Source organism: Ruegeria sp. G2, assembly GCF_056533505.1.
Genome location: NZ_JBQFON010000001.1, coordinates 621,198 through 676,707 on the forward strand (window position 1 = coordinate 621,198; position 55,510 = coordinate 676,707).

The 55,510-nt window shown below is 54.6% G+C and carries 59 protein-coding genes and 1 tRNA gene (1 of these 60 running past the window's edge); 25 read left to right on the plus strand and 35 right to left on the minus strand.

The genetic code is table 11. The features are described 5' to 3' along the window. The 4 genes from olsB to tsf all read left to right on the plus strand — a co-directional run. On the plus strand, positions 1-355 hold the 3' portion of the coding sequence (olsB, locus tag ACR0DU_RS03065; RefSeq protein WP_170683861.1) for an L-ornithine N(alpha)-acyltransferase. Its footprint begins 401 nt before the window's first position; 355 of the gene's 756 nt are visible here — the last part of the coding sequence; its start codon lies beyond the left edge, outside the window; it ends in the stop codon at positions 353-355. Next, the gene (gene olsA / locus ACR0DU_RS03070) at positions 342-1,196 is read left to right on the plus strand and encodes a lyso-ornithine lipid O-acyltransferase (protein WP_480872740.1); all 855 of its coding nucleotides are present in this window, start codon (positions 342-344) and stop codon (positions 1,194-1,196) included. Before olsB ends, olsA begins: the two co-directional genes overlap by 14 nt. A gap of 167 nt (positions 1,197-1,363) precedes the next feature. After that, positions 1,364-2,164, plus strand: a complete 801-nt coding sequence (rpsB, locus tag ACR0DU_RS03075; protein ID WP_480872424.1) for a 30S ribosomal protein S2 — start codon at positions 1,364-1,366, stop codon at positions 2,162-2,164. 76 nt (positions 2,165-2,240) lie between these two features. Then, complete coding sequence (tsf, locus tag ACR0DU_RS03080) at positions 2,241-3,116, plus strand: translation elongation factor Ts (RefSeq protein ID WP_480872425.1); 876 nt, start codon at positions 2,241-2,243, stop codon at positions 3,114-3,116. Positions 3,117-3,486: 370 nt separating this feature from the next. Here tsf and ACR0DU_RS03085 read toward each other — a convergent pair whose 3' ends face one another. The 3 genes from ACR0DU_RS03085 to ACR0DU_RS03095 form a co-directional block, all read right to left on the minus strand. Continuing rightward, the gene (locus ACR0DU_RS03085) at positions 3,487-4,239 is read right to left on the minus strand and encodes an autoinducer binding domain-containing protein (protein WP_480872427.1); all 753 of its coding nucleotides are present in this window, start codon (positions 4,237-4,239) and stop codon (positions 3,487-3,489) included. After that, positions 4,236-4,685, minus strand: coding sequence for a type II 3-dehydroquinate dehydratase (gene aroQ, locus ACR0DU_RS03090; protein ID WP_480454889.1), 450 nt, complete (start codon positions 4,683-4,685; stop codon positions 4,236-4,238). The genes ACR0DU_RS03085 and aroQ overlap by 4 nt, the downstream gene beginning before the upstream one ends. A gap of 131 nt (positions 4,686-4,816) precedes the next feature. Beyond that, positions 4,817-5,818, minus strand: coding sequence for an NADPH:quinone oxidoreductase family protein (locus ACR0DU_RS03095; protein ID WP_480872428.1), 1,002 nt, complete (start codon positions 5,816-5,818; stop codon positions 4,817-4,819). Between the two features lie 128 nt (positions 5,819-5,946). On the opposite strand from ACR0DU_RS03095, the gene ACR0DU_RS03100 reads away from it, so the two are divergent. From ACR0DU_RS03100 to ACR0DU_RS03115, 4 genes are read left to right on the plus strand one after another with little or no spacing between them, the layout of a single operon-like run. After that, positions 5,947-6,765: an SDR family NAD(P)-dependent oxidoreductase gene (locus ACR0DU_RS03100; RefSeq protein WP_480872430.1), complete on the plus strand. Its 819-nt coding sequence runs from the start codon at positions 5,947-5,949 to the stop codon at positions 6,763-6,765. A 26-nt stretch (positions 6,766-6,791) separates the two neighbouring features. Further along, the gene (locus tag ACR0DU_RS03105; RefSeq protein WP_480872431.1) at positions 6,792-7,826 is read left to right on the plus strand and encodes a phosphotransferase family protein; all 1,035 of its coding nucleotides are present in this window, start codon (positions 6,792-6,794) and stop codon (positions 7,824-7,826) included. A 27-nt stretch (positions 7,827-7,853) separates the two neighbouring features. Continuing rightward, on the plus strand, positions 7,854-9,071 hold the full coding sequence (locus tag ACR0DU_RS03110; protein ID WP_480872433.1) for a serine hydrolase domain-containing protein: 1,218 nt from the start codon (positions 7,854-7,856) through the stop codon (positions 9,069-9,071). A gap of 48 nt (positions 9,072-9,119) precedes the next feature. Further along, the gene (locus ACR0DU_RS03115; RefSeq protein ID WP_480872435.1) at positions 9,120-9,986 is read left to right on the plus strand and encodes an acyl-CoA thioesterase; all 867 of its coding nucleotides are present in this window, start codon (positions 9,120-9,122) and stop codon (positions 9,984-9,986) included. On the opposite strand, the gene ACR0DU_RS03120 is transcribed toward ACR0DU_RS03115, so the two are convergent. Both ACR0DU_RS03120 and ACR0DU_RS03125 read right to left on the minus strand, forming a co-directional pair. Further along, on the minus strand, positions 9,983-10,750 hold the full coding sequence (locus tag ACR0DU_RS03120; protein WP_480872437.1) for an SDR family oxidoreductase: 768 nt from the start codon (positions 10,748-10,750) through the stop codon (positions 9,983-9,985). The two genes, ACR0DU_RS03115 and ACR0DU_RS03120, sit on opposite strands and share 4 nt — an antisense overlap. 133 nt (positions 10,751-10,883) lie before the next feature. Further along, on the minus strand, positions 10,884-12,113 hold the full coding sequence (locus tag ACR0DU_RS03125; RefSeq protein ID WP_170539713.1) for an acyl-CoA dehydrogenase: 1,230 nt from the start codon (positions 12,111-12,113) through the stop codon (positions 10,884-10,886). Positions 12,114-12,211: 98 nt separating this feature from the next. Between ACR0DU_RS03125 and ACR0DU_RS03130 the strand changes: the two genes are divergently transcribed. After that, positions 12,212-13,123 carry a LysR substrate-binding domain-containing protein gene (locus ACR0DU_RS03130; RefSeq protein WP_480872439.1) on the plus strand — a complete coding sequence of 304 codons (912 nt, stop codon included), beginning with the start codon at positions 12,212-12,214 and terminating at the stop codon, positions 13,121-13,123. On the opposite strand, the gene phoB is transcribed toward ACR0DU_RS03130, so the two are convergent. The 10 genes from phoB to ACR0DU_RS03180 all read right to left on the minus strand — a co-directional run bounded on the left by phoB (position 13,120) and on the right by ACR0DU_RS03180 (position 22,600). Continuing rightward, positions 13,120-13,809: a phosphate regulon transcriptional regulator PhoB gene (gene phoB / locus ACR0DU_RS03135; RefSeq protein WP_010440149.1), complete on the minus strand. Its 690-nt coding sequence runs from the start codon at positions 13,807-13,809 to the stop codon at positions 13,120-13,122. The two genes, ACR0DU_RS03130 and phoB, sit on opposite strands and share 4 nt — an antisense overlap. A 12-nt stretch (positions 13,810-13,821) precedes the next feature. Then, positions 13,822-14,523, minus strand: a complete 702-nt coding sequence (gene phoU, locus ACR0DU_RS03140; RefSeq protein ID WP_480651311.1) for a phosphate signaling complex protein PhoU — start codon at positions 14,521-14,523, stop codon at positions 13,822-13,824. Positions 14,524-14,539: 16 nt separating this feature from the next. Further along, positions 14,540-15,337, minus strand: coding sequence for a phosphate ABC transporter ATP-binding protein PstB (gene pstB / locus ACR0DU_RS03145; protein WP_010440155.1), 798 nt, complete (start codon positions 15,335-15,337; stop codon positions 14,540-14,542). Between the two features lie 12 nt (positions 15,338-15,349). Continuing rightward, positions 15,350-16,708 (minus strand): phosphate ABC transporter permease PstA, encoded by a 1,359-nt coding sequence (gene pstA, locus ACR0DU_RS03150; protein WP_480872442.1) that lies wholly within the window; start codon positions 16,706-16,708, stop codon positions 15,350-15,352. Next, a complete protein-coding gene (pstC, locus tag ACR0DU_RS03155) occupies positions 16,705-18,177 on the minus strand; it encodes a phosphate ABC transporter permease subunit PstC (protein WP_480872443.1) in 1,473 nt (490 codons plus the stop codon). The genes pstA and pstC overlap by 4 nt, the downstream gene beginning before the upstream one ends. Before the next feature lie 82 nt (positions 18,178-18,259). After that, the gene (locus ACR0DU_RS03160) at positions 18,260-19,315 is read right to left on the minus strand and encodes a substrate-binding domain-containing protein (protein ID WP_170470255.1); all 1,056 of its coding nucleotides are present in this window, start codon (positions 19,313-19,315) and stop codon (positions 18,260-18,262) included. Positions 19,316-19,496: 181 nt separating this feature from the next. Then, positions 19,497-20,528 (minus strand): ATP-binding protein, encoded by a 1,032-nt coding sequence (locus ACR0DU_RS03165; protein WP_170778575.1) that lies wholly within the window; start codon positions 20,526-20,528, stop codon positions 19,497-19,499. Positions 20,529-20,534: 6 nt separating this feature from the next. Next, the gene (locus ACR0DU_RS03170; RefSeq protein ID WP_170778573.1) at positions 20,535-21,056 is read right to left on the minus strand and encodes a gamma carbonic anhydrase family protein; all 522 of its coding nucleotides are present in this window, start codon (positions 21,054-21,056) and stop codon (positions 20,535-20,537) included. After that, a complete protein-coding gene (gene gmk, locus ACR0DU_RS03175) occupies positions 21,053-21,694 on the minus strand; it encodes a guanylate kinase (RefSeq protein WP_170539741.1) in 642 nt (213 codons plus the stop codon). Before gmk ends, ACR0DU_RS03170 begins: the two co-directional genes overlap by 4 nt. 15 nt (positions 21,695-21,709) lie before the next feature. After that, positions 21,710-22,600: a YicC/YloC family endoribonuclease gene (locus ACR0DU_RS03180; RefSeq protein ID WP_170778571.1), complete on the minus strand. Its 891-nt coding sequence runs from the start codon at positions 22,598-22,600 to the stop codon at positions 21,710-21,712. 232 nt (positions 22,601-22,832) lie between these two features. Between ACR0DU_RS03180 and ACR0DU_RS03185 the strand changes: the two genes are divergently transcribed. Then, entirely contained in the window at positions 22,833-23,504 is a 672-nt protein-coding gene (locus tag ACR0DU_RS03185; RefSeq protein WP_170778569.1) for a PAS domain-containing protein, read from the plus strand. 51 nt (positions 23,505-23,555) lie between these two features. Here ACR0DU_RS03185 and ACR0DU_RS03190 read toward each other — a convergent pair whose 3' ends face one another. Continuing rightward, positions 23,556-24,926 carry a class II 3-deoxy-7-phosphoheptulonate synthase gene (locus tag ACR0DU_RS03190; RefSeq protein ID WP_010440176.1) on the minus strand — a complete coding sequence of 457 codons (1,371 nt, stop codon included), beginning with the start codon at positions 24,924-24,926 and terminating at the stop codon, positions 23,556-23,558. A gap of 169 nt (positions 24,927-25,095) precedes the next feature. Between ACR0DU_RS03190 and ACR0DU_RS03195 the strand changes: the two genes are divergently transcribed. Further along, on the plus strand, positions 25,096-26,100 hold the full coding sequence (locus ACR0DU_RS03195; protein WP_480872445.1) for a GlxA family transcriptional regulator: 1,005 nt from the start codon (positions 25,096-25,098) through the stop codon (positions 26,098-26,100). A gap of 19 nt (positions 26,101-26,119) precedes the next feature. On the opposite strand, the gene ACR0DU_RS03200 is transcribed toward ACR0DU_RS03195, so the two are convergent. Both ACR0DU_RS03200 and ACR0DU_RS03205 read right to left on the minus strand, forming a co-directional pair. After that, entirely contained in the window at positions 26,120-26,647 is a 528-nt protein-coding gene (locus ACR0DU_RS03200) for a GNAT family N-acetyltransferase (protein ID WP_010440178.1), read from the minus strand. Positions 26,648-26,728: 81 nt separating this feature from the next. Further along, on the minus strand, positions 26,729-27,823 hold the full coding sequence (locus ACR0DU_RS03205) for a PQQ-dependent sugar dehydrogenase (RefSeq protein WP_480872447.1): 1,095 nt from the start codon (positions 27,821-27,823) through the stop codon (positions 26,729-26,731). Positions 27,824-27,993: 170 nt separating this feature from the next. Between ACR0DU_RS03205 and ACR0DU_RS03210 the strand changes: the two genes are divergently transcribed. From ACR0DU_RS03210 to ACR0DU_RS03240, 7 genes are all read left to right on the plus strand, one after another. Next, positions 27,994-29,175 carry an ABC transporter substrate-binding protein gene (locus ACR0DU_RS03210; protein ID WP_480872449.1) on the plus strand — a complete coding sequence of 394 codons (1,182 nt, stop codon included), beginning with the start codon at positions 27,994-27,996 and terminating at the stop codon, positions 29,173-29,175. A 129-nt stretch (positions 29,176-29,304) separates the two neighbouring features. Beyond that, a complete protein-coding gene (locus ACR0DU_RS03215) occupies positions 29,305-30,093 on the plus strand; it encodes an ABC transporter ATP-binding protein (RefSeq protein WP_010440181.1) in 789 nt (262 codons plus the stop codon). Next, positions 30,090-30,920, plus strand: coding sequence for an ABC transporter ATP-binding protein (locus tag ACR0DU_RS03220; protein WP_170778559.1), 831 nt, complete (start codon positions 30,090-30,092; stop codon positions 30,918-30,920). Before ACR0DU_RS03215 ends, ACR0DU_RS03220 begins: the two co-directional genes overlap by 4 nt. A 1-nt stretch (position 30,921) precedes the next feature. Continuing rightward, positions 30,922-31,356 carry a hypothetical protein gene (locus ACR0DU_RS03225; RefSeq protein ID WP_170470295.1) on the plus strand — a complete coding sequence of 145 codons (435 nt, stop codon included), beginning with the start codon at positions 30,922-30,924 and terminating at the stop codon, positions 31,354-31,356. Next, positions 31,356-32,366 (plus strand): branched-chain amino acid ABC transporter permease, encoded by a 1,011-nt coding sequence (locus ACR0DU_RS03230; RefSeq protein WP_170778557.1) that lies wholly within the window; start codon positions 31,356-31,358, stop codon positions 32,364-32,366. Before ACR0DU_RS03225 ends, ACR0DU_RS03230 begins: the two co-directional genes overlap by 1 nt. After that, complete coding sequence (locus ACR0DU_RS03235) at positions 32,363-33,676, plus strand: branched-chain amino acid ABC transporter permease (RefSeq protein ID WP_170778555.1); 1,314 nt, start codon at positions 32,363-32,365, stop codon at positions 33,674-33,676. Before ACR0DU_RS03230 ends, ACR0DU_RS03235 begins: the two co-directional genes overlap by 4 nt. 187 nt (positions 33,677-33,863) lie before the next feature. Next, positions 33,864-34,118: a hypothetical protein gene (locus tag ACR0DU_RS03240; RefSeq protein ID WP_010440186.1), complete on the plus strand. Its 255-nt coding sequence runs from the start codon at positions 33,864-33,866 to the stop codon at positions 34,116-34,118. A 44-nt stretch (positions 34,119-34,162) separates the two neighbouring features. On the opposite strand, the gene ACR0DU_RS03245 is transcribed toward ACR0DU_RS03240, so the two are convergent. After that, the gene (locus tag ACR0DU_RS03245) at positions 34,163-35,710 is read right to left on the minus strand and encodes a helicase HerA-like domain-containing protein (RefSeq protein WP_480872452.1); all 1,548 of its coding nucleotides are present in this window, start codon (positions 35,708-35,710) and stop codon (positions 34,163-34,165) included. Between the two features lie 452 nt (positions 35,711-36,162). Here ACR0DU_RS03245 and ACR0DU_RS03250 point away from each other — a divergent pair, with 452 nt between their 5' ends. Further along, positions 36,163-36,756 (plus strand): invasion associated locus B family protein, encoded by a 594-nt coding sequence (locus ACR0DU_RS03250; protein WP_480872454.1) that lies wholly within the window; start codon positions 36,163-36,165, stop codon positions 36,754-36,756. A 49-nt stretch (positions 36,757-36,805) separates the two neighbouring features. Here ACR0DU_RS03250 and ACR0DU_RS03255 read toward each other — a convergent pair whose 3' ends face one another. The 4 genes from ACR0DU_RS03255 to ACR0DU_RS03270 are packed head-to-tail and all read right to left on the minus strand — an operon-like array spanning position 36,806 to position 41,040. Beyond that, positions 36,806-38,014, minus strand: a complete 1,209-nt coding sequence (locus ACR0DU_RS03255; protein ID WP_010440189.1) for a beta-ketoacyl-[acyl-carrier-protein] synthase family protein — start codon at positions 38,012-38,014, stop codon at positions 36,806-36,808. Positions 38,015-38,022: 8 nt separating this feature from the next. After that, positions 38,023-38,280 (minus strand): acyl carrier protein, encoded by a 258-nt coding sequence (locus ACR0DU_RS03260; protein WP_010440190.1) that lies wholly within the window; start codon positions 38,278-38,280, stop codon positions 38,023-38,025. Positions 38,281-38,312: 32 nt separating this feature from the next. Further along, positions 38,313-39,404: a UDP-3-O-(3-hydroxymyristoyl)glucosamine N-acyltransferase gene (gene lpxD / locus ACR0DU_RS03265; protein ID WP_480872456.1), complete on the minus strand. Its 1,092-nt coding sequence runs from the start codon at positions 39,402-39,404 to the stop codon at positions 38,313-38,315. A 34-nt stretch (positions 39,405-39,438) separates the two neighbouring features. Continuing rightward, on the minus strand, positions 39,439-41,040 hold the full coding sequence (locus ACR0DU_RS03270; protein WP_480872458.1) for a L,D-transpeptidase family protein: 1,602 nt from the start codon (positions 41,038-41,040) through the stop codon (positions 39,439-39,441). 345 nt (positions 41,041-41,385) lie between these two features. Between ACR0DU_RS03270 and mepK the strand changes: the two genes are divergently transcribed. Beyond that, entirely contained in the window at positions 41,386-41,955 is a 570-nt protein-coding gene (gene mepK / locus ACR0DU_RS03275) for a peptidoglycan L,D-endopeptidase MepK (RefSeq protein ID WP_010440193.1), read from the plus strand. Between the two features lie 126 nt (positions 41,956-42,081). Here the strand turns inward: mepK and ACR0DU_RS03280 are convergent. The 10 genes from ACR0DU_RS03280 to iscR all read right to left on the minus strand — a co-directional run bounded on the left by ACR0DU_RS03280 (position 42,082) and on the right by iscR (position 49,873). Then, positions 42,082-42,158, minus strand: a tRNA-Arg gene (locus ACR0DU_RS03280). 55 nt (positions 42,159-42,213) lie between these two features. Continuing rightward, positions 42,214-43,434, minus strand: a complete 1,221-nt coding sequence (locus tag ACR0DU_RS03285; RefSeq protein WP_480605776.1) for a cysteine desulfurase — start codon at positions 43,432-43,434, stop codon at positions 42,214-42,216. Positions 43,435-43,447: 13 nt separating this feature from the next. Then, positions 43,448-44,005: a Yip1 family protein gene (locus tag ACR0DU_RS03290; protein ID WP_480872460.1), complete on the minus strand. Its 558-nt coding sequence runs from the start codon at positions 44,003-44,005 to the stop codon at positions 43,448-43,450. Continuing rightward, entirely contained in the window at positions 44,002-44,487 is a 486-nt protein-coding gene (locus ACR0DU_RS03295; RefSeq protein ID WP_010440201.1) for a YIP1 family protein, read from the minus strand. The genes ACR0DU_RS03290 and ACR0DU_RS03295 overlap by 4 nt, the downstream gene beginning before the upstream one ends. After that, positions 44,487-45,767 (minus strand): Fe-S cluster assembly protein SufD, encoded by a 1,281-nt coding sequence (gene sufD / locus ACR0DU_RS03300; protein WP_480872461.1) that lies wholly within the window; start codon positions 45,765-45,767, stop codon positions 44,487-44,489. The genes ACR0DU_RS03295 and sufD overlap by 1 nt, the downstream gene beginning before the upstream one ends. Further along, positions 45,767-46,522 carry a Fe-S cluster assembly ATPase SufC gene (sufC, locus tag ACR0DU_RS03305; protein ID WP_010440203.1) on the minus strand — a complete coding sequence of 252 codons (756 nt, stop codon included), beginning with the start codon at positions 46,520-46,522 and terminating at the stop codon, positions 45,767-45,769. The genes sufD and sufC overlap by 1 nt, the downstream gene beginning before the upstream one ends. A gap of 52 nt (positions 46,523-46,574) precedes the next feature. After that, positions 46,575-46,778, minus strand: coding sequence for a hypothetical protein (locus ACR0DU_RS03310; protein ID WP_010440204.1), 204 nt, complete (start codon positions 46,776-46,778; stop codon positions 46,575-46,577). Further along, complete coding sequence (gene sufB / locus ACR0DU_RS03315; RefSeq protein WP_170778541.1) at positions 46,778-48,298, minus strand: Fe-S cluster assembly protein SufB; 1,521 nt, start codon at positions 48,296-48,298, stop codon at positions 46,778-46,780. The genes ACR0DU_RS03310 and sufB overlap by 1 nt, the downstream gene beginning before the upstream one ends. 18 nt (positions 48,299-48,316) lie before the next feature. Next, positions 48,317-49,360, minus strand: a complete 1,044-nt coding sequence (locus tag ACR0DU_RS03320; RefSeq protein WP_010440206.1) for a cysteine desulfurase family protein — start codon at positions 49,358-49,360, stop codon at positions 48,317-48,319. A gap of 54 nt (positions 49,361-49,414) precedes the next feature. After that, a complete protein-coding gene (iscR, locus tag ACR0DU_RS03325; protein ID WP_010440207.1) occupies positions 49,415-49,873 on the minus strand; it encodes a Fe-S cluster assembly transcriptional regulator IscR in 459 nt (152 codons plus the stop codon). A gap of 176 nt (positions 49,874-50,049) precedes the next feature. Here iscR and ACR0DU_RS03330 point away from each other — a divergent pair, with 176 nt between their 5' ends. Continuing rightward, complete coding sequence (locus ACR0DU_RS03330; protein ID WP_010440208.1) at positions 50,050-50,703, plus strand: alpha/beta hydrolase; 654 nt, start codon at positions 50,050-50,052, stop codon at positions 50,701-50,703. Continuing rightward, positions 50,703-50,948: a hypothetical protein gene (locus tag ACR0DU_RS03335; protein WP_010440209.1), complete on the plus strand. Its 246-nt coding sequence runs from the start codon at positions 50,703-50,705 to the stop codon at positions 50,946-50,948. Before ACR0DU_RS03330 ends, ACR0DU_RS03335 begins: the two co-directional genes overlap by 1 nt. A 77-nt stretch (positions 50,949-51,025) precedes the next feature. Here the strand turns inward: ACR0DU_RS03335 and ACR0DU_RS03340 are convergent, their stop codons facing one another. Continuing rightward, a complete protein-coding gene (locus tag ACR0DU_RS03340) occupies positions 51,026-51,157 on the minus strand; it encodes a hypothetical protein (protein ID WP_259462621.1) in 132 nt (43 codons plus the stop codon). A gap of 145 nt (positions 51,158-51,302) precedes the next feature. Here ACR0DU_RS03340 and ACR0DU_RS03345 point away from each other — a divergent pair, with 145 nt between their 5' ends. The 3 genes from ACR0DU_RS03345 (at position 51,303) to ACR0DU_RS03355 (ending at position 54,603) form a co-directional block, all read left to right on the plus strand. Continuing rightward, the gene (locus ACR0DU_RS03345) at positions 51,303-51,677 is read left to right on the plus strand and encodes a DMT family transporter (protein WP_010440210.1); all 375 of its coding nucleotides are present in this window, start codon (positions 51,303-51,305) and stop codon (positions 51,675-51,677) included. A gap of 77 nt (positions 51,678-51,754) precedes the next feature. After that, on the plus strand, positions 51,755-53,572 hold the full coding sequence (gene typA, locus ACR0DU_RS03350; RefSeq protein ID WP_170470428.1) for a translational GTPase TypA: 1,818 nt from the start codon (positions 51,755-51,757) through the stop codon (positions 53,570-53,572). A gap of 437 nt (positions 53,573-54,009) precedes the next feature. Then, positions 54,010-54,603, plus strand: a complete 594-nt coding sequence (locus tag ACR0DU_RS03355) for a hypothetical protein (protein WP_480872465.1) — start codon at positions 54,010-54,012, stop codon at positions 54,601-54,603. Positions 54,604-54,768: 165 nt separating this feature from the next. On the opposite strand, the gene ACR0DU_RS03360 is transcribed toward ACR0DU_RS03355, so the two are convergent. Beyond that, positions 54,769-55,293, minus strand: a complete 525-nt coding sequence (locus tag ACR0DU_RS03360) for a transglutaminase-like cysteine peptidase (RefSeq protein WP_480872467.1) — start codon at positions 55,291-55,293, stop codon at positions 54,769-54,771. Between the last annotated feature and the right edge of the window lie 217 nt (positions 55,294-55,510).

Consider the following 55,510-nt stretch of genomic DNA (forward strand, 5'->3'; position numbering starts at 1 on the left):
CTCCGAGCGCGAGATTGAGGTCTTGTTTGGTGTGGCGAGTTTCCACGGAATCGACGTGCAGAAACTGGCGCAACCGTTATCGATGCTGCATCACAACCATCTTGCCCCGCCAGATCTAAAGGTTCGGGCGCAACCCGATGTGTTTCAACCCATGGATTTATTGCCACCAGATGCACTGGATCGGCGTGCTGCGATGGTGCAGGTGCCTGCGCTGATCAAAGCGTATCTTCGATTGGGCGGTTTCGTAGGCGAAGGGGCGTTTATCGATCATGCATTCAACACCACGGACGTGTGCCTGATCCTAGACACAAACCGCATGAATGAGCGTCAGCGGCGCATCTATGGCGGAGCTTGAACCGGTGAGTGATCCCTCCTGGCAGAGCGAAGATGCGCCTGATCCCATTGAGCTTGGTTTCTTGGGCTGGGTTTTGGTGGTCCTTCGCGGCCTGCCACTAGCCATTCTGGTGTTTGGAGGGTTGCTCGTCTTACTCGTCACACGCCTGATCGAACGCCCGCTTTGTGGCGTTCAACGGCCGGTGACGCCATTCATTTCACAATTCGTTTGTCGCAATGCGTTTCGAATCCTTGGGATCGGTTTTCACACCTCTGGTAGATTGATGCGGGAACGTGGGGCAGTGGTTGCCAACCATACGTCGTGGCTGGATATCTTTGCGCTGAATGCGCGTAAGCGAGTGTATTTCGTGTCAAAAGCCGAGGTCGCGAATTGGCCCGGCATAGGCTGGCTGGCGCGCGCAACAGGTACTGTGTTTATCGAGCGCGATCGCAAAAAGGCCCGTGAACAGACCAGGGTGTTTGAAGAACGTCTGAAAGCCGGGCACAAGCTGTTGTTCTTTCCCGAAGGCACCTCGACAGACGGCCTTCGAGTTTTACCATTTAAAACAACTCTCTTTGCGGCGTTCTTCACTGAAGAATTGCGAGATTTCATGTATGTTCAACCGGTCTCGGTCATCTTTCACGCACCCGAAGGGCAATCCGAAAGGTTTTATGGCTGGTGGGGTGACATGGAATTCGGACCGCATTTGCTGAAGACTTTGGGCGCCCGGCGGCAAGGTACCGTGGAGTTGATCTACCACGCGCCAGCCAAGGTTAGCGACTTTGAAAACCGCAAAGCGCTGGCGGCTCATTGTGAAGAGGCTGTACGTCATGCACATTCGCTGGCGCGGCTTGAAAAATAAGGGCATTTGGCCCTTGCGCTGCTGCTAAACCTGCCGTATACGCGCGCCATTCAAACCCGCAGGCGGGGTTTGGCCTTTTTGAGGGAGACATCCTTATCAAGGCCGCCGGTTGGAGCATCCGCTTCTTTCACCCCCGCTCAGGCGTAAACCGGAAAAGGAAACATAGCATGGCTCTTCCTGAGTTCACCATGCGTCAGCTGCTGGAAGCTGGCGTTCACTTTGGTCACCAGACACAGCGTTGGAATCCCCGCATGGGCCCGTTCATCTACGGCTCGCGCAATGGCATCCACATCATGGACCTGACCCAGACCGTTCCGATGCTGGATCAGGCGCTGCACGCCGTTCGTGACACCGTTGCAAAAGGTGGCCGCGTTCTGTTCGTTGGTACCAAGCGTCAGGCCGCTGGCCCGATCGCGGAAGCGGCTGAAAAATCGGCTCAGTACTACATGAACCACCGCTGGCTGGGCGGCACGCTGACCAACTGGAAAACCGTTTCCCAGTCGATCAACCGTCTGAACCAGATCGACGAAGCGATGGAATCGGGTGCTGAAGGCCTGACCAAGAAAGAGCGTCTGGGCATGGAGCGTGACCAGGGCAAATTGCAGGCATCGCTGGGCGGCATCCGCGAAATGGGCGGCGTTCCTGATCTGCTGTTCGTCATCGACGTCAAAAAAGAAGCACTGGCCATCGCCGAAGCCAACAAGCTGGGTATCCCGGTTGTTGCTGTTGTCGACACCAACTGCTCGCCCGACGGTGTGGATTACATTATCCCCGGCAACGACGACGCTGCCCGCGCGATCGCGCTGTATTGCGATCTGGCCGCACGTGCCGCTCTGGACGGTATGACCGCACAGATGGGTGCAGCAGGCGTTGACTTGGGTGCATTCGAAGAAGCTCCGGTTGAGGAAGCCGTTGCCGAAGAAGCACCCGCAGAAGAAGCCGCGCCGGAAGCCAAAGCCGAAGCGTAAGCTGCCCGTCACGTAAATGACATATGGGGCAGGGTAGACCTGCCCCAATTCCGTTTGAATTGAGGAGAGCCAAAAGATGGCAATCACAGCAGCAATGGTAAAAGAACTGCGCGACTCGACCGGCGCAGGCATGATGGACGCAAAAAAAGCGCTGACCGAAACCGGCGGCAACATGGACGAAGCCGTTGACTGGCTGCGCACCAAGGGCTTAGCCAAAGCAGCCAAGAAATCGGGCCGTACCGCCGCCGAAGGTCTGGTGGCCGTTCACGTCAACGGCGGCAACGGTGTTGCTGTCGAAGTGAACTCGGAAACCGACTTCGTTGCGAAAAATGGCGAGTTTCAGGAAATGGTCGGCAAGATCACCTATGCAGCCGAAGGCGTCGACGATGTAGAAGCTCTGCTGGCTGCCGATCTGGGCGGCAAATCTGTTGCAGACACTCTAACCGACAAGATCGCCACCATCGGTGAGAACATGTCGGTACGCCGCATGTCCAAGCTGAGCGGTGACACTGTCGTGTCCTATGTCCACAATGCTGCAACCAGCGGCATGGGCAAAATCGGCGTTCTTGTTGCTCTGTCTGGCGGCGATGAAGCCTTCGGCAAGCAGGTTGCAATGCACATTGCAGCAGTGAACCCGGCGGCCTTGTCTGAGGCGGACATGGACGCGGAAGTTGTCGAGAAAGAGAAGCAGGTCCAGATGGACATCGCCCGCGAATCCGGCAAGCCGGAGCAGGTGATCGAAAAGATGATCGTCGGTCGTATGAAAAAATTCGTTGCCGAGTCGACTCTGCTGAACCAGGACTTCGTTGTGAATCCTGACCTAACCGTCGAAGCTGCGGCTAAAGAAGCGGGTGCAACCATCACCGGATTTGTCCGCATGGAAGTAGGCGAAGGCATCGTTGTCGAAAAAGAAGACTTCGCAGCCGAAGTTGCGAAGGCAGCTCAAGGCTAAAGATAAAATGCAGCCTCACTGAGGGGCTGCAATCCATAAAAGACCCGGTTGCGATGCAGCCGGGTTTTTTTGTGCTAGGCAACTTTTCAATGCGCAGTAAACAAACCAAGGAAAAGAGGAGATTGAGGGGCCCTGCATGATGGGGATGGAAGGGCCCCTCAAAAATTCCGACAAAGCGACGCGGACGAATAGACGCCTCTATGTCAGAGCGATCAGAGAGCTTTGGTATTACAAAGATCCAATCAAAACGTTCCCTGGCTAAAGCCACCACTCACGGAACAATACCAATTTGCAATTTATGGGGGAGATTCGGAAAGTCATGTATTCCTTACCCTAGGTCAATTTGACGCAATATAGCGTCAAATCAGGGTCAGGCTTCCATTACAAACATCTGGTTATGCAAAGTCGCCTTAAGCACTGCCTGCGCTGTGGTTTCAACCGAAAGCGCCTCGCGCGCCAGCCTTAGGTGCTTTTCCACCGTCGCGGCAGTCAAACCCATAAGCAACGCGATGTCCTGAGTGGTCTTTCCATCCCCCACCCATTGAAGCGCCTCTCGCTGCCGCTTAGTCAGAGCGCGGTTCGGAGCGTTGTACGGTAAGGTAAGGATTTTGAGATGAGCAACATTGTTCATCAGCAAAATATCCTTGCCGTGTTCCTGCCAGATCTCGTCCACTTCATCCTGATCATGCATTCGGGCTGCAAGTGAGATCGCGCCTTTGGTTCGCATCGAAACCGAGTTGAAGCTGACCGTATAACCCGATGTAAGACCCAAAGACTTGTTAAACTCATAAACCCTAAGTTCTTCGGGTGTCATAACACCGCTGGACATCATGTCATTGATCATGCTCCAGCTTGCCGCGCCCTCATGATCCAAGGCCCATTTCAACATCGGAGCGTGAAAATACAATCCCGAGCGGAGGAACCCATCAAGGTAATCTTTGCAGTGGTTGGACAGGATGACGAAATCCTCGGGGTCCCCCAATGATGTCGCCGTGCGATACTGGGTGTAACCATACAGCAACCGATCAAATCCGAACTTTGCCATCTGGCGGCAGTGGGCATCCCACAGCTCTTCCAATGTCTTGGTATAGCTCAGAAAGTTCAGGTAATCGTTGAGCTTCATCCAGTGCCCCCCTCAGCCAAATGGGCCGCAAGGGCATTCAGCGCAAGCACATAGCTATGTGCGCCGAATCCACAAATCTGACCAATGGCAACTGGGGCGACGTATGATTTGTGTCGAAACACTTCGCGCGCGTGAATATTTGACAGATGAACCTCTACAACCGGAACTTCGGCGGAAGAAATCGCATCCATCAGCGCGACCGACGTATGGGTGTATCCACCCGCGTTCAAGACGATTCCATCCTGTTCGCCGCGTGCTGCGTGAATCGCATCAATCAATGCGCCTTCGTGGTTGGTTTGAATATGCGTGATCGTCTGCTTCAGTGCCTGACCATGAGCAACACACAGGTCCTCAATCATCTTCAAGGTCGTTGATCCATAAACCTCGGGCTGCCGCGTCCCCAGCAGATTCAGGTTCGGACCATTCAGAACCAATATTTTTTGCATATTCAAACTGTCCCCATCTTCTTCTTTTTCATAAACCCGAAAAATTGAGGCGTCCAGCGACCATCGCCCCTTTGGCGCGAGTGGTTGTGTCGCATATTGGTAAGAATCTAAAGTTCTGAATGAATATCAGCTCATTTAGTTCTCATTGTGACCACAACTTTACCGAGAGTTTTGCGTTGATCCATCTTGGCGATCGCTTCCGCCGCACTTTCAAGTGGAAAGCGGGCGCTGATACGAGGGCAGATGGCACCGCTTCGATACATTTTGAACAGTTCACCCACATTCTGAGAATGCCCTTTCGGATCCCGAAACACTGACGCGCCCCAAAACACGCCGACGATTTGACATCCTTTGAGCAGCGTCAGGTTCAACGGAATGCTGGGAATGCCTGCTGGAAAACCGACGACCAGATATCGGCCTCCCCACGCCAAACTGCGCAAGGCAGGTTCGGCGTAGTCCCCGCCAACGGCGTCATAGACCACGTCCACACCTTCGCCACCGGCCAGCGATTTGATTTCGGCAGACAGCGCCTTTTGCGCCGCTCGGTCCAGATCACGTGGATAAATCAGTGTTTTATCTGCACCAACGTTTTTGCAAAACTGTGCTTTTTCTTCGGACGAAACTGCCGCGATCACATGCGCACCCATGGCTTTGGCAAGCTCTATCGCGGCAGAGCCAACGCCACCCGATGCGCCAAGCACAAGTACGGTTTCCCCCGAGAGCAGCTGCGCTCGATCTTTGAGCGCATGGTAAGACGTGCCATACGTGAATATGAAACACGCGGCGTCTTCATATGGCATATCATCCGGGATTTTGATCGCCGTCGCTGGTTTGAGCGTCAGGTGCGTGGCGAACCCTCCATGTCCTGTCAGCGCCAGAACACGATCACCGGGCAAGAAATCAACGACGTCTTTGCCGACGCTGGTGATCTCACCTGCAATCTCGCCACCTGGGGCAAATGGACGAGGAGGCTTCATTTGGTAAAGGTCCCGGATCATCAGCGTATCTGGAAAGTTCACTCCGGCCGCGTGAATTCGCACCAATATCTCACCAGCCTTTGGCACGGGATCGGGCAGGGTGGTCAACTCCAATGTTTCTGGTCCGCCCGGTTTGACGCTGAGTAATGTCTGCATATGCCCCACTTGCCCCTTGCTTCGTTTGAATTGAAATCGTTGGATTACAAGAACGTATTGTCAAGATGACCGCCGCTCTGGTTCTCAAACGATAGGCGCAAAGAGCAGATCACCTGAAAGGAGATTTCATGACGCCCGAGACATTGTTTTCACTCAACGGAAAAACTGCGCTGGTGACAGGTGGGGCCACGGGTATTGGCCGGATGGCAGCCGAGGCGCTTGTTCGCGCCGGTGCTCATGTTCTGATTGCCTCGCGCAAGGGTGATGCATGTGAACAGGTTGCGGTAGAGTTGAACGCGTTAGGCACCGCCGGATCTGCAGAAGGTTTCGCAGGCGATATCGGCAGCGAAGTGGGTATTGATGCATTAGTTGGTGAGGTCAACAAACGAACGCAATCTCTTGAAATATTAATGAATAATGCTGGTGTTACCTGGGGCGCACCGATGGGTCAGTTTCCCCACTCGGCGTGGGATAAAGTGATGTCCGTCAATGTCGCAGGTATATTCGATCTGACCCAAAAACTACTGCCGCTTTTAATGAAATCAGCCAGCGACGATGATCCAGGACGGGTCGTAAATATTGGATCGGTTATGGGCGAGGTCCCGATGGGTGACGGGGCCTACAGCTATTCCGCGTCAAAAGCCGCGGTGATTCACCTGTCAAAAATCATGGCCAAGGAACTTGCGCCGTATCGTGTCACAGTAAATGCTCTGGCGCCTGGGCCGTTCGTATCGCGCATGACCGCGTTTGCAACCGAAGATGAAAGTAAGCGCGAGCGTGTCGGCAAGGCGGTACCGTTGGGTCGCGTGGGTCGTGACGAAGATATCGCGGGCTGTATGTTGTTCCTGTGTGGCCGTGGTGGCAGCTACATCACGGGTGCGGTGTTGCCGGTATCCGGCGGTATCAACGTCCAGACAGGCGGTAACATCTTTGCCGACGCTCTTTAGCCCCAGATCGACCGCAGGTTTGGTAGATGAAAGAAACCGATAGTACATTAGATATCAACGCAGTTGAGACCTATCTTAACTCACATCTTGATGGGTTTCACGGCCCATTGAAGGCGACAAAGTTCACCGTAGGCCAATCCAACCCGACATATTTGCTCAGCACACCGAATGAGGCTTATGTTTTAAGGCGCAAGCCGCCCGGGGTTTTGCTGAAATCAGCCCATGCAGTGGATCGCGAGTTTCGCGTCATGAGTGCGCTTGCTGGCAGCAATGTGCCCGTGCCGAAAGTTCACCTGCTATGCGAAGATGACCGGGTGATTGGGTCGGCTTTTTACGTAATGGAATACCTGCAAGGGCGTACGTTTGTAGATCCGGTCATGAAGGGTGAAGATAACGCCACTCGTACGGGTGTGATTGATGAAATGAACCGCGTTCTGGCTGAGTTACACATGGTCGATATCGATGCAGTTGGTCTTTCGGATTACGGGCCACCTGGCAACTATTTCGAACGGCAAATTGCCCGCTGGACCAAGCAATATCGTGCTTCTGAGACCGAAACTATCCCAGACATGAACCAGTTGATTGCCGCGCTCGAGCATCAAGTTCCAGAGGATGACAACCAAAGGACGCTGGTGCACGGGGATTATCGCATCGACAATCTGATGTTTGAAACGAATGGCACGCGCTGCATCGGGGTTCTGGATTGGGAATTGTCGACCATCGGCCACCCATATGCGGATCTCGCGGCAGTTATCATGCAATGGCAGCTACCTCCGGGAAAAGAGGGGCGGGGATTGGCGGGCGTAGACCGAGAAAACCTTGGCTTACCAACAGATCGCGCCTTTGTCGCAAACTATTGCGCACGTCGCGGCATTCCAGCGATCGAGAACTTCGGGTTTTACCTAGCTTTCAATTTCTTTCGAATGGCTGGAATTCTGCAAGGTGTTTACAAGCGCGCGCTTGACGGAAATGCATCTGATCCGAAGCGGGCACAGGCATTTGGTGCCTATGTCCCAGTCTTTGCCCAACATGGCTTGTCTGCTTTACGCAGCGAGGCGTAAGCGGTTTGACCCAAACGGAGTTGCCTCATGGGATTTGATCCGACATCACTGGCCAATATACGCAAATGGATGAACAGGTATGTGGACCAGCGCAAATATGCGGGTAGCGCGCTTCTAATCCACCAGCACGGGAAAGAGGCGTTCTTTCATACTTTTGGGCGCCGTTGCATCGAGAACGACCTTCCCTTCCAACGTGATAGTTTGGTTCGGATATATTCGATGACAAAACCGGTGACCTCGGTTGCCCTTATGACTCTGGTCGAACAGGGATTGTTTCATCTCGACGCTCCAGTTTCCGAGTTTCTGCCTGAATTTACGTCCATGAGGGCCCTGATTCCGAACGCAACTAGCCTTGATCAGACTGAGGATGCGCCGTCACCGAGCTTGCATCAGCTTTTGACCCATACCGGCGGGATGAGTTACCCGTTCAATCCCGGCCTGATGCCCAAGGCCATGGACGATCTTGATCTGATCTTTTCACCACAACAGGGCCCTCTGTCAGAAAGGATTAAGCTGTTGGCGCAACTCCCGCTGGCCTTTCAACCCGGTGCGCGATGGGAATACTCGGTCGGGATAGATGTAATTGGGCGCGTGATCGAAGTGGTATCAGGCAAATCGCTCGACGTATTTCTGACTGAACATATCTTTGAACCCTTGGGTATGAATGAAACCGCGTTCTCAGTGCCTAATGGGGCAGGGGACAGGTTTGCCTCACTCTACAGCCCATTGGAAGGTGACGCAATGGCGCTGAACGCCGCAAAATCAGGCGGCGAAACACTCCGATTGGTGGATAATTTCGGGCAATCTCCATTCGAGGCGGCGACTACTTTTTCCGGAGGCGGCGGGCTGATCAGTACGATCGACGACTTCAGTAAATTCGCCGAAATGTTGCGGAGCAAAGGAACAGGAAATGGCGTCAGAATCCTGGGGCCAAAGACGATGGAGTTTATGTTTCGCAATCACTTACCGGGCGACATTGCATCAATGGGGCCGCAAAGTTTCGCGGAACAACCCATGGACGGGACAGGTTTCGGTATCGGAGGAGCGGTGGTTCTAAACCCGGCACTTGCCAAATGCCCTGGTTCGGTTGGTGACTTCGGCTGGGGTGGTATGGCATCGACGTATTTCTGGGTCGATCCAGTCAATGATCTGACGACCGTATTCTTCACTCAGCTTTCGCCATCCAGCTCCTATCCATCGCGCGCCGAGTTAAAGGCGCTTGTGCATGCAGCACTCGTTGAATGATCGGTTGTCGAATGATACCGGAAAAGTCTGGATGCAGGAGACCCCAAGATGACCGAAGCCGAACGTGTACTGCTTGATCTGCTGAATATCGAAAGGCTCGAAGTCGATCTATTCCGCGGCACCGGCTCAGGCGGTGAAACGCCAACGCGCATCTTTGGCGGTCAGGTGATTGCACAGGCGCTTGCGGCAGCCTACCGGACGGTTGAAGATCGCCTGTGTCATTCGCTACATGCTTATTTCATCCGCCCCGGCGATCCGTCCATTCCCGTTATATATCAAGTGGATCGCGCACGAGATGGAGGTTCATTTACGACCCGTCGCGTGGTTGCGATCCAGCATGGCAAACAGATCCTGAACATGTCCGCCTCATTCCACAAACAGGATAATGGATGGGATCATCAGCATCCGATTCCCAATGTTGATGGTCCAGAACACCATCCATCGCGTGACGATCTGCGGCAAAAGTATCTTGGCCGTGTGCCGGACAAGCTGAAGTCAGAGTTTCTGCGTGAGCGTCCCATCGAAGTGCGCGAAGTTGATCCTTTGGACCTGTTCACGCCCTCAAAGGCAGATGATAAGAACTATCTCTGGTTTCGCATGGGTGCGGCGAATGATGCGGACACGATTACGCAACATCTTCTCTTGGCCTATGCCTCGGATATGGGGCTGCTCACTTCCGGGATGAGGCCCCATGGGCTGAATTGGTTTACTGGCGAAATCGATGGTGCCAGTCTGGATCATGCCATTTGGTTTCATGCACCCGTTAAGTTTCAAAACTGGCATCTTTATTCCATGGAATCACCATGGACGGGGCAGGGGCGTAGCTTCAATCGCGGATCAATCTTTTCTCAGGATGGAAAGCTGGTTGCGTCAGTTGCGCAGGAAGGCCTGCTAAGGCGGCGTCGGTTACGTTAGATATCACCGATAAAGCGTTGATTAATCTTATTCATATTACTTAACCAGCCATCATAGTCTTCGATCTTCATGCGCATGTAATCAAAGACTTGCGGATGCGGAAGAACCAGAAAACGCTCGGCAGAAATTGCCTCAATACAGGATTGTGCAACCTCAGCGGGCTCAATTATTCCGTCGAACGCGGCAACAGAATCTTCGTATCCACGCATCATCTCTGACCGCACAGCTTGCGGGCACAAAACAGAAACTCGGATGCCACGGTCGCGATATGTCAGCGCGATCCACTCAGCAAAACCTACGGCCGCGTGCTTGGTAACTCCATACGGCGCAGCGCCGGGTATGTTGAGCAGTCCAGCGGCAGATGCAGTAAACATCATGTAACCGCCACCACGCGCGACCATCCTTGGGATCAGATGCCGCGCAGCCCAGACATGCGACATTACGTTGATTTGCCAAATACGCTCCCAATCCGTGTCAGGTACGTCAAGCCCACCAAACGTTAGAATGCCAGCGTTGGCACAGAACAAATCAACCGGAGCAATGGTATCCTCGACCACATCGATCAATTCTCGAATGTCGCTTTCTTTGGAAACATCACATCTGATTGCATCGCCACCGATTTTCTTGGCCACAAACTGCGCGCCAGTAAGATCGATATCCGCACAGACCACATGTGCGCCTTCCTTTGAAAACCGTTCTCCAAGACCTTTGCCGATGCCACTTGCTGCACCGGTGATGACAACGGTTTTTCCATTCAGATCCATCACGATATCCGTGTTCTACATTTCAAACACAGCGTAACATCTTGGGAAACCACAGCCAATGCGGATTAGCCAGCAATGGTTTACCCATTCCATTATTTACATAATACCGATTATACGATTAATCGATAAAGCTTCAGTAAAACGCCTGCAGACCTGTTTGCGCCCGTCCCAGGATCAATGCATGGACGTCATGTGTCCCCTCATAGGTATTGACGGTCTCCAGATTGATCATGTGGCGCACGACTTGGAATTCGAGCGATATCCCATTGCCGCCGTGCATATCACGCGCCATTCGAGCGATGTCCAACGCCTTACCGCAATTGTTGCGTTTGATAATCGAGATCATTTCAGGTGCAGCCTCGGCCTGATCCATCAAACGTCCGACACGCAAGCTTGCCTGCAAGCCGAGTGAGATTTCGGTTTGCATCTCTGCGAGTTTGCGCTGAAACAGTTGGGTCTGTGCCAGAGGGCGATTGAACTGCTTGCGATCTAATCCGTATTGGCGAGCTGCGTGCCAACAACATTCCGCCGCACCCATCGCACCCCAACTGATACCAAAGCGTGCGCGGTTCAAGCAGCCGAACGGGCCCTTTAGGCCTTGAACATGAGGCAGCAAGGCGCCCTCGTCCACTTCAACACCATCCATGACGATTTCACCGGTGATCGAGGTTCGCAGACTCAACTTGTTTTCGATCTTCGGAGCGCTCAATCCCTTGGCACCTTTGTCCAACACAAATCCGCGGATCTTACCGTCATGCGCATCGGATTTGGCCCAGACCACAAAAACGTCGGCAATCGGCGCATTTGAGATCCACATCTTACTGCCGGTCAAGCGATAGCCACCATCAATCTTCTCGGCGCGGGTTTTCATTGCCGCCGGATCAGAACCCGCATCCGGTTCCGTCAGGCCAAAGCAGCCGATCCATTCTCCGCTGGCCAGTTTCGGCAGGTATTTGCGCCGCTGTTCCTCGCTGCCATAGGCATAGATTGGATACATCACCAACGAGCTTTGCACCGACATCATCGAACGATAGCCAGAATCCACACGTTCGACTTCGCGCGCTACCAGGCCATAGGTGACATAACCGGCACCAATTCCACCGTATTCCTCAGGAATTGTTGTGCCGAGCAGACCCATTTCGCCCATCTCACGAAAGATTTCCGGGTCCGTTTCTTCGTTTTGGAAAGCCTGCGTAACGCGCGGCTGTAGTTTTTCTTGAGCATAAGCACGCGCGCTGTCGGCGATCAGGCGTTCATCCTCTTCCAACTGGTCAGACAGGCGGAATGGATCATCCCAGTTGAAACTGCCAAGTTCGGGCGCATCCTTCGCGCGCAGGACCGGTTTTGTATCTGGAGCATTCATTTTGTTTCTCCGGCAGGTATTGGTTTGTACAATCATAACCTGAGCTATTGTCAAAAAACAGCGAGACATTTGCATGGTTTCATGATCAAAACGCATAGATGAGACCGAACCGCCCTACTCTACCGCCCATATCTGCACTGCGCGCGCTTGAAGCTTTGGATCGACTTGGGTCAGCATCGGCAGTCGCTGATGAAATGGCTCTGACGCAAAGCGCTGTCAGCCGACAACTTCAGACACTTGAGGCGCATTTGGGCGCCGAGTTGGTTAGTCGTGATCGAAAGCGGCTATCACTCACAAAGGCGGGGCAAGACTACGTTCGGGAAATTCGACCAGCCTTGTCGCAGATCGCACAGGCTGCATTGAAATTGCATGTTGCTCCGGCCGGCGGAACACTAAACTTGGCGATCCTGCCAACGTTCGGAATGCGTTGGCTGGTGCCGCGTCTTCCCGACTTTGCGCGGCTCCACCCTGATATTACGATCAACATGACCACGCGACTGAGGCCATTCAGCTTTGCATCCGAACCCTTTGATGCGGCATTACATTTTGGGGAGCCGGATTGGCCTGGATCCGATCGCTTGTTGTTGAGTATGGAGCGTGTTCTACCTGTTTGCGCGCCCAGTCTCTTACCGCAAGGCGCGCCAACCTCACCTCGAGACTTACTCAAACTGCCTTTGTTGCACATCCAGACCCGGCCCCGTGCATGGCAAGACTGGTTTCGCCAAATGGGAATCGAACATCAGCACCCTCTGCCCGGCACGGTCCACGATCAGTTCAACACGATCAATCAAGCTGCGTTGCATGGATTGGGTGTGGCGCTATTGCCGAACTATCTGGTCGAACAGGACCTGGCGACCGGCAAACTGATTGCGGCTTTCCCAAACGCAATTGAGGCTATGGGTGCCTATTATCTGGTTTGGCCGCGCGAAAAATCCGACGACGACGCCCTGCGGCAGTTCAGACATTGGTTGGCGTCTCAAGCACAAACCGAAGAAGCGCTACCGCGTTAGCCCAACGCGTACCCTGCCCCACGAACCGTACGCACCGGATCTTCACCGCCGTGCTGTGTCAATGCTTTGCGCAAGCGACCGATATGGACATCAACGGTGCGTGTATCGACATAGATATCGCGCCCCCAAACACGGTCAAGCAATTGCTCGCGGCTCCAGACGCGGCCGGGTTTTTCCATGAATGTGCTCAGCAGCCGGAATTCAGTTGGTCCCAATTTCAAAGGCTTATCGTCTCGGCTGACCTTGTGGGTCTCGGAATCCAGAATGATATCATCGAACTCCAGTCGGATACCTACTGTCGCTGGCCTCACTCGCCGCAGTTGCGTCCGGACACGCGCCATCAATTCCACGATCGAGTACGGTTTGACCACATAATCATCCGCGCCCGTCTCAAGGCCGCGTACCTTGTCGACCTCCTCGGACCGGGCTGACAGCATGATGATCGGGATCGAGCGCGTGTCAGACCGCGATTTCAATCGACGACAGACCTCGATACCACTGAGATTGGGCATCATCCAATCGAGAACAATTATGTCAGGGCGATCTTCTTCGACCAGCAGTAAAGCTTCTTCCCCATTGGCAGCGCGTGATACGCGAAACCCTTCGGCATCCAGATTATAGGCCAGCACCTCTCGCTGAGCCAGCTCATCCTCAACCACCAGTACCGTCGGTTGATCAGCGGACATGTCGAAAGTCTCCTAGATCGTTTGAGACGTGTTATCAGCTTTGGGCCGGGCTTCGCTGGGCCGCTCACCAGTAACGAGATAGACAACCTGCTCTGCGATCGCTGTCACGTGGTCGCCCATCCGTTCGATGTTCTTTGCGATGAAATGCAGGTGCATGCAGGATGATATGTTGCGCGGGTCCTCAGCCATGAAGGTCAGGAACTCGCGGAACAAGCCGTTATACATTTGGTCCACTTCCTGATCGCGTTCGATTACGTCGGTGGCCAATTCTGCATCTCGCTGGATGTAAGCATCCAGCGCATCTCGCAACATCAGTTCAACTTCGCGCGCCATGCGACGCAGCGCGGCGGCGCTGCCGTTGATCTCGCCCGCATTGACCAGAACGGTGGTTCGCTTTGCAATGTTCTTGGAGTAATCGCCGATCCGCTCGAGGTTGGCTGAAACCTTGAGCACCGACAGAACCAATCGTAGATCACCTGCCGTCGGGGCACGCAACGCAATCAGCCGTGCGGTTTCTTCGTTGATCAATTCTTCCAGCGCATCGATGGCCTTATCGCCCTGCCGCACTTCCTGCGCCAATTCCTCGTCGCGGGCTTCCAGCGAACGGGCGGCGTCCATGATGGCGGCTTCGACCAAGCCACCCATCTTCATAATATGGGCTTGAATCTCCTCGAGATCCCGGTCGAACGCGGATGCAATATGTTGTTCGGTCATGTCTGAATACCTGTTCTCAGCCGATCCGGCCGGTAATGTAGCTTTCGGTCCGGGGGTCTTCGGGATTTGTAAATATCTGGCCGGTCTCACCAAATTCGACCAGATTGCCCAGGTGGAAAAACGCGGTCTTTTGGCTAACACGCGCGGCCTGCTGCATTGAGTGGGTAACAATCACCACCGAATACCGCTTACGCAGATCATCTATCAGTTCTTCGACCTGTGCCGTCGCAATCGGGTCTAGCGCCGAGCATGGCTCGTCCATCAGCAAAACCTCTGGTTCGGTCGCGACGGCGCGGGCGATACATAGGCGCTGCTGCTGGCCACCGGACAGGCCTGTTCCGGGCGCGTCCAGACGATCCTTCACCTCGTCCCAGATAGCACCGCGGCGCAGGGATTTCTCAACGATCTCATCCAGTTCCGCTTTGTTTTTCGCAAGGCCGTGGATGCGAGGACCATAAGCGACGTTGTCATAGATCGACTTTGGAAACGGGTTGGGCTTCTGGAACACCATGCCCACTTTGGCGCGCAGCTGCACCGGGTCGACCCGTTTGTCATAGATATCTTCACCATCCAACAGAATATCCCCGGTGACGCGGCAGATATCGATGGTGTCATTCATCCGGTTCAGGCAGCGCAGGAACGTGGACTTGCCGCAGCCCGAGGGGCCGATGAAGGCGGTAACCGTCTTGTCTTCGATCTCGACATTCACGTCCTTGATGGCATGGGTATCGCCATAGTGGACCTGAACATTATTCGCGGCGATCTTGATTGCTTTGGAGTCCACGGTTCTCTCCACTCGTGTCATATCGTTCATCATAGCCCCCTCTTACCAGCGGCGTTCAAAGCGGCGGCGCAAGATGACCGCAATGGTGTTCATTGTCACGAGGAAGATCAACAGAATGATGATGCCCCCCCATGCGCGTTCGTAAAAGGCCGGGTCAGCGCGTTTGGACCATTCATAGATCTGCGCAGGCATGGCCGAGTTCGGAGACAGGAACCCCGCAACGATTCCGTCCGGCGGGTTTGAAGCGATAAAGCCTACCATCCCGATCAGCAGCAACGGAGCCGTTTCCCCCAGCGCTTGTGCCAGGCCGATGATAGTACCTGTCAGGATGCCCGGCGCTGCCAGTGGCAGGACATGGTGGAACACTGCCTGCATTTTCGAGGCCCCTACCCCAAGCGCCGCATCTCGGATCGAAGGCGGCACCGCCTTAAGTGAAGCGCGGGTTGAGATGATGATCGTGGGCAGCGTCATCAGCGTTAGCACCAATCCACCCACCAGCGGGGCTGAGGTCGGCAGGTGCATGTAGTTGATGAACACCGCCAGTCCGAGGATACCAAACACGATGGACGGTACGGCTGCGAGGTTCGAGATGTTCACCTCGATGATATCGGTCAGCCGGTTTTGCGGCGCAAATTCCTCAAGATAGATTGAAGCGGCCACACCAATGGGCAATGCCAGCGCCAGCACCACGAACATCATGAACAGTGAGCCGAGCATGGATACACCGATCCCGGCCGCTTCGGGCCGTTGGTCAGAGGCGTCCGAGCCAAAGATGAAATCCGGGTTGAAGGCTTTGTACAAGATGCCCGCATCTCTCAGCTGGTCAACAAAGTCCAACTGCGCGACCGAGATGCTCTTGTCATTGGCAATAGACTCGCGCGTCACGCGACCTTTCATGTAACCATCGACACGGCTGTTGACCAGAAAGCGGAAGCTTACGGTTTTTCCAATCTCATCCGGATTGGCGATAACATAGTTCCTCAGTTCTGCTTGTGCGGCCTTCGACAGAATCTTACCCATTTCTTTGGGTTTCAGATCTGTTTGAATGCCAAGCTTTTGTACTTCGGATTCCAACGCCGAAGCGATCAATGGGGCGTAACCAAAGGTTGAGACCTTTTTGATATCCTCGATGTTACGATTGCCCTTTTTATCCAGCTTTTCTTCCTTCAGCTCGACATTCAGTTCCAGAAAGCTTTGTTGGAAAGCGCCAGTACCGGCGGTCACGATATTGGTCACCAGAACGATCAACATCAGCAGACCGATACCAATGGCGGCGATACCATACAGTTTGAACCGCCCCTCAGCGGCATTGCGACGTTTAGTGCGTGCGTCCTTATCAAACAGCGAACCTTTGGGTTTCGCAGCAGAAGAAGCGCCAGGGGATTGGGAAATATCGGTCATTCGTACTGCTCCCGGTATTTGCGTACGATGTAGAGTGCAAAGATATTCAGCCCCAGCGTGATGACGAACAGCGTGAGACCCAGTGCGAAGGCCACCAGCGTTTCAGGGCTTGCAAAGTCGGTATCGCCGGTCAGTTGGCTGACGATACGGGTGGTGATAGTCGTCATCGCCTCAAAGGGATTACCCGAAAATTTCGCAATCGCACCGGCCGCCATAACCACGATCATGGTCTCGCCAATGGCCCGACTGGCAGCCAGCAGGATCGCACCGACGATCCCCGGCAGCGCCGCAGGCAGCACCACTTGACGCACGGTTTCGGATTTGGTTGCGCCTAGGCCAAGCGAGCCGTCGCGCATCGACTGAGGCACCGCGTTAATGATGTCATCCGACAACGACGAGACGAACGGGATCAGCATGATGCCCATAACCAGACCTGCAGTCAGAACGGCGTTGGAACTTGCCATCCAGCCAAGCCCCAGTGCCCCGCCGTCCCCAAACAGGGACACCAGCGCCGGACCAACGGTCAACAAAGCAAACAAACCGTAAACGATGGTTGGGATGCCTGCGAGAATTTCAAGCAGCGGCTTGGCAATCGAACGGGTCGCTCCGGTCGCGTATTCCGACAGATATATCGCTGCAAAAAGGCCAATCGGCACCGCCACCAGCAGCGCGATAACTGAGATGTATAGCGTGCCCCAGAGCAGCGGCAGGATCGACAGCTCACTACCTCCACGGAAGTTCGGGGCCCATGTGCTGCCAAAGAAGAAGTCTTTCCATGAATGCAGTTGGAAGAAATTCATCGTCTCGAACAGCATTGAAAGAACGATGCCGACGGTTGTCAGAATGGCGATAGAAGCGGCCAGAAGAAGCAGCGCCAGAATACCTTGCTCGACAACATTGCGGGCGCGGAATTCCCTGTGCGTGCGGATATACGCAAATGCGGCTCCCAATAGCGCAACGACCAGAACCATGATCTGCATTGCGGTTGAACCGGTCGACGTCATGCTACGGTATTTTTGAGCGGCCAACAGAATGGGCTTTGAGATGTCTTGGGTTAACACCTGACCTGCATCTTTCAGCGATTGTGTCAGTGCTTCGATATCTGCGTCGGCGTTGCGCGCCTGCACCTCAGACAGCAGTCCAGACTCAATCGCACCGTCTAACCCATAGGCGACGCGGCGAACTTCGCTCATGACCAGACCACGATCAGAGCCTTCGGCGATCGCAGTGTCAGGGATCATACCTGACACCGTGTTGTTCACAATCAATGGCTGCACCAGAAGCCACAGGATCAGCAATCCCAGCGCGGGGACAAGCGCGGTCAGCGCGACATTGTACCCATAGTAGGATGGCAAGGAATGCAATGCGCGCGCATCACCCTCGGCACTTGCCAAGGCGCGGGACCGGCCCGCGAAGTACCCAAGCACCACCAAAGCAAGCAGGGTGAGCAAAATCCAGGATAACGCCATGTGAACTCCATGGGGATGGCAGAGTTGGAGTCGAAAAGAACCGGGGCGTGTTTGCATCGCCCCGGTTCATAAGTTCTATGGTTTAAGAACCACCACCCAGAACGGTTTCATTGGCAACAGCTTCCTGAACCTTGATCAGTTCCGGGTCCGATACCAGACCGTATTCAGCCAGCGGGCCATCAGGGCCAGCAATCTCGTCCGCGACGAAGAATTCAGCATATTCCTTCAGACCGGGGATCACACCGATATGCGCTTTCTTTACGTAAAAGAACAGCGGACGAGAGACCGGGTATTCGCCGGTTGCAATCGATTCAGTCGAAGGAACCACGTCGGACATGGTGGCAACCTGCAGCTTGTCTGTGTTGTTCTCGTAGAACGCCAGACCAAAGACGCCGATGCCGTCTTTGTTGCTGTCGATGCGGGCCAGAGTTTCAGTGTAGTCGCCGTCGATGTCTACTGAAACGCCATCAGTACGCAGCGCGATACAAGCCTTTTCAGCGGCTTTTTTCTTGGCTTTGTCGCTATCACCTTCGGCAGCAGCCAGATAGGCGTCAAAATCGCCGGTGTGCTCACAGCCTGCCAGGATCACTTTGTCTTCGAACACTTCACGGGTGCCGTGTTTGGTACCAGGAACAAAGGCAGCAATCGGCTGAGCAGGGAAGTTCGGGTTCACCTGATCCCAAGTTTTGTAGGGGTTGTCGACCAGCTGGCCGTCAACAACAACTTGAGCGGAAAGGGCTTTGTACCAGTCATCCGGTGTGAACGCGAACGAGTTGCCGTTGATGTCGGATGCAAACACGATGCCGTCATAGCCGATCTGAACTTCGATGATGTCGGTAACACCGGCGTCAGCACAGGCTTTGATCTCTTTTTCGCGGATCTTGCGCGATGCGTTGGCAACGTCGATGGTGTTTTCACCCACGCCCTCGCAGAAACGCTTGAGACCAGCAGAGGAGCCACCGGATTCAACAACAGGCGTCGGAAAATCAAAGTTCTCACCGAAGGCTTCAGCAACAATCGAAGCGTAAGGCAGAACGGTTGACGAGCCAGCAACCTGAACCTGATCACGAGCGGCCGCAGTGGTCGCCGATACGGCAGCGATGGCCAGAGCCGAAGCCGACAGTTTTACAAAGGACATCTCAGTCTCCTTGAGAAATATACGTTCTGATCACCCCTATGATGATCTGGGCGAAGCACTATGACGCTCGCGTAAGTCTTTTGTGACAGGCATGTAACAGTTTCATGACAACTCACGAATTTCTCAGAAATTCTTAACTTGACGATGCGTCATGACTGGATGACCAACCGTCCGCGCAATTTCAACGCGGCAAGATCACCGTAAAAACGGCACCTTGTCCCAACTCGCTATCCACTTTCAGTCGTCCGCGATGGCGATTGACGATGTGTTTAACGATCGCCAAACCCAGCCCCGTTCCGCCCAATTCGCGTGAGCGGTGGCTGTCTGCCCGATAGAATCGCTCGGTCAGCCTGGGAAGATGCTTCGCATCGATGCCGGGACCCTGATCTATGATCTTGATCCGCACGGCTGGCCCGCGCATTGCGGTATCTCGCTCGGACAGATTCACGATCACATCGACTCTGCCACCACTCCCGCCGTATTTGATCGCGTTTTCAACTAGGTTAGTGAAAACTTGACGTAACTGATCGCTGTCCCCAACCATCGTGATTGGCTCGTTCGGGGCATCCAGTGATAGCTCGACACCTGCATCATCTGCCAATGGCCGTAGCGTGTTCAACGTCGACTGAATTAACCCGGTCAACTCCAATGGTTCCTTGGGCCTGACCCGCTCTTCACTTTCGACCCGATTAAGCGAGAGCAGATCCCCCACCAGCCGGTTCATTCGATTGGCCTCATCCGCCATGATCTGCAGAAACCGATCACGTGCTGCTGTGTCATCACGGGCCGGGCCTTGCAGGGTTTCGATAAACCCCATCAGCGCCGTCAGAGGTGTCCGCAGTTCGTGGCTGACATTGGCTACAAAATCGCGGCGCATCTGGCCGGCCTGTTCCAGATGCGTGACATCCTGAAACACAACCAGTACGGCATCGGTCCCATTGACGGGCCTGCACTGCACTTCAAAAGTGGTATCCTGCGCACCGTCATTTGACAGATGTCGCGCCCGACCCGGTTCTTTCGACCGGAGGCTCTGCTCAACCGCATCTATGATCTGCGGTTGCCGCAGGATCGTTGCAAAGTGCCGGCCTTCAATGGCTTGGCCCAGCAGAGACAAGGCCTCATTGTTCGCAGCAACGATCCTCTCGGTTTGCCCGACCAGAAGCGCTGGTGCGGGAATGGCAGCGACAAGATCAGCGAGCAAAGTGTCAGTCATGCAAACTCAGACCGGTCGCAGAGAATCGCGAAAATTACGCATGTTTTCTTGATAATGCAGCGCACTCAAAGTCAGCTTTTGCGCGGTTGCATCATCGATCTGTCGCACGATCTTACCTGGTGATCCCATGACAAGTGAGTTATCGGGGATTTCCTTGCCTTCCGTAACAAGCGCCCCTGCCCCGATCAAACAGTTTTTGCCGATCTTTGCGCCGTTCAATATGATGGCGCCCATACCGATCAGAGAATTGTCTCCGATTGTGCAGCCGTGCAGCATGACCTTGTGACCAATGGTGCAATTCTGACCAATCGTCAGCGGATATCCGGCATCGATATGCATCACGCAGTTTTCCTGCACGTTGCTGCCAGCCCCCACTCGTATTTCCTCGTGATCCGCGCGGATGGTGCAGCCGAACCAAACCGAAGACCCCTGTTCCAATACTACCTTGCCAATCAGGTTGGCATCAGGTGCAACCCAAGTGTCTTCGTGTATCTTTGGTGTGTGTTTGCCCAAGGCGTAAATCGTCATGATAGACCATCGAATTCGGTTTGCAGGGCGCGGATGTGGTTTTGCAGGCTGGGCTGCTGAATACGGCGCATCCGCTCAGCACTGACAATGGTTTTCAGTTTTTCCTCGGTTGCATCCAGATCATCGTTGATCAGGACGTAATCGTAATAACCCCAATGGCTGATCTCATCCCAACTTTTTAGCATGCGTTTGGCGATCACATCATCACTGTCCTGCCCGCGCCCTTCCAGTCTGCGCCGAAGCTCACGGATTGAAGGAGGAAGGATGAAAATTGACAATGCGTGTTTGCCAAGATCAGAATTGCGGATCTGCACCTCACCTTGCCAATCAACATCAAACAGCACATCACGCCCTTGCGTGATGGATTCACGCACCGGCCCCGCAGGTGAACCATAGAAGTTACCAAAAACATGAGCGTGTTCCAGCATCTGGCCATCTGCGACCTGTTGCTTGAACTCATCTTCCGATAGGAAATAATACTCTCGCCCATGTTCCTCACCTGGGCGCGGCGCGCGGGTAGTGGCTGAGATTGAAAACTCAAGGCCGACATCCCACTGCATCAGGCGACGGGCCAGAGTAGATTTGCCTGCGCCCGAAGGCGACGACAGAATGATTAGTAGACCGCGGCGATCCGCCATGTGATGTTTCCGTCCTTATTCCACGTTCTGTACTTGCTCGCGCATCTGATCGATCACGGCCTTCAGCTCTAAACCGACTGCTGTCAGTTCGGCATTTTGCGATTTCGAGCAAAGCGTATTTGCTTCACGATTGAACTCCTGCATCAGGAAGTCCAGCTTGCGCCCGACCGGTCCGTCTTGCGACAACAGCGCGCGTGCCGCTGCGACATGCGCGATTAACCTGTCGATCTCTTCGGTAATGTCTGCCTTCACCGCAATAAGCGCAAGCTCCTGCGCTACTCGTTCAGGATCGGCACCTTGGGCGTTGTCGAGAACACGCGCGAGATTGTCTCGCAATGCCTGTTCCATTTCCAGCCGACGACCTTCGGCCAGTTTGACAGCCTGATTTGTCAATTCAGCGATCTGGTCTAATTGCCCGCCAAGTATACCTGCCAGCGCTTTTCCTTCAGCACTTCGCATTTCAATAAATTCCAAAAGCAGCGCGCCAAACTCCACTTTGAGCTTCTCAACAAGTGGCTCCGGATCATCAGTGTCACCACCTACTTCCATCATCCCCTTCAGGGAAAGCAGATCGCTGGCCTTCGACGGCGCCAATAGCACGCCGCGCGTGCCAGCCATGGCCTCGGTCTGAGCCAGCGCCTCCAGTGCAGCCTCCATCGCAGAAGTGTTCAGTTGGATTTCTGCAGCGGCTTCCTCACGACTCAGCCGCAGGGACAGCGTGACATTGCCGCGATTGACTTGCTTTGACAGGTCGCTTCTCAGCGCGGCCTCAAGCCCTGTCAGCCAATCTGGCAATCGCAGACGCAGGTCCAACCCCTTGCCATTGACGCTGCGCAACTCCCAAGTCCAGCTATGCGGGCCGAGCGCGCCCTTACCCGAGGCGAATCCGGTCATGGATTTGATCATGACTGCCCTTTCCGTCAAATTCACTGGTCGCACCTAATGCCATTGACCAGCAGGGGGCAAGTCCTTGCTCAAATACGGATCAATTCCGAGAGGTTAACCATTCGTTAAAGAATTGCTCCAAAATTGTATTAACCCCTGTCAATCTTGCAGCGGAAAAGACTGGTGGGTCGCAGCATTGCCCATTAGGTGGCATTTTAGAAAAATCGTGATCGATTGACGTCGGGGTGATGAAATGAAGAGGTTTTTCAGTACTAAATCCGGTTCTGAATTTGGAAAGATCATCGCGATGGACCGATTTGACAGTGGACGCAGCCTGTCCCCTATTCGTCAGGCCGAAGCCTATTGGACAGCATTGCTGACAGCAGATGGCGTTCCAATGCGGTCACAAATCGATCCGCGCGGGCTTGAGAATATTCTGGAATACACCTTCATTCTTGAACGCATCGCACCGGGCCTCGCCCGATTTCGTCTGGCCGGGAGCCATCTGAATAAACTGGCGGGAATGGAAATTCGCGGGATGCCGCTCACGTCGTTTTTCGAGCCCGAAGCCCGAGATGACACCAAGCGGCTTCTAGATCAGGTGTTCTCTGCACCTGCAGTTGCCGAACTTGGGCTCGTCTCAAAGGGCAAGTTGGGTCGGGTAATCTTACAAGCGCGCATGATCTTGCTACCACTCAAGAGCGATCTGGGAGACATCAGCAGAGTCCTGGGTGTCATGGTCAGTGATGGGATGATCGGTGTCACGCCGCGTCGGTTCACACTATCCGATCACCGGGTACACGAGGTTTCAGATCTACAGACCCCGACAAAACACGTGCAGAACATGGCAGAGGGATTTGCCGAAAGTCCGAGCGGTTTCAAAGGCGCACCGCACCTAAAGCTGGTTTCGTCGAGGGATGAATAAAAAAACGGCGGGCAACTTGCCCGCCGTTTTCGTCTTTGAACCATTGCTACTTTAGCTCGCGGCGCGCTTGCCCCGATCCCGGCGCAGATTGGTCAGTTCTTCCGCAACAAGGAAGGCCAGTTCTAGCGACTGCGACGCATTCAGGCGCGGGTCGCACGCTGTGTGATAGCGATCAGAAAGATCCTCTTCGGTCACAGCGCGGACACCGCCGGTGCATTCGGTGACGTCCAGACCGGTCATCTCGAAATGCACCCCACCCGGAACGGTGCCCTCGGCCTGATGCACTCCAAAGAAGTCGCGTACTTCGCGCAGCACGGAATCGAACGGTCGTGTCTTGTACCCGGTCGCCGATTTGATCGTGTTGCCATGCATCGGGTCACAAACCCAAGTGACCTTGGCACCTTCTTCTTTCACAGCCTGGACCAGACGCGGCAGATGCTCACCCGCTTTGCCTGCGCCGAAACGCGCGATCAAAGTCAGACGACCCTCTTCGTTTTCCGGGTTCAGTTTCGACATCAGAACCTTGAGGTCTTCGGCGCTGGTTGTCGGACCGCATTTCAGACCGATCGGGTTCAGGACGCCGCGGCAGAATTCGACATGCGCACCGTCGGGCTGGCGGGTACGATCGCCGATCCAGATCATGTGGCCCGAGCCAGCCAACCAATTGCCCGAGGTCGAATCCAGACGGGTCAGCGCCTCTTCGTACTCAAGCAGCAGGCCTTCATGGCTGGTGTAGAACTCTACCGACGAAAACTCATGCGTCGTATCCGCAGTGATGCCCGCCGCCCCCATGAAATCAATCGAATCCTGAATGCGGTCGGCGATCTCAGAGTATTTCTGAACGTCTTGCCCGTCGGCAAAGCCCAGTGTCCAAGAGTGGACATGGCTCATATCCGCGAAACCACCGGTCGAAAACGCGCGCAACAGGTTTAGCGTGGCGGCCGCCTGAGTGTAGGCCTGCAGCATCTTGCTCGGATCAGGAATTCGGGCCTCGGGCGTAAAGTCCAGTTCGTTGATGATATCACCACGGTAGCTGGGCAGTTCCACACCATCCACAATTTCCGTTGGCGCGCTGCGTGGCTTGGCGAATTGACCAGCCATGCGGCCAACTTTGACCACAGGCACCTTGGCGCCATAGGTTAGCACCATCGCCATTTGCAGCATCACCTTGAACGTGTCACGGATAGCATCCGCACTGAACTGTTCAAAGCTTTCAGCACAATCACCGCCTTGCAGCAGGAATGCCTCACCCCGGCCTGCAGCCCCCAAATGCTGCTTGAGCCGCCGCGCTTCGCCGGCAAAAACCAGCGGGGGATACTTTGAAAGCTGCGCCTCGACTTTTCCCAACGCAGCCGCGTCGGTATAGTCGGGCATCTGAACTCGGGGCTTGTTGCGCCAGTTCGTTTTTTGCCACTCGGTCATAGCTTGGATCTCCGCTGAGGTAATTCAGATCGTCTCTATACAAAAAGCATTGAAGAGAGGCCATATGCGATTTGCACCTCTTGACGGCGCAAACAAGCTTTGAGCATGTTGACGGGCATATCTGCCGTCGCCAAGAAGCTGACGTGTACCGAATCAAGGACAGTTCGCCATGCAAGAGCAACGCCAAGTTGTCACCGTGGAAAATGACGCGGGCAAACCGCTTAATTTTGTGTTTGTCCTTTTGGACAAGTTTTCACTGCTGTCCTTTGCATCGGCCCTCGACAGTCTGCGCATCGCCAATCGTATGGCAAATCGCGATTTGTATACTTGGACGCTGGCGGGTGAAGGCGGAGAGCTGGTGCATTGTTCAGCCGGAACCACCTTCAAATTGGATGCAGGCCTTGAAGAATTGCAGCGCGATGAAGTGATCCTGATCTGCGGTGGGGTTGACGTTCAGGCGGCCACAACGAAACGGGTGTTGAACTGGCTGCGCCGCGAGGCCCGCAAGGGGCTGAAGATCGGTGGTCTCTGCACTGCTGCTTATACGCTTGCGAAAGCGGGATTGCTGGAAGGTAAACGCGCCACAATCCACTGGGAAAACTCTGATAGCTTTGCCGAGGAATTCGATACGGTCGAATTGACCAAATCCGTATTTCTGGTGGACGGAAATCGAATGACCACAGCAGGTGGAACATCGTCGATTGATCTGATGCTTAAACTGATTGCCGATGACTATGGTGAAGATCTGGCAAATGCAGTCGCGGATCAGATGATATATTCCTCGATCCGGACGGATCAGGACACTCAGCGCCTTTCGACGCCAACTCGGATTGGCGTTCGCCATCCCAAGCTCAGCCAAGTCATCCTGATGATGGAAAAGAACATAGAAGAGCCGATCTCGCCTTCGATTCTGGCCAAGGACGTGGGCATGTCCACGCGTCAGCTTGAACGCCTGTTCCGCCGCTATCTTAGCCGTTCCCCCAAGCGCTACTACATGGAACTGCGCCTGCACAAAGCGCGCAACTTGCTGATGCAGACAGATATGAGTGTCATCAACGTGGCGCTGGCCTGTGGCTTTGCCAGCCCATCGCATTTCTCAAAATGCTACCGGGCACACTATAATACGACGCCTTATCGTGAACGTGGAGCGCAGAGCGGGCGATTGTCTGTTTGATCCAAGGACGCTGCCAGACCTACAGCTCTTTTTCGAAGTAATGCAGGTGCGGCCGAAGCATTGGTTGATCCAGATAGGTTGTGGTTTCGATCGGTTCTTCGAGCTCAACGAATCCGAGCTTGGGATACAAGCTTCGCATTTCGACATTTGGCGTCAGTGTGTCAGCGATAAGGCGCTTAAGACCCATATCGCGTGCAGCTTGTTCACGGGCCATAATCAGTGCACGCCCCGCGCCGGTTCCTCTTGCTCCCTCAATCACAAAGACACGCTTTAGCTCACCTGTACGGGAATCAAAGCGTTTCAGCATTCCGCATCCAATGATGTCTCGGGTTTGATTTCTGGCCACAACCAAACATCCGTTCGGGGGCAAATAGTCATCCGTATTTGCCCAGAACTCGGCCAGCGCGCTTTCAGGGGCAGCTGGATCTATCTCAAATCCCATTGCCTGCATTCTGACAACGATAAGCGCGTAATACTCTTTCAAGATCGAATTCAATTCGCTCTTCGGCGGTATAGTGCTGCACAGTTCAATTACGAAGCCACTCATTTGGCACCTCAAAACAACTGGCCACCGGGTTACTCAAACGCTTCGATGACTTGGAAAATTCAATAACTTCGTTGCAGGTTATCAGAGGCGCGACATCCTATAAACCGCGCCCTGCCCGACCGAAATGAACCAGATCGACCCATCGGACGCCTCTACGATATCACGGACACGTTCTGTTTCAGGACCCTTGATCCGTTCTACCTCGCGCAGCGGATTGCCCGAAAGCCGGGCGATATAGTCGAATTTCAAAGAGCCTACGAACAGATCCCCCTTCCACTTTGGCCAGAGCTTACCTGAATACCCAAGCAATCCCGAGGGTGCGATAGACGGGTCCCAATAGTGTTTAGGCTGCTCCATCCCCGGTTTCGACGTTCCCTCGCCAATCTTCTGACCCGAGTAATGCACCCCATAAGAGATCACCGGCCATCCATAGTTAGCTCCGGGCCGGATCAGATTGACCTCATCGCCCCCCTTGGCCCCGTGTTCAGATACCCAAAGCCGACCCTGCTGATCCAAGTTGGCTCCCTGAGGGTTCCTGTGCCCAAACGACCAGATTTCGGGCCGGACATCGGGATTGTCCACAAACGGATTGTCACGAGGAACTGTTCCATCTCGATTTATTCGAATAACCGTTCCCAAATGGTTTGACCGGTCCTGAGCGGCCGGCCGATCCCCGCGATCTCCGATCGTGACAAACAAAGAGCCATCCTCGGCCTCGACGACACGCGAGCCAAAATGGCGACCCCCGGAACCGCCGGGCACGGCCTCAAAGATTACGCGCAGGTTGGTCAGGCGATCCCCGCTTTCGGAGAACCGCGCGACTGCAACTGCAGTACCCGCACCACCTCTTTGCGGCTTAGAAAACGTTAGAAAGAGCTCTCGGGTTTGACTGAAATTCCGAGCAATCGTGACATCAAGCAAACCACCCTGCCCGTTAGCGGCCACTTTTGGCACCCCTTTGACGCGCTTTGCCTCGCCTTCAGCGACATAAAGAAGCTCTCCATCTCGTTCGGTCACGATGAAACTGTTGTCTGGAAGAATGCCAATGGCCCACGGCGTGTCCAGGCCTTTCACGACTTGGTTGAATTGAATTTTCCCGACCGAAGTCTCGATAACATCGGACCAGCCGGACACCGACCAACAGGACAGAATCAGAATCGCTAAAATTCTATGCATCTCTACCCTCTTCTCAACAATACTTCGGTATTATGGCTCAATTCCCATCAAAGCAGATAGATTGTCTGCGGACAAAAGCACTTTTTTGTTAGGACTTTTCTTTTCCGAACAGCTTGCCTAGGGTCGTGCCCAGAACGACAACGTTCAAACAATAAATAGGGAGTAACCTAATGAAAAAGCTGCTTACCGCTACCGCAGCAACCGCCCTGCTGGCGGGAACCGCTATGGCCGACGACGTTAAGCTGGGCGTACTGTTTGGCTTTACGGGTCCGATTGAATCGCTGGCACCTGCCATGGGTTCGGGCGCTGAGCTGGCAATGGCCGAAGTTACCGAATCCGGGAAGCTGCTGGATGGCTCAACCGTTACCGGAACGCGTGCTGACACCGGCTGCATCGACAATGGCCTGGCGACATCGAACGGCGAACGCATGATCGCGGATGGCGTCGCTGGCATCATCGGCGGTGACTGCTCGGGCGTAACTGGCGCCATCCTGCAGAACGTTGCGATTCCGAACGGCATGGTCATGATCTCGCCCTCTGCAACCTCGCCGGGATTGTCGACCATGGAAGACAACGGCCTCTTCTTCCGCACTGCCCCGTCGGATGCGCGTGAAGGTCAGGTGATGGCAGATATCCTGAACGATCGCGGCATCGGCTCGATCGCTCTGACATACACCAACAACGACTACGGCAAAGGCCTGGCAGACGCGATCCAGTCTTCATTCGAAGCTTCGGGTGGTGAAGTCACCATCGTCGCTGCACATGAAGACGGCAAGGCTGACTACTCGGCAGAAGTCGGCGCGCTGGCCTCCGCCGGTGGCGACATACTGGTGGTTGCGGGTTATCTGGACCAAGGCGGTCTGGGCATCATCCAGTCGGCTCTGGACAGCGGCGCGTTCGACACGTTCGGTCTGCCCGGCGGAATGATCGGTGACTCGCTGCCCGCAAATGTCGGGCCCGACCTGAACGGCTCGTTCGGACAGATCGCCGGTTCTGGCGGCGAAGGTGCCGAGAAGTACTTTGCCATGGCTGAAGCTGCTGGTTTTGACGGCTCGTCGCCCTATTCACCTGAAGCATACGACGCCGCCGCACTGTTCATGCTGGCCATGCAGGCCGCAGGTTCGACCGCTCCGGCAGAATACGGTGCAAAGATCATGGAGGTTGCCAACGCTCCGGGTGAGAAAATCTATCCCGGTGAACTGGCCAAAGGTCTGGAACTGTTGGCTGCTGGTCAGGAAATCGACTATGTCGGCGCATCTGGTGTTGAACTGATCGGACCCGGTGAAAGCGCGGGATCCTACCGCGAGATCGAAGTGACCGACGGCGAGAACAAGACCGTCAACTTCCGTTGATCCGAACTTCATAGTCATAAAATCAAGCAGCCCGGGCCTTGTGTCCGGGCTGTTTCAATGACAAAAGGCCGCACCTCCCTTAAGGGGATATGACAACAAGAACGCCGAACAGGGCGGCAAGGGGAAAAGATGATCGTCGTCGAAGACGTGCACAAGCATTTCGGCGGGTTTCATGCGGTGGACGGGGCATCGCTGGAAATCCAAAAAGGGTCCATCACCGGCCTGATCGGTCCGAACGGGGCCGGAAAAACCACTCTGTTTAACGTGATCGCGGGTGTTCTTCCACCGACCAGCGGCAAGGTCTTCATGGACGGTGAGGATATTACTGGTCTGCCTCCGCATGAGCTGTTTCACAAAGGTCTACTGCGCACCTTCCAAATCGCGCATGAGTTTTCCTCGATGTCCTGCCGCGAGAACCTGATGATGGTACCCGGTGCGCAATCGGGTGAATCGCTGTGGAACACATGGTTCGGGCGTAAACGTATCGCCGATGAGGAACGCGCGCTGAAAGCCAAGGCCGATGAGGTGCTGGAGTTCCTGACCATCGAGCATCTGGCAGATCACAAGGCCGGTCAGGTCTCGGGTGGTCAGAAAAAGCTGCTTGAGCTTGGCCGCACCATGATGGTCGATGCGAAGATCGTGTTTCTGGACGAGGTCGGCGCGGGCGTGAACCGCACCCTGCTGATGACCATTGCAGACACGATCCTGCGCCTGAACAAGGAACGCGGCTATACCTTCGTTGTTATCGAGCACGACATGGATTTCATCGGCAAGATCTGCGACCCGGTCATCTGTATGGCCGAGGGTAAGGTGCTGGCCGAGGGTACTCTGGACGAGATCAAAGCCAATGAACACGTGATCGAAGCTTACCTAGGCACCGGCCTGAAGAACAAAGACAAGCTGGAGGCGGGCGCATGAGCGACAACCCCTACCAGGACGATAAGGGCAACAAGGACGCCTCGATCACCAATACGCATGGTGTCGGCACAATGACCCCAGCGCATCGCAAAAGCGGTGAGACTCACCGAGTCGAGGGCGGCCCTTTCCTGATTGGTGACACCATGACCGGCGGCTATGGCAAAGGGCCGGACATCCTGCATGATTGCACCATCGCCGTTGACAAGGGTGAGATTGCGGTGATCGTGGGACCCAACGGTGCGGGTAAATCAACTGCAATGAAGGCTGTTTTTGGCATGCTAGACGTGCGCCAAGGGTCAGTTCGGCTGGATGGCGAAGACATCACCAATCTCAGCCCGCAGGATCGTGTGCAGCGTGGCATGGGCTTTGTGCCACAGACCTCGAATATATTTACGTCGATGACGGTCGAAGAGAACCTTGAGATGGGCGCTTTCATCCGCCGCGACGATTTCTCCGACACGATGGAGCAGGTCTATGACCTCTTCCCCATTCTCCGCGACAAGCGCAATCAGGCCGCCGGAGAGCTGTCGGGCGGTCAGCGCCAACAGGTCGCAGTGGGCCGCGCGCTGATGACGCAGCCCAAGGTGCTGATGCTGGACGAACCAACCGCCGGTGTCTCACCCATCGTGATGGATGAACTGTTCGACCGGATCATCGAGGTTTCCCGCACCGGTCTGCCGATCCTGATGGTCGAACAGAACGCCCGTCAGGCATTGGAGATTGCAGACAAGGGATATGTACTGGTTCAGGGACGGAATGCCTATACCGGGACGGGCAAGGAACTGCTGGCCGATCCCGAAGTGCGTAAGAGTTTCTTGGGGGGGTAGCGTGAAGATACCTGCAACATTGATCATTGCCTCATTAACCGGCGCTGCTTATGCGGAGGAGTGCTTTCTAAGTGAAGTCTGTGAACACGAAGAAGAGTGCGTGGGTTCAACATTCGATATCGAGTTCGTCGGCAATCCACCCAATCAAGTTCGAAGTAATTTCGGGGAATTCAGAATTGATGGCACCTCTGCGGCTGGCGAGACGACTTCCAAGTTACGCCTTTCGAGTGGAACAGAGTATGTGGTCACATCCAAAAACTCATTGATGATTGCGTCTCAAAAGAGAGAAAATGGCAACTCGATCATATACTTTGTACGAACACCACCATCAATGCTGACGGCTACGTTCGTTGCCGTTCCGCAGAAATATGTCGATTACTCAGAGACCTTCAATGCGCGTCGCGTATTTGAGGGTGATTGCGAGCAGGAGTTTTAATGGACTTCCTCAACGCCCTTGTGGCGCTCTCCAACTTCGTCCTTGTTCCCGCAATCGCCTATGGCAGCCAGTTGGCGCTGGGCGCGTTGGGGGTGACGCTAATCTACGGCATCCTGCGGTTTTCGAACTTTGCCCATGGCGACACCATGGCCTTTGGTGCGATGATTGCCGTGCTGGTCACGTGGGGCTTGCAGGCCGCCGGTGTCAGTTTTGGGCCGTTGCCGACCGCTCTGCTCGCCCTGCCCTTTGCCGTTCTGGGATGTATTGTTCTAGTGCTGATCACAGACCGGCTGGTTTATAGGTTCTACCGGGAACAAAAGGCCAAACCGGTTATTCTGGTGATCGTTTCGATGGGCGTGATGTTCATCATGAACGGGCTGGTGCGGTTCATCATCGGGCCGGATGACCAGAGGTTCTCAGACGGTGCGCGGTTCCTGATTAAAGCGCGGGATTTCAAGGCTTGGACGGGACTGAACGAGGGGCTTGCGATCAAGACCTCGCAAGCCATCACGGTTGTTGTCGCTGTGGTAGCTGTTGCCGCCTTGTTCTGGTTCCTCAACAAGACCCGCACCGGCAAGTCGATGCGCGCCTATTCGGATAACGAGGATTTGGCCCTGCTATCCGGCATCAACCCCGAACGTGTGGTGATGATCACTTGGATCATCGTCGCCGCCCTGGCGACCACGGCGGGTGTGCTTTACGGGCTCGACAAAAGCTTCAAGCCTTTCGTCTATTTCCAGCTTTTGCTGCCGATCTTCGCCTCGGCCATTGTTGGCGGACTCGGCAACCCTCTGGGCGCCATTGCTGGCGGGTTCATCATCGCGTTTTCCGAAGTAACAGTCACCTATGCGTGGAAGAAGGTGCTGACCTATCTGGCACCGGAAAACCTGGAACCGTCAGGGTTGGTTCAGTTCCTGTCCACCGACTACAAATTCGCCGTCAGCTTCGCCATCTTGCTGATCGTGCTGCTGTTTAAGCCGACAGGCCTGTTCAAAGGAAAAGTAATATGAGCGAGCCCGTCAAAAACACACTGCTATTTGTTGTCGTTGGCAGCCTGATCCTGTTGACCGGGTTCACGCAAAGTTGGAACGCCGCGATCCTGATCCTGAACATGGGCCTGATCTCAGCCATCATGTCGATCGGAGTGAACCTGCAATGGGGCTTTGCGGGCCTCTTCAACGTCGGTGTCATGGGCTTTGTCGCGCTGGGCGGGCTTGCGGTTGTTCTGGTCTCAACCCCACCGACGCCCGGCGCATGGTCAAGTGGAGGATACGGTGTCATCCTTTCGCTTCTGCTGGGCGCGGCGACGGTGGTCGCGGCCGTTATGGTCGCGCAGAAGATGCCCAAGGGACGCACACGGACATTTGCAATCATCGGCATTCTGGTCGTTGGCTTTTTTGTTTACCGCGCAATCTTTGATCCCAATGTTGCTTCGATCGAAGCGATTGATCCTGCTGTAGCAGGCAATATCGGCGGGCTGAACCTGCCGGTCCTATTCGCTTGGCCGGCTGGAGGGCTGCTGGCCGCGGGCGCGGCCTGGCTGATCGGTAAAACCGCTCTGGGTTTGCGGTCGGACTATCTGGCGATTGCTACGCTTGGGATCGCCGAAATCATCATCGCGGTTATGAAAAACGAAGACTGGTTGGCCCGAGGGGTCAAGAATGTCTACGGCATTCCGCGCCCCGCACCAGTGGTGGGCTATGAGGTTGAGCTGCAGCAAGACCCCTCTTTCATCGCGCGGGCCGAATGGTTCGGGCTGGACCCCGTCACCGCCTCGACCCTATCCGTGAAGCTTGGGTATTCGTTGCTGTTCCTCATCGTGTTGCTGATACTGCTCTGGATGGCTCAGATGGCGCTAAAAAGTCCTTGGGGCCGCATGATGCGTGCCATTCGTGACAACGAAGTCGCGGCTGAGGCGATGGGCAAGGACGTCACCCGCCGCCACTTGCAAATCTTTGTTCTGGGTTCGGCCATCTGCGGCGTTGCCGGTGCAATGATGACCACGCTCGACGGGCAGCTGACACCAGGTACCTACAACCCTCTGCGATTCACCTTCCTAGTTTGGGTCATGGTCATCGTCGGCGGATCGGGCAACAACTTCGGAGCCGTACTGGGAGCGTTCTTAATCTGGTTCTTGTGGGTGCAGGTTGAACCCATAGGACTGTGGCTGATGAACCTGATTACCGCAGGAATGCCCGATGGCAGCGCTTTGAAATCGCATCTGATAGACAGCGCAGCACATATGCGGTTGTTCACGATGGGACTTATTCTGCTGATTGTTCTCAGATTCAGCCCAAGAGGGTTGATCCCAGAGAAATAAGCAAAATTTCGTGAGAAATTCCCCTAACACGCCGTGATCCGGCGCGTTTTATTGTGCGGAAGATCAGAAAGGGCTAAACCTGCACACTGCGAACCACCACATCGCTGCTGTGCCGAGCTCTGTGCGAGATTGGCGCAGGGTTGTTAACGATCTGAACGTTTACCAGGATGAGAGCATCGACCTCGCTATGAACAAACCACTCAAAATATTCGCTATGGCCGTTCCGACATTGGCAGTGTTATCGGCCTGCGTACCCACGCCCGAGGAATTGGAAACCACACCGGTCAAGGTGCAGACACCAAAAGGGGTCGTGACCTGCCAGCTTTACCGGCATGACAGGGTCAGCTGGGATCGTGCGATCGATTTCCCTGCCACAAAGATGTCGGTGCCCGAGGCAGACAACTACTGCAAACAAGAAGGCCTGCGCCGATTGAAGCGCTGACCGGGCGGCGTGCGACCTGTTGATCGCGCGCCTGATCCTACGTTTCAGCGATTGCGAAACAATCCGCCCAGGATGCCGCGAACGATACGGCGACCTGTCGTTCCTTTCAGCTCTTTGATCACGGCCTCGCTCATGGCCGTGGCGAAAGTATCCTTCTTTCGCGAGACACGCGAAGAAGAGCGCCCGACACGACTGCCCGAATATCTGCGGGCCGAGGCATATTCCCGTTCCATCGGGCTCTGCTGCTCCAAAACTTCATCGGATTCGGCCTGTTCAGCCGCGTTGGCCGCCGCATTGGCTCGGGCCTGCAGTATCTCAAAGGCAGACTTGCGATCGATCCGGGTGCCGTATTTGGCACCCATCGGAGACGTTTCGATGAACGATTGACGCTCAGCCTCGGTTATCGGACCAAGTTGAGAACCCGGCGGTCGGATCAGGGTACGTTCGACGACACCCGGGACCCCTTTTTTTTGCAGCATCGAGGTTACCGCCTCGCCCACGCCGACTTCGCGAATGGCGGCCTCGGTATCGAAGGCGGGATTCTCGCGATAGGTCTCTGCCGCCAGACGCAGGTTTTTTCGGTCGCGTGCGGTAAATGCCCTAAGCGCATGCTGGATCCGATTGCCCAGTTGGCCGAGGATATCTTCGGGAATGTCGGCTGGGTTTTGCGAGATAAAGTATACGCCCACACCTTTCGATCGGATAAGCCGCGCCACTTGTTCGACCTTGTCCACCAGTACTTTCGGAGCGTCCTCGAACAGTAAATGCGCCTCGTCAAAGAAGAACACCAGCTTGGGTTTTTCCGGATCACCAACTTCGGGCAATTCCTCGAAGAGTTCACTGAGCAACCATAACAAGAAAGTCGCATATAGACGCGGCGACCCCATCAATTTGTCCGAGGCCAGAATGTTCACCATACCTTGCCCGCTTTCGTCAGTTTGCATCAGATCTGCAAGTTCCAGCGCAGGCTCACCGAACAGGTTCGTGCCGCCCTGATTTTCAAGCACCAGCAAACGCCGCTGAATGGCACCAATCGATGCCGTGGAAACGTTGCCATATCGTAGCGACAGCTGGGCTCGGTTTTCGCCAATCCAGACCAGCAATGCCTGTAGGTCTTTCAAGTCCAGCAGCGGCATGCCCTCTTCATCCGCGACCCTAAAGGCGATATTCAGAATACCTTCCTGCGCCTCGCTAAGCTCCATCAGTCTGGATAACAGCAGCGGGCCCATCTCTGTCACGGTCGTTCGGACGGGATGGCCTTGTTCACCGAACAGGTCCCAAAAAGTAACCGGGCACGCGGTGTACGAGAATGTATCGAACCCGATCTTTGCAGCGCGGTCCTGAAAGGCTTGATGCAGCTTGTGACTTTCGCTTCCGGGCAGCGCCAATCCCGACAAATCACCTTTGACATCGGACAGAAACACCGGAACACCGGCTTGCGAAAACCCCTCGGCCAGAATTTGCAGCGTTACCGTCTTACCTGTTCCGGTCGCGCCGGCGATAAGACCATGGCGGTTCGCGTATTTCAATGACAACCCCTGTGCCACTGAGTATCCATCACCGCCGCCGCCTACGAATATTTTGTTGTCCATTAAGAAACTGTCCTGAGTTCTACCGATCTGCTGCAAGCATACAAAGTTAACCTTTCGCTGCGAGAGTAAATGTTGCTCATCGTGGTCTGACTGCGGTGGCAAACTTCCTCCCTGTCGACTGGCCGTGCCTTCGGGCACGGCTTTTTTATGAATTCTGACCAAATCCAACGATATCGGTTCTTTTTTTGGGGGTTAGCAGTTGACCGATGGGTTTCGCTTTCGTAACGTCTGCGCATAACTAAGTCGGCCAGTCCGACGGGGAGAAAAATTCAAGAAGGGAGCCGCTCCACCGGCTCCCTTTTTCATTGCCTGTTCACTGCTTAATTTGCTGTGTTTGGCGCGTATCGGCAAAAAATTGAGTAATTTGCAGACCGTCGTTCGGATTGTTCCTGACACCGCCCTACAACAATGTTAGACGAGGCAAAAAGCTGGATCATCAAGATGAGGCATTTATGATCAGGAAATTGGCACCCCTTAGCATCGTGGCGGCAGGACTTTTCTGCACCACGGCCCTGGCGCAGGAAAGCACCGACGCTCCGGAATCCGGGGCCGAGGTCGGTTCTGATCTGGATTTAGGCCAGACCGGCCCCCGGATTGGCGAGCAATATGAGAAAGAGCAATCGGGCGATTGGAAAATTTCTTGCATCAAATCCGATGCTAACCAGGATCCGTGCGCCATGGTTCAGATTCTGAACAATCAGCAAGGCGATCCAATCGCCGAGGTGTCGATCGGTAAGTTGCCGCAAGGAGGTGCCGCCGTCGCTTGGGCAAACGTCGTGGTTCCGCTTGAAACACTTCTGCAGGCTCAGTTGGCGGTTTCAATCGATGGTGCGCCGCGCAAGTTGTATAACTATCATCACTGTGTCCCGGTAGGATGTCTTGCGCAACTAGGACTGACTCAGGGCGATATCGATGCCATGAGATCGGGATCCACTGCAGTGCTCTCGCTGGTCCCAGCCCGCCTGCCGGATCAGGTGCTGAACATGGAGATGTCGCTAAGCGGTTTCACCGCAGCATTTGACGGCCTGACTGAGTCAGCAAACTGATACCGAATTTAGTTAAAACCCGAGCCGTTGCTTAACAGCGACGGCTTTTTTATATCCGCTTTAGCGCGAGAACGGCATTCAATCCGCCAAAGGCAAACGCGTTGCTAAGTGCGACATCGACCTTCGCCTCACGCGCTTCGTTCGGCACCACATCGAGTGCACATTCGGGGTCAGGCTCTTCATAGCCGATAGTCGGGGCGACAATTCCGTCGCGTAAGGCCATGATACAAGCCAGCAACTCGACCGCGCCAGTTCCACCAATCAAATGACCATGCATTGATTTAGTGGACGAGATCATGAGGTCGTCTGCATGAGGGCCAAACACATCAGCAACGGCAGCGCATTCGGTTTTGTCATTGGCAGCCGTGCCAGTGCCATGCGCGTTGATATACCCCACGTCACTTGCGTTTAATTTGGCATCCGCCAAGGCACCGGCCATCGCCCGAGAAGCCCCTTGTTTGCTTGGCATAACGATGTCAGCCGCATCTGAAGACATGGCAAAGCCCACGACTTCACACAGAATTTCAGCGCCACGCGCACGCGCATGTTCATATTCTTCGAAGACAAAGACACCCGCTCCTTCGCCTTGCACCATCCCGTTTCGGTTCGCACTGAATGGGCGGCAGGCATCTTTGGACATGACACGAAGCCCTTCCCACGCCTTAACACCGCCAAAGCACAGCATCGATTCCGACCCACCAGTCACCATGGCTGGTGCAGCCCCACTGCGCACCATCTGAAACGCCTGTGCCATGGCATGATTCGATGATGCACAAGCAGTCGACACCGTGAAGCTGGGGCCTTTTAGGTTGTGTTCCATCGAAACGTGGCTGGCTGCCGCATTGTTCATCAATTTGGGGACAACAAATGGATGCACCCTGTTTTTACCGTCCTCGTAGACCGAACGGTAGTTGTCATCCCAGGTTGAAACACCGCCCCCGGCGGTCCCCAAAACAACGCCTGACCGTGCCGCGGTATCGCCCGAGAACACAATGCCTGACTGGTCAATCGCCTCTTTGGCAGCGGTCAGCGTGAACTGTGTGAACCGATCATACAGCGTCATCTGCTGACGATTGAACCGCCCCTCAGCCTCAAAACCGCGCACTTGCCCGCCGATCTTGATCGACAACCGGTCTACATCACGGAACTCAAGATCTGAGATACCGCATCGGCCTTCACGCATGGCTTCCAGCGTATCGGGGACAGAATGACCCAGCGAATTGATGGTGCCCGCACCCGTAATGACGACGCGTCTCATACCGGAGGTCAGACCTTTTCCGATACAAGTTTTTCTATGCCCGCAATAATCGCGGCCACGTTTGAAATATCGAAATCACTCGCGGTGGGTTCGTTCGCGTTGAAGGGCACCGTGATATCAAACTCTTCTTCGATGGCAAAGATGCTCTCAACCAAACCCAGGCTATCGATGCCCAAATCCTCGAGCGTGCTGTCGGGCGTCACATCCGAAGGCTCAAGCACGGCCTGCTCGGCAATGATTGCAATGACGCGGTCGCTGATGCTCATCTCGATCCCCTGGTTATCTTGTTGGGGTTGATTTAATCGCTTGGAGGCAGTTTGGAAACAGCCTTTTTCAACGCCTCAACGTCACGGGCCAAACGGGGCAATCGGCGTTGGGCTTTGTAAATTTCTGTGTGGCTTTCCATTTTGACCCCTGGATAACCCATAATCACGCGGCCAGCAGGCACATTCGACAGTATCTTGGTGCCTCCACCGGATATTACCCCATCACCGATAAAGATGTTGTCGGCAACGCCTGTCTGACCACCCAATACAACGTTATTTCCGATCTCAACTGAACCGGATACTCCGGTCTGACCACATAGCAAGCAATCCTGCCCCACGCGCGTGTTGTGACCCACATGTACAAGGTTATCCAACTTGGACCCGCTTCCGATCACGGTATTGCGGATAGTGCCGTTGTCGACGGTACAGTTCGACCCAACTTCAACATCGTCACCAATCTCGACCGCCCCAAGTGAGTGAATGCGCAACCAGCTTTGCGCTTTTGCATCCCCTTGATCGCCAAGTGTTTTCCGCGCGTTTTCTGCGCCTGATACCTCAGGCGTGACGTAGCTGAACCCGTCACCTCCGATACGCGCGCCCGGCTGAGCAATAAATCGATCGCCAATCTGCGCCCGTGCCCCGATGCTTACCATCTCGCGAAGCAGAGCGCCTTCACCCAGCGCTGCATCCATTCCAATCACGCAATGCGCGCCGATAACCGAACCCTTACCGATCTTTGCCCGCGCTCCGATCACGGAGAGCGGACCGACCGATACGTCCTCTCCAATCTCTGCAGTTTCATCGATAACAGCCGATGGGTGGATCCCCAGTGCAATGCCCTGCCCGCGATCCAGCATCGATGTTATTCCGGCCATCGCCATACGCGGGCGCTGTACAAAGATGGCCGCCTCAAGACCCAATGCCCGCCAATCCGCCCCATCCCAAAGTACAGCGGCCCGCGCCGCGCCATTCGCCAAGGCCTCGGCATATTTGGGCGACATTGCCATCGCCAGATCGGTTGGTCCCGCATCACCTGGCTCGGCTGCGCGAAGGATCGTCAAACTCGTCTGACCCTCGGCCACAGCACCAAGAGCGTCGGCGATTTGCTGAACTGTGAATTGCATGCGGGCTTCCTCGTGGCGCGTAGTTGCCCCGTGATTACCCCTGAACGTCCGGCAGGGCTACCCCTGCCTTTTGCAATGCCTCCCAGATCTTGCGATCACGGTCATATACATCACGGCGATATTGAACCTCACCCTTCGGTCCGACATAGGCCGTTCTGTAGATCAGATGCACCGGCACCGGGTTTTCAAGGTTCACCTTCGTCTCTTTTCCAGTGTTCAACACACGATGGAAGAAAGATTTTGGATCCTCTTCCTGTTTGGCCAGCAATGCATATGCAAATTCAAATGGCTGCGCCAATCGAATACATCCGTGTGAGAAAGCCCGAACCTCGCGCGCGAACAAAGATTTCTGTGGTGTATCATGGAGATAGATGTTGTGCTTGTTCGGGAACATGAACTTCACCAGACCCAGCGCGTTGCTTCTGCTTGGTGGTTGACGCATCGAGAACGGGAAGTTCCTTGCGGTGAACTGGGTGAAATCAACAGCGCCCCGGTTAACTTGCCGCCCCCCACGATCAGTAATCTGGATATGCCCCACTGCGTTCGGGTTAGCTTGTAATTTCGGCAGGTACTCTTTGGTAATGATCGAGCGCGGGACATACCAGCTGGGGTTGATCACCATATGCTCCATCTCGTCCGAAAACTCTGGACTACGGCGATCATGTGTATTTTTGCCAATGACTGCGCGTGTCTCGAACGTGACCTGACCGTCATCAACGATCTTTGCCGAAAAGTCTGCCTGATTCACCAGAATGTGGCGCTCACCACGTTCTTCGGGCAACCAACGCTCACGTTCCAAAGCAACGTAAACCGCTTTCAGACGGTCGGATACTGGCCGATTGATCTCGGTGATGGTTCCATTACCTGCAACGCCATCCGGTTCAAGCCCATGTGCGGTTTGAAACGCCTGAACGGCAGCAAGCAACACGTCATCATAGTTGGGGCTTGCAGTGGGTTTCAAATAACCCATAGCAACCAACCGATTGCGCAATTTGATCACATTCGCGCCTGTGTCTCCGCGCTCAAGCTTTGTGACAGGAACGGTCTCACCCCACCCGCCCTGTTCGATCAGCGTTTCGAGCGCAATTTTCTGCTTCATCAAAGCGCGATACTGGCGTGATTGAGGCATAATCTCACGGAAGTACTCATCACCATCGCCGGCAACAAGACGCTTCAGGTGTTCTTGCGTGCTGCGCCGTTCAACATCCCGTACAAGGCCAGCATCGATTTGCGAAGGTGAAGTAACACCGGACTGTATATCGTTGGCATATTTAGCAAAAACTTGACTTAGCTCAGCCTCGATCAAACCTAAATCACGGGTTGTTCTGGCGTCCTGCATCTTCGCGATCAATGCTGAGACATCATAGCGCGCGCGTGGAAGCCCATGCATGTCGATTGTTGACAAAGCCTTGATCAAGGCAGCGCGCCGCGCTTCATGTTCAGGAGTGCTGCCTACCCACACCGGATCAAACGCATTTTTTCGGTAGAATTCAGCGATCGCAGTGTTTGAAATCGTGCTTTCAGCCACCGCCATCTGGAAGGCGGTGCCAGATGTCCCCGCCAATGCGACAGAAGCTGAAACTGCCACAAAGGCAGCTGCAAATACACTAGAACGAGCGCGAGAAACAAACGACATCAGATAGCCTTGGTTATTCAATGATTTGCCGCAAAATTTCTACGGCGTTTAGAAATAATGTTTGGAGGCGCAGTCAATGTCTATTCACAAATATATCAATTAGCCTCTTCTTTTTACCGTGATGCGTGTTTGCATCGTTGGAACTTGGATTGCAGAATTATCATGCATGTTTGCATCAGTTGCGCAAAAAACTGCCGAAAATTCCCCCTTGATTAAGGCGCAGGCAAAGACTCCTTGGCGGATGATTCCGACTGTGCAATAAATCCCGCATCTGGGATGGGATAAAAATTAATACAGCACGCGTAACATCGTGTGCAGGCAGGAACAGTACGGGACGAAACTAAAATGACCAAGAGCAGTACATCGGGCTTGACCCGGCGTGCCCTATTGGGCGCATTCGCCGCAACGGCGGTTGTCGCGGCACCAACCTATTCCAAAGCAGCAGGTTTTCTTCGCGGCGGTGGCGACATCCGCCGCATTCGTATGTATTCGGGCCGCACCGGTGAGCGGATCGATATGGTATATTGGGTTGATGGAAAATATATCAAGGACGCGGTGAAAGAGGTTAACCACTTCATGCGTGATTGGCGCAGCGACCAGGTCAAGGACATGGACCTGCGCACGATCGACATCATGGCTGCGGCGCATAATATGCTGGATGTAAGCGAACCCTATATGCTGCTGTCTGGTTACCGCTCTCCGCAAACCAATGCCATGCTGCGCCGTCGCTCTCGCGGTGTCGCCAAGAATTCCTTGCATATGAAAGGTCAGGCTGCAGACTTGCGTTTATCCTCGCGCTCGGTCTCGCAAATGGCGAAAGCTGCAATTTCCTGCCGCGCCGGGGGCGTTGGCCAGTACTATCGGTCGAATTTCGTGCATATGGATTGCGGTGTCATCCGTTCCTGGCGCGGCTGATTTAACTCATAATCCCGTACCATAATGTGAACCCCCTCAGTTATCTCTGTTGGGGGTTTTGTTTTGTCGGCAGCTAGATTGCATACCAATCGCTACTGAGTGGAGCAAAAACAAACACAAGAGAAGTGGCGCACCTGAGAGGATTCGAACCTCTGGCCTCTGCCTTCGGAGGGCAGCGCTCTATCCAGCTGAGCTACAGGTGCCTTGGCCGTTAGCTACCCTCGTTCCAATCCGGGTGCAACTGCAAATGCGACCACATCAGGCAAACAGATCGTGGGCCAATTCCAAAGCATCGATCAGCGTGTCGACCTCTTCGGTCGTGTTGTAGAGGCCGAAGCTGGCGCGGCAGGTGGCGGTGACACCCAGATGGTCCATAAGCGGCCCCGCGCAGTGATGGCCCGCACGCACTGCGACACCCTTTTTGTCAAGTATCGTCGAAACATCGTGGGCATGCCCTGCCCCGTCCAGCGTAAAGCTGAAGATTGCGGCCTTGTCGGATGTGGTTCCCTGAACCTGCAGCCAGTTCAGCCCGTTCAGTCGTTGCATCGCATAGTCGCGCAGTCCCGCCTCATGTGATGCGATGTTCTCCATGCCCAAGTCCATCATGTAATCCAGCGCAACGCCCATACCGATGGTCTGCACGATGCCCGGCGTTCCGGCTTCGAACTTCATCGGTGGATCATTGTAGATCACCTGATCTTTTGACACCTCTTTGATCATGTCGCCGCCCCCGATAAAGGGACGCATTTCGGCCATGCGTTCCGATTTGATGAATATCGCACCTGAACCGGACGGTCCGTACAACTTGTGGCCCGTTATCGCGTAAAAGTCGCAGCCGATATCCTCGACATTCACGGGCATATGGACAGCGCCTTGGCTACCGTCCACCAGTACCGGAACACCTTTGGCGTGGGCCGCTTGTGTGATCGATTTGACGTCGACCACAGTGCCTAAAACGTTTGAACACTGCGTCACCGCCACCAGCTTTGTCTTCGGACCGATCGCATCGATGACAGCTTGTGGATCAAGATAACCGGTTGCGTCCACATCAACCCACTTCAGAACGACGCCCTGCCGTTCGCGCAAGAAATGCCAGGGTACTATATTTGCGTGATGCTCCATCACGCTGAGCACGATCTCGTCCCCCGCCTGCAGATGCGGCATCGCCCAACCGTAAGCGACGAGATTGATCCCCTCGGTCGTACCCGAGTTCAATACAATCTCTTCCTCGTTCGAAACGCCCAGAAAACGCGCGACAGTGCCCCGGACGGACTCGTACTTTTCGGTCGCAAGATTGGACAGGTAGTGGAGCCCGCGATGAACGTTCGAATACTCATGGGCATAGGCCTGCGTGACTGCGTCAATAACAGCCTGAGGCTTTTGCGCGGATGCGCCATTGTCGAGATAGGTCAGAGGCTTTCCGTTGACCTGTCGCGACAGGATCGGAAAGTCGGCGCGAATTTTCTGTACGTCATACATGGACAAAGGTTCCCTATACAGGCGACAGCCAGAGGACAAACGGGATAGCCACGAGGCCAGACAATAGGATCACCAGAAACGATTTACCCAGCGATTGAAATCGATGCGCTTCGTTGAGGAAATGTAAGGTGATGTAGAGGCTCAGTACCAGCATCGCGAAGCTTGCCGGTAAGAACAAAAACGGCAGCACCGAGACCAATGTCAGAATGATCGCCTGCCCGATAATCTGCAGGATCTGCAGCCAGACGACCAGAGTCATGAGGTCGTTGAACGACCCCTCTCCACCCAGTACCCGCCCTACCAAGAGGAAAGCAACGACGCTGATCAGAATCGCGGCAACTGATACAAACAAGGTCCGCGATAAAGGCTCGGCAATTTGTTGAACCTCTGGGTTAATAAACGGCATGATAAAGCCGGACAGAGTTTGAACCAGCGCATTCAGGATCACGGCAAGAAAGAATGCAATCCACAGCACGTCTGGACCAAAGCGCATCGCCAGCAATCGCTTGGCAGCCTCGGCCGGGTTTGTCAGGGTCAGGACGACCATATTCAGCAGCACGGCAGAGTTCATTTAATGGCCTTTTGCGATTGTCTGAGACCGGACAACCAGAACCAGGTAAAAATCGCAACCCATAACATTCCGGCTAGCGTTTGTTCCGGGCCCGGACCGATAAAGCCCGCGACCAACCCGTTCAACAACACCAATGGGGCCGATGCCAACAACGCCCAGAACAACGCCAGCCTTGCGCCATAGCCGTTTCCACGGCCTCCAAAAACCCGCGCTACGAGTTGTGAGAGCCAAGCCAGAAGATAAAAGAACAGAGGAAGTATGAAGACCGAGCCCAACAAAGCGCCGCCCATGAGCATGTTCAGTTCCAGCCCCTCAATGTGGGCACGGCGTGCAAGGCTTGGCAATTGGGCGATAAAACCAACTACACAGAAGGCCATCACAAATGCCAGCGCTCGATCTTCACGCGGGCCCATATCCAACAGGCGACGCACAACACGCCCCGGTCCGCGATACGTGGCAACGATATCTGTTGTGACGGACATCAGCGGCGGCGTGCCAGCCAATCTTGCAATCGTGTGACAATCACTTCGGCCAGAGCTTCATCTTCGATTTCCTGAACCGCTTCCGCGAGGAAAGCCAAAGTCAGCATATCCGTCGCCTCTTTGGTGGGAACACCACGCGATCGCAGGTAGAACAGCGCTGTTTCGTCAATCGCACCAGAGGTCGAGCCGTGCGAACAGGCGACGTCATCCGCGTAGATTTCCAACTCGGGCTTGGCGAGAAACTGGCTGTCCTCATCCAGCAGCAACGATTGGCTGATCTGATATCCATCGGTTTTCTGCGCCCCCGCTTTGACGAGGATCTTTCCCTGAAAGACACCTGTCGCCCCGTTGCGCAACACCTTCTTGAACACCTGACGGCTTTCGCAATTCACCGCATCGTGGGTCACAAATACCGTGTCGTCATGGTGGAATTCACCATCTCCAACGCAAGCACCCGCAACATGGACCACGGCATCGTCGCCGGTAAGCTCAACCACCTGCTCGTTCCGAGTCAGAACACCGTTCACAGTAAGTGTGAAGGATTTGTACACAGACTCCTTTCCCATTCGAGTGAACATATGCGTCGCTGCTCGCCGCTGATGATCGCGACCCTGCGCGCGAACATGGTGCAGCGTACCGCCATCGGCGATATCGATCTCCATACATTTGTTAAAACGCGATGCGGCCGGGCCATTTTCAAGGATGGTCACCTCGGCGCCGCTTTCGACACGAACTACATGGTGCAGGATCGCATCCGAGGTTTCCGAAGCATGGCGATAGATCAGGCTGATCGGTTTGGCAGGTTTTCCGGTCACATGGATGGCAACACCATCTGACGCAAATGCAGTGTTCAATGCCGCCAGAGGGCGATGCACCGGAGTCTGACCATTTGCTTCAAGAACACCGTATAACTCTTTGGCCCAATGGATATCTTTGCAGCAGATATCTTCCAACCTGTCGATAGTGACACCTTCCATCGACAGTTCGTCTGACTCTTCAGGGCTAAATACACCATCGATGAAGACAATCTTCAGCCGGTCAAACTCGTTGAACATCGGCGCTTCGTCGTTCTGAAACAACGCCGCCGCGGGTGCTTGTGCCGAGATCAATGTATCGGGCTGGGTATACTTCCAGTATTCATCCCGACGCCCGGGCAGTCCCATTTCGCGCACCCGCGCCAAAGCAGCCTCACGCGCCTTACGCGTGCATCCCGCATCTGGCATGGTCAGAGCTGCAAGCCGCTCTTCCGTCGCCGTCTGTTTTGCTTGAGCGAGAGCCATCAGTTTACCTCGGCCAGAATGTCAGCATACCCATTGTGCTCAACTTCCAGAGCCAACTCGGGTCCACCGGATTTGACGATACGGCCATCGGCCATGATGTGCACGACGTCTGGTTTGATGTGATCCAGCAAACGCTGATAATGCGTGATAACAAGGAAACCGCGCCCTTCGTCGCGCAACGCATTCACGCCTTCCGATACCAGCTTCATCGCATCCACATCGAGCCCCGAGTCAGTCTCGTCAAGGATGCATAACTTGGGCTCAAGCATTGCCATCTGCAGGATTTCGTTGCGCTTTTTCTCACCACCCGAGAATCCGACATTGACTGGGCGTTTCAACATATCCGCGTCGATCTTCAGCGCCTTTGCCTTGGCGCGGATTTCTTTCAGGAAATCCGCTGCAGACAGTTCTTCCTGACCACGTGCCTTACGCTGAGCATTCACCGCTGTGCGCAAGAACGTCATGTTACCGACACCGGGAATCTCAACCGGATATTGGAATGCGAGAAATACACCAGCAGCTGCGCGCTCTTCCGGCTCCATCTCAAGCAGATCTTCGCCCTCAAGTGTGGCGGTACCATCTGTCACTTCATATCCGTCCCGACCGGACAAGACATAGCTAAGCGTAGATTTGCCAGAGCCATTCGGCCCCATGATCGCATGAACCTTGCCGGCCTCAACAGTGAGATCGACGCCTTTGAGGATTTGTTTGTCTTCTTCCTCAAGTTTTACGTGCAGGTTTTTGATTTCCAGCATTTTTTGTCCTTTTGCATCTCGCAAGGGGCGCAGATTGACCCCTGATAATTGTCTATCCCAGCACCTTGCGGATCACCCGAGCGATGATCCAACCCAGCAGCGCGCCTCCGCCCACTGCCCAGACCGGGTTGATGAAGTCCATGTATTTCGTGTTGACGTATGCCACCCCCAACAGGCCGCCGATCACCGGCAGCGCGTAGCCAAGCGCTGTCAGCACATCATCCTTGCGGATACGTTGTTGTGGCTTTGGCGTCATCAGCCGACCGATCCCTCTAGGCTGATCGCAACCAATTGCTGAGCCTCCATCGCGAATTCCATCGGCAGCGCCTGCAGCACGTCCTTGCAGAACCCGTTGACAACAAGCGCCACGGCCTCTTCCTCGTCCATGCCGCGCTGACGGCAATAGAACAACTGATCCTCGTCGACCTTCGAAGTCGTCGCCTCATGCTCGACACGGGACGAGTTGTTTTTGACCTCGATATACGGAACCGTGTGCGCCCCGCACTTGTCACCAATCAGCAAGCTGTCGCATTGGGTATAATTGCGGCTGTCCTTGGCCTTAGGATGCATCGAGACCAGTCCGCGATAGGTGTTCTGCGCTTTACCAGCACTGATACCTTTCGACACGATCCGCGACTTGGTGTTCTTGCCCAGATGAACCATCTTCGTGCCAGTATCGGCCTGCTGCATGTTGTTCGTGATTGCGATCGAGTAGAACTCACCCTGGCTGTCATTGCCACGCAGGATACAGGACGGGTATTTCCATGTGACCGCGGAACCGGTTTCAACCTGCGTCCACATCACCTTGGAGCGATCACCGCGGCAATCGGCGCGTTTGGTCACGAAGTTGTAGATACCACCTTTGCCGTTCTCATCACCGGGGAACCAGTTTTGAACGGTCGAATACTTCACCTCAGCATCTTCTTCGATGATGATTTCCACCACGGCCGCGTGCAGCTGTGCAGTGTCGCGCTGTGGTGCAGTACAACCTTCCAAGTAACTGACATAACTGCCCTTGTCGGCAATGATCAGCGTCCGTTCGAACTGTCCCGTATTTTCCGCGTTGATGCGGAAATAGGTGCTCAATTCCATTGGACAGCGGACACCCGGTGGCACATAGACAAACGAACCATCCGAAAACACAGCCGAGTTCAGAGTGGCATAGAAATTGTCGGATACCGGAACCACGGTTCCGAGATATTTCTTCACCAGTTCCGGATGTTCTCGTATCGCCTCGGAGATCGAGCAGAAGATAACACCCGCTTTTTTCAGCTCTTCCTGGAAAGTCGTGCCAACCGAAACCGAGTCAAACACCGCATCAACGGCGACCTTGCGCCCCTCGGCTGGCGCATCTTCGGCACCTTCAACTCCGGCAAGAATCATCTGTTCTTTCAGAGGGATACCCAGTTTCTCGTATGTCGCAAGCAGCTTGGGGTCGACCTCATCCAAGGATTTGGGTTTCTCTTCCATCGATTTCGGACGGGCATAATAATACTGGTCCTGAAAATCGATTTCGGGATAACTGACCATGGCCCAGTTCGGTTCTTCCATCTTGGTCCAGCGTTCGAACGCAGCGAGACGCCACTCGGTCATCCACTCGGGCTCATCATTCTTGCCTGAAATCAGTTTGACGATATCGGGGTTTACCCCCTTCGGGGCGTACTCCATCTCGATTTCAGTTTCCCAGCCGTATTTGTAGGTTCCAACCTCGCGTACCGCATCCACGGTTTCCTGATCGACACCTTCTTTTACCTGGGTCTGGTCCAAAGCGGCCATAAGACACCCTCCGTCAGATCACGCGGCGCGCGCGCGATGCTTTTTCTCTTTCTCAAGCCACGTTTCCGCAAAACGCAGCACATTCTCTTCCGTCGTCTCGGGACCAAGCGAAACGCGTATCGCACTGGCCGCCGCGTGTTCATCGAATCCCATGGCCGTCAGCACAGCACTGGCGCGCACTTTGCCACTGGAGCAGGCTGAGCCTGCACTGATCGCAAATCCTGACAAATCCATCTGCATGACCTGGGTTTCTCCCTTCCAGCCCGGAGTGGCAAAGCACAACGTGTTGGGGAGTCGCTCCTGATCTTTCCCGACAAAAATAGTAGATTTCGATCCGGCCTCAAGAGCGTTTTCTAGAATATTTCTAAGTTCACGAACTTTTTCCCAGACACCATTTGCAAGATCGCGGGATGCAGCTTCAGCAGCAGCGCCGAAGCCCGCGATTCCGATAACATTCTCAGTGCCCGAGCGACGACCCATCTCCTGCCCGCCACCTTTGATTTGCGCGGCCAAATCCGTGCCGCGTTTCATCACCAACGCACCGATCCCTTTGGGACCGCCCAGTTTGTGTGCTGAAATCAACGCCATTTCCGCGCCCAACCAGTTGAACGCAACTGGTAGCTTTCCAAACGCCTGAGTGGCGTCAGTTACGGCCAGATCAGACGGGAGAGTTTGAATGATGCCCGTCTCGGAGTTTGCAAGTTGCAATGCCGTAAAGGCGGGATCTGAAACCGTAACTTGCCCGTCTTTCGACACTGGTAACACTTCATTGGCCCACGCACGTACCGCATCATGCTCGATCGCGGCCCCCTGCAGACCACGTCCTGACATCGCCAACGCCGCCGCTTCGGTGGCGCCCGAGGTAAAGACGATGTCTGCGCCATCCGCCCCAAATGCGATGGCAATCTGTGCGCGTGCTCTCTCGACCACTGCCTTTGCGGCACGGCCCTCGGCGTGAACGGATGACGGATTGCCGGCCAGATCCATCGCGGCAATCATTGCAGCGCGGGCTTCGGGCCTTAATGGAGCCGTCGCATTATGATCGAGATAAACCCGTTTCATAGATACATCTTTTCCAACATGGATTCCTGTGGAACGAAAATCTGTTTCATCAGCTCAGTCGTCCACGACCGCAAACAAGTTTGGAACTGCGGGGCACGGTGCCAGATCATTTCGGATCACATCCGACAACCGCGTTTGATGCAGGAACACATACACATGTGCGCTCAAGCTTTCCCACAAACGATTGGTCAGGGATTGCGCCCGACTGCCGGACGAAGCACCCGATGCCCCCGCCCCTTTGTGCATCGCATCGACGGTTTCATCTACCGCAGCCAAAATCTCAACCACTCGAATTTCGGATGCAGGGCGCGCAAGACGATAACCTCCACCCGGACCCCGAACCGAGCTGACCAACTCAGCGCGACGCAGTTTTACAAAAAGCTGTTCCAGATAAGGAAGAGAAATATCCTGGCGCTCGGAAATCTCACCAAGTGTAACAAGCTTGTCAGAGGATTGCAGAGCAATATCCGCCAGAGCAACCATCGCATAGCGTCCTTTGGTCGACAGCTTCATTTGAATTCCTTAAGGCAAGAACCGCGAAAACATTGACGCCGCCGCAGCCAGTGCGTATCTCCCACTGACAGCGTTTTCACGCGACACAATGTAATTAGAACCGTTCTAAGGTGCCTGACGATTACCGTCAAGATAATCTCGGGGCCGAGGCGTCAAAAAACAGGACTAGAGCACACATGCCCGAGGTGATTTTTCCCGGACCCGAAGGCCGCCTGGAAGGCCGCTACCACCCGCAAAAGGAAAAAGACGCACCGATCGCAATCGTGCTGCATCCGCACCCTCAATTTGGCGGGACCATGAATAACAAGGTGGTCTACAACTTGCACTATGCCTTCTACAACATGGGCTTTACGGTTCTGCGCTTTAACTTCCGTGGCGTAGGCCGCAGCCAAGGCGAATATGATCAGGGTGTTGGCGAGCTTAGCGATGCCGCGTCGGCGCTGGATTATCTTCAGTCCATGAACAACAACTCCAAGCATTGCTGGGTTGCAGGATTCTCATTCGGCGCCTGGATCGGAATGCAACTGCTGATGCGTCGTCCCGAGATCACCGGCTTTATTAGCGTGTCACCCCCGGCGAACATGTATGATTTTTCTTTCCTGGCCCCCTGCCCGTCTTCCGGCCTGATCATCAACGGGTCGTCAGACCGCGTTGCACCCCCTGCGGATACCACTTCGCTGGTTAGCAAATTGCACGAGCAAAAAGGGATCACAATCACGCATCACGAGGTTGAAGGCGCGGATCACTTCTTCCAGGATCGCCACATGGACACGCTGATGACCGACGTGACGGATTATGTGAAGCGTCGCCTGACCGAGAATACGCGCTGATGTCTGATACCATCACCACCCTTGCCTCGAGATTGGCAGAGGATACGATGAAGGTCATGGACGAAACCGGTGAGGACCGGTTTTATGTGGAAGTCGGCGAGCTTTTGGGCGCGTCGTCTCAGACGCTGGAAGAAGCGTTTTTGACCGAAGTTCGGGTACGGCTCGCAGAACGCAAGGCCCGTAAGTTTGTGGTCAAGAAATTGTCCGATCATCGCTCAAAACTCAAAGCGATCGAGAAGCAGTAAAAATTGAATGCAATCTTATTGCGAACAAAAGAAAAGGAGCCCGAAAGCTCCTTTTCGTCAAATCGTTCGGTGGGCGCCTAAACTGGAGTACCCTCTAACCGCTCAACATTCTGGGCTGCATCAATGTCGACGGACCCCCCGTCTGCAAGCCACCCTAGCGCCACGATCAACACCGAAACGATAATGACTGATTTTGCAAATGTCGTCACTCAATCAAACTCGTTAAAAACTAACTAAAACACCCAATCCTCTATCATGCCTCAGGAATATCAAATAGTCAGGTTTACCTGACCTTTGGTAAAGTGACTCTTTATTCTGCGCAGCCAGAATCCTCTTGCCCGGCAATAGCCAACTATGGTCAACCTTCCGCGACACTTCGGAAAGGCATCAATCTTGCCCAAAACATATTTTATCCTGCTGCTGGCGGTCATTGCGGAAACCATTGGGACCACTGCACTGCAAGCCAGCCATCAGTTCACCCGCTTTTGGCCCTCTGCCCTGGTGGTCGTTGGCTATGGCAGCGCATTCTATCTTATGGCGCTCACTCTGAAAGTGATGCCTGTCGGGATTGTCTATGCAATCTGGTCAGGACTGGGGATTTTCCTAATAGCACTGATTGGTTTTCTGGTATTTGGTCAGAAACTCGACTGGCCGGCGATCCTGGGGCTTGTTCTGATACTGTCTGGAATTCTGATCATTCACCTGTTTTCTTCGACCGCGGGTCACTGAACGCCGGTTAGGGCTGGTATATTTTGTCGCGCCGCGTTATGCGCCGAGCCAACTTCCCGTTCAAAGGTTGACCTCTCATGGACCTGCGCAATATCGCAATCATCGCTCACGTGGACCACGGTAAAACGACCCTGGTGGATGAGCTTCTTAAACAATCCGGCGCTTTCCGCGAGAATCAGGCCGTTGCCGAGCGCGCAATGGACAGCAATGATCTGGAACGGGAACGTGGCATCACCATTCTAGCCAAGGCGACTTCAGTCGAATGGAAAGACACTCGTATCAACATCGTCGATACCCCCGGCCACGCCGATTTCGGAGGCGAGGTCGAACGCATCCTCAGCATGGTGGACGGAGTTGTTCTTCTGGTCGACGCCGCCGAAGGTCCCATGCCGCAGACCAAGTTCGTGACCTCCAAGGCGCTGGCATTGGGACTGCGCCCCATCGTTGTATTGAATAAGGTCGACAAACCGGATGCCGAACCAGATCGCGCGCTGGACGAATGTTTTGACCTTTTCGCCAACCTTGGTGCTGACGACGATCAGCTTGATTTTCCCGCTATGTATGCCTCGGGCCGTTCAGGTTGGGCAGATATGGAATTGGACGGTCCGCGCAAGGATCTGACTGCCCTTTTCGATCTGATCGTCGATCACGTCCCCGCCCCCAAGCAAATTGAGAAAAAAGACGAGCCGTTCCGAATGCTTGCCACCACGCTTGGCAGCGATCCTTTCATCGGCCGCATCCTGACCGGTCGTGTCGAGAGCGGAACGTTGAAAGCGGGTGACAGCCTCAAGGCGCTCAGCCGTGACGGAACATTGATCGAGAATTTCCGTGCGACAAAGATTCTCGCGTTCCGTGGTCTCGCACAACAGCCTATCGATGTGGCCGAAGCCGGGGACATCGTCACCATTGCGGGAATGAGCAAAGCCACGGTTGCGGATTCTTTGGTTGCTCCGCAAGTAAACGAGGCTTTGCCCGCTCAGCCGATAGATCCACCAACGATCACCGTCACCTTCGGCATCAATGATTCTCCGCTTGCAGGCCGAGACGGTAAAAAGGTTCAGTCCCGCGTCATTCGTGATCGTCTAATGAAGGAGGCTGAATCAAATGTCGCCATCCGCATTAGCGATACACCCGGTGGTGAAGCCTTTGAGGTCGCTGGCCGTGGCGAACTCCAGATGGGCGTTCTGATCGAGAATATGCGCCGCGAAGGGTTCGAACTCAGCATCTCGCGCCCGCAGGTTTTGTTCCGCGACGAAGACGGTCAACGCCTTGAGCCCATCGAAGAAGTCACCATCGATGTCGATGACGAATTCTCGGGCTCGGTGATCGAGAAGATCACCGGAGCACGCAAAGGTGAACTGGTCGAGATGCGCCCCGCAGGAGTTGGCAAAACCCGCATCATTGCCCATGTCCCATCACGTGGTCTAATCGGATATCACGGCGAGTTTCTGACCGACACGCGCGGGACCGGTGTTCTGAACCGCGTTTTCCATGGATGGGCTGCCCACAAGGGATCGATCCCCGGTCGTCGCGCAGGCGTCTTGATCTCAATGGAAAAAGGCCAAGCCGTCGCCTACGCCTTGTGGAACCTGGAGGAACGTGGACGCATGTTCGTGGGGCCGCAAACCGATGTCTATCAAGGCATGGTGATCGGTGAACATTCTCGTGACAACGATCTGGAAGTGAACCCGCTTAAAGGCAAGAAGCTGACCAACGTACGCGCCAGCGGATCGGATGACGCGGTGCGCCTGACGCCTCACATAAAATTCTCTTTGGAAGAGGCGATCGCGTATATCGACGATGACGAACTGGTTGAGGTGACGCCAAATGCGATCCGGCTTCGTAAACGCTATCTGGATCCACATGAGCGGAAGAGAATGGCACGATCTGCGTAGGTCCTGCAGTAACTCAGTTCACACATACGCAACAATGGCCCATTCGTGGCAAATTTGCGTCAATATGGAAATAGTCCAGAAATCTAGAGCCCGCCAATTTGGCGGGCTTTCTATTTGTTTTTAAACGCCTTTCCCTTGCGTAAGCCAATATTGATCCTTGTGCACTCATCATTGGCCACTTGAAAATAAGGCCTAAAAAGGAGATTTTGTGTTCAAAGTGTGGCGCCGCACGAGTATACGGCGAGTTAGTTAATGAGTATCTAAGGAGAAATGCTATGCGCATTAATTCCAAACTATTTTCGATAGTATTTGTTGCTTCTACATTCCCGTTTATATCTGCTGGTACTGCGCAGGCATCTGAGATGTGTACTGTAAAGACGGCAAAGCAATCCGTGTCCTCAAACACCCTTTGCGCCTGCGACGTCGTAAGTTCTCGGATGATAAAATACATCCAACGTCGGGCGGATTTTGAATCCATTCTGGAGCAGACGCTGCTGGATTGCCCTGCATTTGCATCCCTGCTGACCGACCTTCCGACAGCATCGCTTGGCCTGGCGGATCGACGTTCCGGCGATGGTCCTGATGATGAAAACCCTCGCGGTGGCAACGAGCCAGACGGTGAGCGGACATCTGACGACGACGATAGCCCCAAGGGCGGTGACAATCCGAGAGGCGACAATAATCCCAAAGGTGGTGACGATCCCAAAGGTGGTGACAATCCCAAAGGTGGTGACCCCGAAGATACGAATACCGATCCGCGCGATATACAAGACATCCTAAGAGAAAAGCGGCAAGCAGCTTCAGATTTGCACGCTCAGGCGGATTCGTACGAATCAAAAGCTCAGTGGCACGAGAACAAAGCTGAAATTCGTGACCAAGAACAAAACCCGGAAGGTGCCGCAGAGCAAAGAAGCGAGGCCGAGAAATATCGGCAGCTGGCTCTTGAATATCGGAACTCGGCCCGTGAAATGAGCGATGGTGCGCAGGAAATGGAGGAAGCACATCAGCGGGCAGAAGAGTTTACCCGTTAGACCCTGCGAGTACAGGCCACCGGTCTGAAGATTGGCGGCAAAGTCTAGTTAAGACGAAATACTAGTTAAGACGAAATAAACGGGCGCTGTGCAGATTCACGCGCCCGTATCTTTTGATCTCATTACCACCATTTGGATTTCAAGGCCGATACTCCTAGCTGCGCGTTAGCTCCGCCCATAAACCCCAACCCATTTGCGTGGCTGCTTCGGATCCTGCATGCGCAGGAACAGATAGCGCGTCTCTGACCAGGGCTTGATCCGGTTTGTGAGATTATCCAGAACCAGATCACCCTGGCTTGAACGGTAGACCAGCACGGCATGAGAGTTTCTGCGGGTATCCAAAACAGTCGCGATCAATAGTTTGCGGGGATCGATTCCTGCATTGATCAAATCACGCTTTTTAAGCAGGGCAAAATCTTCACAATCCCCGCCAAGAGATGTCGGTAGGGCCCACATCTCGCGGGTCTTGTACTGCCTTTGGTCGGTGACCTCTCGCGTCGACGCATTTACGCGACGGTTGATCTGCTTTACGAGCTTCAGTTCTTGTGCGCTGGAAAGCGAAGCGGCTCCCTTTTGAGCACAAGCCCATGCGTATTGACGACACAACTGCTGTGCCCCTGTCGGCGGAGGCGAGGCAACAACGCTTTGAATGAATGCGGCATCACGGGCCGAGGCTTCTGAGGCGATCATTGTCGAACTTGCGATCAACACGGCCAAACTGATGCGTCCACAGAACTTCGCTGTGTATTCGCAAAATGCATTCAGGGTAGTGCCTCTGGTCGTCATGTCTGTCCCTCAGATTAGATTTAATCCAGACGATTGGCGCTTCGTGAAGTTCATTGAGTTCGAACGGAAAATATCCGGCGAAATCGGTACTTACGCAATCATTGAATAGTTTGAGGGGGGA

Excerpts from the sequence above, each read along its gene's own strand:
- ACR0DU_RS03320 (WP_010440206.1), bottom strand. The coding sequence starts at position 49,360 with ATGAAACGGGTTTATCTCGATCATAATGCGACGGCTCCATTAAGGCCC.
- ACR0DU_RS03095 (WP_480872428.1), bottom strand. The coding sequence starts at position 5,818 with ATGCAGACATTACTCAGCGTCAAACCGGGCGGACCAGAAACATTGGAG.
- ACR0DU_RS03185 (WP_170778569.1), top strand. The coding sequence starts at position 22,833 with ATGAAGAGGTTTTTCAGTACTAAATCCGGTTCTGAATTTGGAAAGATC.
- lpxD (WP_480872456.1), bottom strand. The coding sequence starts at position 39,404 with ATGCAATTCACAGTTCAGCAAATCGCCGACGCTCTTGGTGCTGTGGCC.
- ACR0DU_RS03245 (WP_480872452.1), bottom strand. The coding sequence starts at position 35,710 with ATGGACAACAAAATATTCGTAGGCGGCGGCGGTGATGGATACTCAGTG.
- sufC (WP_010440203.1), bottom strand. The coding sequence starts at position 46,522 with ATGCTGGAAATCAAAAACCTGCACGTAAAACTTGAGGAAGAAGACAAA.
- pstC (WP_480872443.1), bottom strand. The coding sequence starts at position 18,177 with ATGGCGTTATCCTGGATTTTGCTCACCCTGCTTGCTTTGGTGGTGCTT.
- ACR0DU_RS03235 (WP_170778555.1), top strand. The coding sequence starts at position 32,363 with ATGAGCGAGCCCGTCAAAAACACACTGCTATTTGTTGTCGTTGGCAGC.
- ACR0DU_RS03130 (WP_480872439.1), top strand. The coding sequence starts at position 12,212 with ATGAGACCGAACCGCCCTACTCTACCGCCCATATCTGCACTGCGCGCG.
- ACR0DU_RS03100 (WP_480872430.1), top strand. The coding sequence starts at position 5,947 with ATGACGCCCGAGACATTGTTTTCACTCAACGGAAAAACTGCGCTGGTG.
- ACR0DU_RS03210 (WP_480872449.1), top strand. The coding sequence starts at position 27,994 with ATGAAAAAGCTGCTTACCGCTACCGCAGCAACCGCCCTGCTGGCGGGA.
- ACR0DU_RS03260 (WP_010440190.1), bottom strand. The coding sequence starts at position 38,280 with ATGAGCATCAGCGACCGCGTCATTGCAATCATTGCCGAGCAGGCCGTG.
- ACR0DU_RS03110 (WP_480872433.1), top strand. The coding sequence starts at position 7,854 with ATGGGATTTGATCCGACATCACTGGCCAATATACGCAAATGGATGAAC.
- sufB (WP_170778541.1), bottom strand. The coding sequence starts at position 48,298 with ATGGCCGCTTTGGACCAGACCCAGGTAAAAGAAGGTGTCGATCAGGAA.
- ACR0DU_RS03105 (WP_480872431.1), top strand. The coding sequence starts at position 6,792 with ATGAAAGAAACCGATAGTACATTAGATATCAACGCAGTTGAGACCTAT.
- olsA (WP_480872740.1), top strand. The coding sequence starts at position 342 with ATGGCGGAGCTTGAACCGGTGAGTGATCCCTCCTGGCAGAGCGAAGAT.
- ACR0DU_RS03240 (WP_010440186.1), top strand. The coding sequence starts at position 33,864 with ATGAACAAACCACTCAAAATATTCGCTATGGCCGTTCCGACATTGGCA.
- ACR0DU_RS03310 (WP_010440204.1), bottom strand. The coding sequence starts at position 46,778 with ATGACGCCAAAGCCACAACAACGTATCCGCAAGGATGATGTGCTGACA.
- ACR0DU_RS03115 (WP_480872435.1), top strand. The coding sequence starts at position 9,120 with ATGACCGAAGCCGAACGTGTACTGCTTGATCTGCTGAATATCGAAAGG.
- ACR0DU_RS03345 (WP_010440210.1), top strand. The coding sequence starts at position 51,303 with ATGGTCAACCTTCCGCGACACTTCGGAAAGGCATCAATCTTGCCCAAA.
- ACR0DU_RS03205 (WP_480872447.1), bottom strand. The coding sequence starts at position 27,823 with ATGCATAGAATTTTAGCGATTCTGATTCTGTCCTGTTGGTCGGTGTCC.
- sufD (WP_480872461.1), bottom strand. The coding sequence starts at position 45,767 with ATGGCTCTCGCTCAAGCAAAACAGACGGCGACGGAAGAGCGGCTTGCA.
- ACR0DU_RS03330 (WP_010440208.1), top strand. The coding sequence starts at position 50,050 with ATGCCCGAGGTGATTTTTCCCGGACCCGAAGGCCGCCTGGAAGGCCGC.
- ACR0DU_RS03085 (WP_480872427.1), bottom strand. The coding sequence starts at position 4,239 with ATGAAGCTCAACGATTACCTGAACTTTCTGAGCTATACCAAGACATTG.
- ACR0DU_RS03290 (WP_480872460.1), bottom strand. The coding sequence starts at position 44,005 with ATGAACTCTGCCGTGCTGCTGAATATGGTCGTCCTGACCCTGACAAAC.
- ACR0DU_RS03220 (WP_170778559.1), top strand. The coding sequence starts at position 30,090 with ATGAGCGACAACCCCTACCAGGACGATAAGGGCAACAAGGACGCCTCG.
- gmk (WP_170539741.1), bottom strand. The coding sequence starts at position 21,694 with ATGGCGGATCGCCGCGGTCTACTAATCATTCTGTCGTCGCCTTCGGGC.
- ACR0DU_RS03285 (WP_480605776.1), bottom strand. The coding sequence starts at position 43,434 with ATGTATGACGTACAGAAAATTCGCGCCGACTTTCCGATCCTGTCGCGA.
- ACR0DU_RS03295 (WP_010440201.1), bottom strand. The coding sequence starts at position 44,487 with ATGTCCGTCACAACAGATATCGTTGCCACGTATCGCGGACCGGGGCGT.
- ACR0DU_RS03160 (WP_170470255.1), bottom strand. The coding sequence starts at position 19,315 with ATGTCCTTTGTAAAACTGTCGGCTTCGGCTCTGGCCATCGCTGCCGTA.
- ACR0DU_RS03335 (WP_010440209.1), top strand. The coding sequence starts at position 50,703 with ATGTCTGATACCATCACCACCCTTGCCTCGAGATTGGCAGAGGATACG.
- pstA (WP_480872442.1), bottom strand. The coding sequence starts at position 16,708 with ATGACCGATATTTCCCAATCCCCTGGCGCTTCTTCTGCTGCGAAACCC.
- rpsB (WP_480872424.1), top strand. The coding sequence starts at position 1,364 with ATGGCTCTTCCTGAGTTCACCATGCGTCAGCTGCTGGAAGCTGGCGTT.
- ACR0DU_RS03125 (WP_170539713.1), bottom strand. The coding sequence starts at position 12,113 with ATGAATGCTCCAGATACAAAACCGGTCCTGCGCGCGAAGGATGCGCCC.
- phoU (WP_480651311.1), bottom strand. The coding sequence starts at position 14,523 with ATGACCGAACAACATATTGCATCCGCGTTCGACCGGGATCTCGAGGAG.
- pstB (WP_010440155.1), bottom strand. The coding sequence starts at position 15,337 with ATGAACGATATGACACGAGTGGAGAGAACCGTGGACTCCAAAGCAATC.
- ACR0DU_RS03250 (WP_480872454.1), top strand. The coding sequence starts at position 36,163 with ATGATCAGGAAATTGGCACCCCTTAGCATCGTGGCGGCAGGACTTTTC.
- mepK (WP_010440193.1), top strand. The coding sequence starts at position 41,386 with ATGACCAAGAGCAGTACATCGGGCTTGACCCGGCGTGCCCTATTGGGC.
- ACR0DU_RS03120 (WP_480872437.1), bottom strand. The coding sequence starts at position 10,750 with ATGGATCTGAATGGAAAAACCGTTGTCATCACCGGTGCAGCAAGTGGC.
- typA (WP_170470428.1), top strand. The coding sequence starts at position 51,755 with ATGGACCTGCGCAATATCGCAATCATCGCTCACGTGGACCACGGTAAA.
- tsf (WP_480872425.1), top strand. The coding sequence starts at position 2,241 with ATGGCAATCACAGCAGCAATGGTAAAAGAACTGCGCGACTCGACCGGC.
- ACR0DU_RS03200 (WP_010440178.1), bottom strand. The coding sequence starts at position 26,647 with ATGAGTGGCTTCGTAATTGAACTGTGCAGCACTATACCGCCGAAGAGC.
- ACR0DU_RS03195 (WP_480872445.1), top strand. The coding sequence starts at position 25,096 with ATGCAAGAGCAACGCCAAGTTGTCACCGTGGAAAATGACGCGGGCAAA.
- ACR0DU_RS03255 (WP_010440189.1), bottom strand. The coding sequence starts at position 38,014 with ATGAGACGCGTCGTCATTACGGGTGCGGGCACCATCAATTCGCTGGGT.
- aroQ (WP_480454889.1), bottom strand. The coding sequence starts at position 4,685 with ATGCAAAAAATATTGGTTCTGAATGGTCCGAACCTGAATCTGCTGGGG.
- iscR (WP_010440207.1), bottom strand. The coding sequence starts at position 49,873 with ATGAAGCTGTCGACCAAAGGACGCTATGCGATGGTTGCTCTGGCGGAT.
- ACR0DU_RS03355 (WP_480872465.1), top strand. The coding sequence starts at position 54,010 with ATGATAAAATACATCCAACGTCGGGCGGATTTTGAATCCATTCTGGAG.
- ACR0DU_RS03190 (WP_010440176.1), bottom strand. The coding sequence starts at position 24,926 with ATGACCGAGTGGCAAAAAACGAACTGGCGCAACAAGCCCCGAGTTCAG.
- ACR0DU_RS03230 (WP_170778557.1), top strand. The coding sequence starts at position 31,356 with ATGGACTTCCTCAACGCCCTTGTGGCGCTCTCCAACTTCGTCCTTGTT.
- phoB (WP_010440149.1), bottom strand. The coding sequence starts at position 13,809 with ATGTCCGCTGATCAACCGACGGTACTGGTGGTTGAGGATGAGCTGGCT.
- ACR0DU_RS03170 (WP_170778573.1), bottom strand. The coding sequence starts at position 21,056 with ATGACGATTTACGCCTTGGGCAAACACACACCAAAGATACACGAAGAC.
- ACR0DU_RS03270 (WP_480872458.1), bottom strand. The coding sequence starts at position 41,040 with ATGTCGTTTGTTTCTCGCGCTCGTTCTAGTGTATTTGCAGCTGCCTTT.
- ACR0DU_RS03180 (WP_170778571.1), bottom strand. The coding sequence starts at position 22,600 with ATGATCAAATCCATGACCGGATTCGCCTCGGGTAAGGGCGCGCTCGGC.
- ACR0DU_RS03215 (WP_010440181.1), top strand. The coding sequence starts at position 29,305 with ATGATCGTCGTCGAAGACGTGCACAAGCATTTCGGCGGGTTTCATGCG.
- ACR0DU_RS03165 (WP_170778575.1), bottom strand. The coding sequence starts at position 20,528 with ATGACTGACACTTTGCTCGCTGATCTTGTCGCTGCCATTCCCGCACCA.
- ACR0DU_RS03360 (WP_480872467.1), bottom strand. The coding sequence starts at position 55,293 with ATGATCGCCTCAGAAGCCTCGGCCCGTGATGCCGCATTCATTCAAAGC.